General features: G+C 70.6%; 22 protein-coding genes and 1 pseudogene (1 of these 23 running past the window's edge). 5 read left to right on the forward strand and 18 right to left on the reverse strand.

Features of this window, described 5'->3' with window-relative positions:
* Positions 1-62: 62 nt before the first annotated feature.
* The gene (locus tag ACWFR3_RS27240; protein WP_453737264.1) at positions 63-986 is read right to left on the reverse strand and encodes a phytanoyl-CoA dioxygenase family protein; all 924 of its coding nucleotides are present in this window, start codon (positions 984-986) and stop codon (positions 63-65) included.
* A 537-nt stretch (positions 987-1,523) separates the two neighbouring features.
* On the opposite strand from ACWFR3_RS27240, the gene ACWFR3_RS27245 reads away from it, so the two are divergent.
* The 5 genes from ACWFR3_RS27245 (at position 1,524) to ACWFR3_RS27265 (ending at position 6,029) form a co-directional block, all read left to right on the forward strand.
* Positions 1,524-2,573, forward strand: a complete 1,050-nt coding sequence (locus ACWFR3_RS27245; RefSeq protein WP_453737265.1) for a methyltransferase — start codon at positions 1,524-1,526, stop codon at positions 2,571-2,573.
* A 172-nt stretch (positions 2,574-2,745) separates the two neighbouring features.
* Positions 2,746-3,828: a prephenate dehydrogenase gene (locus ACWFR3_RS27250; RefSeq protein WP_453737300.1), complete on the forward strand. Its 1,083-nt coding sequence runs from the start codon at positions 2,746-2,748 to the stop codon at positions 3,826-3,828.
* 205 nt (positions 3,829-4,033) lie between these two features.
* Positions 4,034-4,363 (forward strand): PadR family transcriptional regulator, encoded by a 330-nt coding sequence (locus ACWFR3_RS27255; RefSeq protein ID WP_453734179.1) that lies wholly within the window; start codon positions 4,034-4,036, stop codon positions 4,361-4,363.
* Between the two features lie 2 nt (positions 4,364-4,365).
* Positions 4,366-4,725: a DUF1048 domain-containing protein gene (locus ACWFR3_RS27260; protein ID WP_453737266.1), complete on the forward strand. Its 360-nt coding sequence runs from the start codon at positions 4,366-4,368 to the stop codon at positions 4,723-4,725.
* Positions 4,726-4,796: 71 nt separating this feature from the next.
* Positions 4,797-6,029, forward strand: coding sequence for a serine hydrolase domain-containing protein (locus ACWFR3_RS27265; RefSeq protein WP_453737267.1), 1,233 nt, complete (start codon positions 4,797-4,799; stop codon positions 6,027-6,029).
* A gap of 127 nt (positions 6,030-6,156) precedes the next feature.
* Here ACWFR3_RS27265 and ACWFR3_RS27270 read toward each other — a convergent pair whose 3' ends face one another.
* From ACWFR3_RS27270 to ACWFR3_RS27350, 17 genes and pseudogenes are all read right to left on the reverse strand, one after another.
* Positions 6,157-7,257: an alpha-hydroxy acid oxidase gene (locus ACWFR3_RS27270; RefSeq protein WP_453737268.1), complete on the reverse strand. Its 1,101-nt coding sequence runs from the start codon at positions 7,255-7,257 to the stop codon at positions 6,157-6,159.
* A 46-nt stretch (positions 7,258-7,303) separates the two neighbouring features.
* A complete protein-coding gene (locus ACWFR3_RS27275) occupies positions 7,304-12,286 on the reverse strand; it encodes an amino acid adenylation domain-containing protein (protein WP_453737269.1) in 4,983 nt (1,660 codons plus the stop codon).
* Positions 12,287-12,366: 80 nt separating this feature from the next.
* Positions 12,367-13,440, reverse strand: a complete 1,074-nt coding sequence (gene hppD, locus ACWFR3_RS27280) for a 4-hydroxyphenylpyruvate dioxygenase (protein WP_453737270.1) — start codon at positions 13,438-13,440, stop codon at positions 12,367-12,369.
* A gap of 33 nt (positions 13,441-13,473) precedes the next feature.
* Complete coding sequence (locus ACWFR3_RS27285) at positions 13,474-14,856, reverse strand: aminotransferase-like domain-containing protein (protein WP_453737271.1); 1,383 nt, start codon at positions 14,854-14,856, stop codon at positions 13,474-13,476.
* Positions 14,857-14,890: 34 nt separating this feature from the next.
* Positions 14,891-16,129 (reverse strand): cytochrome P450, encoded by a 1,239-nt coding sequence (locus ACWFR3_RS27290; protein WP_453737272.1) that lies wholly within the window; start codon positions 16,127-16,129, stop codon positions 14,891-14,893.
* Between the two features lie 77 nt (positions 16,130-16,206).
* Positions 16,207-16,956, reverse strand: coding sequence for a thioesterase II family protein (locus tag ACWFR3_RS27295; RefSeq protein ID WP_453737273.1), 750 nt, complete (start codon positions 16,954-16,956; stop codon positions 16,207-16,209).
* Between the two features lie 28 nt (positions 16,957-16,984).
* A complete protein-coding gene (locus tag ACWFR3_RS27300) occupies positions 16,985-21,958 on the reverse strand; it encodes an amino acid adenylation domain-containing protein (protein WP_453737274.1) in 4,974 nt (1,657 codons plus the stop codon).
* The gene (locus ACWFR3_RS27305) at positions 21,955-29,742 is read right to left on the reverse strand and encodes an amino acid adenylation domain-containing protein (RefSeq protein ID WP_453737275.1); all 7,788 of its coding nucleotides are present in this window, start codon (positions 29,740-29,742) and stop codon (positions 21,955-21,957) included. Before ACWFR3_RS27305 ends, ACWFR3_RS27300 begins: the two co-directional genes overlap by 4 nt.
* An 11-nt stretch (positions 29,743-29,753) precedes the next feature.
* On the reverse strand, positions 29,754-37,523 hold the full coding sequence (locus ACWFR3_RS27310; RefSeq protein ID WP_453737276.1) for an amino acid adenylation domain-containing protein: 7,770 nt from the start codon (positions 37,521-37,523) through the stop codon (positions 29,754-29,756).
* A gap of 44 nt (positions 37,524-37,567) precedes the next feature.
* Positions 37,568-38,758: an NAD(P)/FAD-dependent oxidoreductase gene (locus ACWFR3_RS27315; RefSeq protein ID WP_453737277.1), complete on the reverse strand. Its 1,191-nt coding sequence runs from the start codon at positions 38,756-38,758 to the stop codon at positions 37,568-37,570.
* Positions 38,759-38,905: 147 nt separating this feature from the next.
* Complete coding sequence (locus ACWFR3_RS27320) at positions 38,906-39,136, reverse strand: phosphopantetheine-binding protein (RefSeq protein WP_453737278.1); 231 nt, start codon at positions 39,134-39,136, stop codon at positions 38,906-38,908.
* A gap of 33 nt (positions 39,137-39,169) precedes the next feature.
* Positions 39,170-40,756: an amino acid adenylation domain-containing protein gene (locus ACWFR3_RS27325; RefSeq protein WP_453737279.1), complete on the reverse strand. Its 1,587-nt coding sequence runs from the start codon at positions 40,754-40,756 to the stop codon at positions 39,170-39,172.
* A 344-nt stretch (positions 40,757-41,100) separates the two neighbouring features.
* Positions 41,101-41,316, reverse strand: coding sequence for an MbtH family protein (locus ACWFR3_RS27330; RefSeq protein ID WP_453737280.1), 216 nt, complete (start codon positions 41,314-41,316; stop codon positions 41,101-41,103).
* Between the two features lie 660 nt (positions 41,317-41,976).
* Positions 41,977-45,249: a non-ribosomal peptide synthetase gene (locus tag ACWFR3_RS27335; protein WP_453737281.1), complete on the reverse strand. Its 3,273-nt coding sequence runs from the start codon at positions 45,247-45,249 to the stop codon at positions 41,977-41,979.
* Between the two features lie 65 nt (positions 45,250-45,314).
* The gene (locus tag ACWFR3_RS27340; protein WP_453737282.1) at positions 45,315-48,479 is read right to left on the reverse strand and encodes a type I polyketide synthase; all 3,165 of its coding nucleotides are present in this window, start codon (positions 48,477-48,479) and stop codon (positions 45,315-45,317) included.
* Positions 48,480-48,484: 5 nt separating this feature from the next.
* Positions 48,485-54,952 (reverse strand): annotated as a pseudogene (locus tag ACWFR3_RS27345) (SDR family NAD(P)-dependent oxidoreductase); the annotation flags it as partial.
* Between the two features lie 58 nt (positions 54,953-55,010).
* On the reverse strand, positions 55,011-57,671 hold the 3' portion of the coding sequence (locus tag ACWFR3_RS27350) for a type I polyketide synthase (protein ID WP_453737283.1). 456 nt of this gene lie beyond the right edge of the window; only the last 2,661 of its 3,117 coding nucleotides appear in the window; the start codon falls outside the window, past its right edge; its stop codon occupies positions 55,011-55,013.

A 57,671-nucleotide genomic window follows, 5' to 3' on the forward strand; every position in this document is an offset into this window, starting at 1 on the left:
GCGGGTATCCGCGGTGGGCCATCGGCCTATGCTGCTGTGCTCCTGCCGTGCCCCTGCCGTGCTCAGAGGGACGTGGTGCCCTCGCGCAGGCGGTCGATCATGTGCCGGGTCGTCTCGATCGGGCTCTCGGAGAGGTCCTGGGAACGCACCGGCAGTGCCGCGTTGAGCTTGGCCGCCTTCTCGTCCCACTCGTCCTGGCCGGCGAACGGAATCGTCTCGCCCTCCTGGTAAGTGGGGAAGGGGCGATAGCTGTTGAGGCCCTTGGTGTCGCCGCCGCGTACCAGCAGCGGGTCGATGTAGACCCCGTTGCCGTGGGTCTGCGTGCTCGTCGAGATGTAGCCCATGTCGAGACCGCACCGCCGCTTGGCGGAGGTGTTCGGGTCCGAGCAGTGCAGCAGGTTGGGGTGGTGGATCGAGACATCGCCCGGCTGGAGCTCGATGTGCACGATGCCGCGCTCCTCGACCCACTCCCGCACCAGGTTCTCGTCCGAGGAGGAGAACAGCATGTTGTCCGTGTCCGTGCGGGACGACGGCTGGTGCAGCGGCAGCGCGTGGCTGCCGGGGATCATCTGCAGGCAGCCGTTCTCCGTGGTGGACTCGTCGACGGCCAGCCACACCGTGAGCGCCTCCATCGGGCTCAGCGGCCAGTACGCCCCGTCCTGGTGCCACAGGACGGGCTGTCCGTCGTACGGAGGCTTGCAGATGTAGTGGGCGGTGAAGGACGCCAGATCCGGGCCGAGGAAGAACTCCGCAATGTCCACCAGACGGGAGTCCGAAACCAGGCGCGCCCAGAAAGCGTCGTTGCGTATCAGCGGGTGGTGGAAGTGCTCGGGACGAAGGTCCGGGTACTTGCGGGTGAGCCAGTCGACATGGGCGTTCACCTCTTCCAGGAGTTCCTTCGAAACGACGTTGCGGATGATGGAGAAGCCCTGCTCGGCGTACTCCGCCGCAGCCTTCTCCAGAACACCATCGCCGAGTGGGTTCATGCGTCAGCTCCTTTTCAGGTGTTTCGGGTACTGCATGCCTTGCGGAACGGGTTATATGCCCGGCGCGGTCATGACGGCGAAGCCGCCGACCAGCGCTAGAGCGAGCATTAGGCGTTCGGCAACCTCGATGATTTTGATTGGCAGTCACTCCGGCGCGCACCAAGGCGCGACCTGCCCTGCCGGGGCCTCTCCGCTGTCCCGTCGACAGGACAGCGGTGCGGACGGCCATGTCCGCCGGTATTCAGCGGATACCTCGTCGCGGCCGACCATAGAACGTGTCTTGGCCGTACGTCCATTACTTCACGGAAGGACGCACGGCGTACGCGACCACCCCGGCGGTTGAACGGGCGGGCGGGGTCCCAAATCTGGATGTGAATCTGTGATTTTCAGCCGCCGTCTGGAATCCTCGTATGCGTGGCACATGAGGACGGAAATGACTCCGTGAACCCGCATTGCACATCTCTGCCGGCGGACGGCGAATTTACTTTCGCAACCCGACAGGCATCGACTAAGAGTGGGGCGAGTACGCTGACTGAATTGGAAAAGCTGGTGCGCGGCGTACCCGATCCGGTCGTACGCGAATTCCTGCTGATGGCGGACGATAGCATCGTCACGGTGCTTCCCTATGCGCTGGCCATAGCCGCGCGACTTGGCGTGGCCGACGCTTGTGCGCCGGACGGGTCGACGTCCGAGGAACTCGCGGACACCGTCGGCTTCGCGGCGGAGCCGCTCATGAGCCTGTTGAACGCCCTCACCGGTGCGGGCTTCTTCGCCCGGGATCATCGTGGGCGTTTTACCCCCACGGAGTTGGGCGCGGTGCTCAAGGCCGACTCATCCGTGTCGATGCGGGCCACGCTGTCCAACCTGGATTCGTACCGTGCCTGGCTGCGGGCGGCCGACGCCGCGGCGGACAGGCAGCCGCTCCCTGCGGCCCACGGCGAGACCTTCTTCGTGGACCAGGACACCAAGCCCACGTCCGAGGCCGCCTTCAACACCCGGATGAAGGAGCGGGCCAAGCGCCTGTACGGCGGCCTGGCCGAACTGCCGGTGTGGGACGAGGCGCGCACGGTCATGGACATCGGCGGCGGCACGGGCACGGTCATCTCCACGATCCTGCAGGGCCAACCGCACTTGAGCGGCGTGCTGTTCGATCGCCCCTCAGTGATCGATCTGGCGGCGCGCGATACCCCGCTCGCCCCGGTCCGTGACCGGTGCACGCTGGTGACCGGCAGCTTCTTCGACGAGCTCCCCAAGGGCGCGGACGTCCATGTCCTCGGCAGCGTGCTGCACGACTGGGACGACGAGAAGGCTGCCGACATTCTGCGCTCCAGCCTCAGGGCGCTGTCCCCCGGCGGCCGGATACTGGTGTGCGAACTCGTCGTTCCCGAGGCCGCCGAACCCCATCCGGCGCGCTGGAGCGACCTCGGCATGCTGGTGCTTCTCGGCGGCCGGGAGCGCACGCTGTCGGAGTTCGACAAGCTGTTCGCCGCTGCGGGGCTCGTGCGGACCAGGGTGCTGCCCGTCGGGGAGTCGAGCTTCAGCCTCATCGAGGCGACTGCACCCCAGCAGGTTCCGCAGAGCGCCTGACGGCCGGTCCGGACGACCCCGGACAGCGCTCGCCCAGGAAGCGGGCTCCACCAGTAAGCACCATCCGTTGTCAGGCACCATCCGTTGTCAGGCACCATCGGAACGTTGAGCAACGCCCGGGTGCGTCCACAGCATCCGCTCCGTTGCCGGCCCGGGAGTGGAAATGGTCTCGATGAAAGATGTCCTGGTGGTCGGCACCGGTTTGATAGGAACCTCGGTCGCGCTGGCCCTCAAGGCCCACGGGGTCGGCGTGTACCTGAGGGACTTGGATCCCGTCTCGGCCAAGATCGCGTCCTCGCTCGGCGCCGGCTCCGTGGAAGAACCGCCGAAGACGGTGGACCTGGCCGTCGTGGCCGTCCCGCCGGCGCTGGTGGCCGACGTCCTCGGACGCCTGCAGGCCCAAGGCGTGGCGCGGCACTACACCGACGTCGCCAGCGTCAAGGCCAGACCGCAGCAGGACGCCATCGCTCTCGCCTGCGACAACGCACGCTACGTCGGCGGCCACCCGATGGCGGGCAGCGAGCGCAGCGGGCCGCTCGCCGCCCGGGCGGACCTCTTCGACGGGTGCAACTGGGTCCTCACGCCCACGAGCGAGACCGATACCGACACCCTGAACGCCGCACTCCAACTCGTCGCGGTGTGCGGGGCCGTGCCCGTGCTGATGGAGGCGGCGGCCCACGACCGCGCGGTCGGCCTCGTCTCGCACGCCCCGCACCTGGTGGCGAGCCTGGTCGCCGCCCTCCTGGAACCGGCCGATGAGCGCATGGTGAGCCTCGCGGGCTCGGGCGTGCGCGACCTCACCCGTATCGCGGCCGCGGACCCGGGCCTGTGGGTGGACATCCTCGATGCCAACGCCCTGGTGGTGGCCGACCTGCTCGAAGAGCTGGCGGAGGGCCTGGACGACGCCGTCATGGGCCTGCGGGCCATGGGGGCGACGGACGACGACAAGCGCAGCAACGGCGCGCGCATCGTCGAGGACCTGCTGCGCCGCGGACAGGCAGGACGGGCCCGGATCCCCGCCAAGCACGGCACCGTTCCGGAGCAGTACGAGACGGTGACGGTCATGATCGGCGACCAGCCGGGCGAACTGGCCCGGCTCTTCACCGACGCCTCCAGCGCCGGCGTCAACGTCGAAGACGTACACCTGGAGCACTCGGCGGGCCGGCCGACCGGCCGTGCCCAGCTCAGCGTCACCCGGGAGCTGCGCGAGGTGCTGGTGACGACCCTGCACAACCGCGGGTGGCGCCACCACTAGCAGCGCCGAGCTCTCCATCGTCGACGTACGGCCCTCAACTCACCTTGCAACAAGGCGAGTTGAGGGCCGTACGCGTTTCCCGCAGATCTCCACGAGCGGCGCCGATCCACGCCTTTTCTAGTCTGTCTTGCTAAGTACCGGTAGTCAGCGTTACGGTGTACCGGTACTCAACGGCGCTTACTAGCGCAGGGAGGGAGGTGCTGTCATGGCCAAGCTGCTGACGGAGATGCTCAAGGGCACCCTGGAGGGCATCATTCTCGCGTCCTTGTCGGACCGGCCGGCCTACGGCTACGAGATCACCGCGCGGCTGCGGGAACAGGGCTTCTCCGACATCGCCGAGGGCACCATCTACGCGCTGCTCGTCCGGCTGGAGAAGCAGGGCCTGGTCGACGTGGAGAAGGTTCCCTCCGAGAAGGGCCCGCCGCGCAAGGTGCACTCCCTCAACGCCCGGGGACGGGACTACCTCGACGAGTTCTGGAAGACCTGGAACTTCCTCGCCGAACGACTGCAACAGCTCAACGAAGGGAGCAAGTAACCATGTCCGAGGACGAGAAGAGCGGCTTCATCGCCAAGATGATCGGGCCCAAGAAGAACTGGCGGGCCTACAAGGCCCGCGTGAAGGACCTGCCCGACAACTACCGCACCGCGGCCGAGGCCATCGAGCACTACTTGATGCACTTCGTGCCGGTCGATGCCGACTCCGTCACGTCGATGTTCGACGACCTGGCCAACCTCTTCGAGCAGGCCGTGGCGGACGGCACGCCGATCCGCGAGATCACCGGCGATGACCCGGCGGAGTTCGCCGACGCGTTCGCCCGGAACTACACGGTGGGCGGCTACGTCCCCGACCGCGCTCGCAAGCGACTCACCGACGCCCTCACCCGCGCCGGGAACTAGGACGACGGAGAAGACGAGACGGGCCGGTAACGCCGCAGCACCAACGCTCGCCGCACGCAAGGAGATTCGCGATGGGAAAAGGCAGCAACGGATTATCCGCGTCAGGACTGCGTCGACTGCGCGAGGTGCTGATACGGCATGTGGAGTCCACGAGAATTCCCGGGCTCGTCGCGCTGGTCGGCCGGGGCGAGGAGACCCACGTCGAGACCATCGGGACGATGCGCCCCGACGGCGACTCCCCGATGCGCCGGGACACCATCTGCCGGATGGCCTCAACGACCAAACCGGTCGCGGTGGCGGCGACGATGGTCCTGCTGGACGAGTGCCTGCTGCGTCTTGACGACCCGGTGGACCGTTGGCTGCCCGAGCTGGCGGACCGGCGAGTCCTCCGCCAGCCCGACGGCCCGCTGGAGGACACCGTGCCGGCCCGGCGTCCGATCACCGTGCGGGACCTGCTCACCTCCACGTTCGGACTCGGCCTCGACATGACGGCGACGCACGCTCCGATGATGGGCGCGTTTTTCGAGCAGGGGGTCTACGGGCAGGAATGGCTGTTGCCCGCGGTGGAGCCGGATGAGTGGATGCGTCGTCTGGGCACCCTGCCGCTGATGTACCAGCCCGGAGAGCGGTGGCTGTACAACGTCAGCGATGACGTGCTGGGCGTGCTCGTCGCCAGGGTCACCGGCCGACCGTTCGAGACGTTCCTGCGGGAACGTGTTCTCGATCCCCTGGGCATGAAGGACACCGGTTTCCACGTGTCCGCCGACAAGATCGACCGGCTCCCTCCGCTGTACGCCCCCGACCCGCGGACCGGAGAGTTCACGGTGGCGGACGAGGTCGAGGGCGGACACCACAGCCGGCCCCCGGCATTCCCGTCGGGCGGCGGCGGCCTCGACTCGACCGTCGACGACTATCACGCCTACTTCCGGATGCTCCTGAACCACGGGATGCACGGCAACCGACGCGTCCTGTCCCGGCAGTCCGTCGAGCTGATGACCACCAACCGCCTCACCCCCGGGCAACTGACCGCCCGGGAAGCCTGGGCCCGCGACATCGTCCATCTGTCGCACGGCCAGGGGCAGCACGGCGGGTGGGGCTTCGGGATGGCGGTGCGCACCTACCGCGGTGACTTCGCGCCCGTCGGCCAGTTCGGCTGGGACGGCGGGGCAGGCACCTCGACGTACGCCGACCCGGACAACCAGCTCGTCGGCATCCTGCTCACGCAGACCGGGATGTCCACCCCGGATTCGGCGCGGGCCATCCACGACTTCTGGACCACCCTCTATCAGGCAATCGACGATTGACCTGCCACCGGACCGGGACGGTCCGGCGCGCGTCACGTCTCCCCCGGCCGTGACCGGCGCATCTGACCGTCCTTCGGCGCGGAGTGGGCCCCGGGATCACCCCGGAGCCCACTCCGCGCAATCCTGTCTAGCGCCGCAGCACCTCGCGAGCCTGGTGGTGCCGGACCCACTCATCGGCGCCGACGGCGGGCCGGACGACTTCGGGGCCGATGTCGGCGAGCTCGCGCAGGCCCGCGAGCCCCATGGCGTCGGTCAGTTCACCGAGCAGGATGTTCAGCACATCCGTCACCCCCTGGTCTCCGTCGACGGCGAGGCCGTGCAGGATCGGGCGGCCGACGAGCACCGCGTCGGCGCCGAGCGCGAGCGCGGCCAGCACGTCCCGGCCGCGGCGCACTCCCCCGTCGAGCAGCACGGGCACCCGCCCGTCCACCGCCGTCACGATCTCCGGCAGGGCGTCGAGAGTCGCGGGAACACCGTCGAGCTGCCTCCCGCCGTGGTTGGACACGATGATGCCGTCCGCCCCGGCCTCGACGGCGCGCGCCGCATCGGCGTCGGTGAGGATCCCCTTGAGCAGGACCGGCAGCGGGCTGATCGAGCGCAGCCACTCCACCACCGACCAGTCGAGAGGAGCGAACTCGGCTCTGGCGTGCGCGGCGGGCACCGTGAAGTCGTGCCCCTCCAGGTTGGCAGGGACGATTCCCGCCGGAAGCCGGAAGCCGTTGCGCAGGTCCCTCAGCCTGCGGCCCATGTGGGGCGTGTCGACGGTGAGGACGAGCGCCTCGAAACCCGCGCCCTGCGCACGCTCGATGAGGCGCCGCGTCATCTCCCGGTCACGCAGGCAGTAGACCTGGAGCCAGAGCGGGCCGCCGCCGGCGGCGGCGAGTTCCTCGATGCCGCGCCCGGCGAAGGTGCTGATCACGACCGGCACCCGGGCGGCCGCCGCCGTCCCGCGCACGGTGGCGACCTCGCCCAGCGGGTGGGCCAGCGTGTGGTACCCCAGCGGTGCGACCGCCACCGGCGCGTCCCAGGAGCGGCCGAGGATGGTGGTCGCCGTCCGGGGCGTGGCGGCGCCGCGCAGGACCTGCGGGCGCAGCCACAGCCGGTCGAACGCCCCCGCATTGGCCGCGAGCGTCCGTTCCTCGCCCGCGCCGCCCTCGAAGAAGTCCCAGACGGCGGGGGCGAGTCGGGACCTGGCCGAACTCTCGAAATCGGCGAGCGTGAGTCTCATCGCCCGTCCTGCGTTCCGGCGCGGTTCATTCGATGCCCTTCCCTCGTCAGTCGGCCAGCTTGGTGGCGATGACCTTCATGATGTGTTCCGCGGATTTCGGCATGTGCAGGTCGTGGTGTGTGGCGTCCACGTCGTGCTCCTCGATGGTGCCGAGGATGAACGGCCGCCAGTCGGGCCCGTACGACTTCTCCTTGTCCTGCGTCGCGTGGAAGAACAGCAGATCGCCGCGGTAGACCGGCGTCTGGAACAGGGCCATCTTCTGCAGGTTGTTGGAGCCCACCCTCGCCATGCTCTTGAGGAAGGAGTTCATGCTGTTGGTGTTCATGAACTGGCCGAAGACTTCCTCGACGTCCTGCCGGTACCCCTCCTCCGACCTGCTTGCCACCTCCGGCAGCCTGAACCCGCTTCCTTCGCACGCCGGTTGGGAGTCCAGGACGGCCACCAGAGCGATCTCCTGTCCGCGCCGGTCGAGCACATCAGCGATGGCCTGGGCCAACGGGCCGCCGAAGGACCAGCCGACCAGGTTGTAGGGGCCTTCCGGCTGGATCTTGAGTATCTGGGCGAGATAGTCGTCGATCATCTCCTCCACCGATTCCGCCACCGGCTCCGTGCCGTTGGAGCCGCGGGCCTGCAGGCAGTAGGCCGGCCGGTCCAGGTAGGGGGCGAAGCTGAAGTGTGCCCAGCCGAGGCCGCCGCCTCCGTGGAAGAACCACAGCGGCGCCTTGCCCGTTCCGGGGTCCCTGTTCAGCGGCAGTACGACCTCGAACGAGTCGGCGTGGTCGCCGGGCGAGACGCCGGTGACCACCAGCGCGGCCAGCTCGGCCACGGTGGGGAACTGGACGATCGTTCGCAGGGGCATGTCAAGGTCGAACTGCTTGCGGATCTTGGCGCTGAGCCGGGTGGCCAGGAGCGAGTGCCCGCCGAGCGCGAAGAAGTCGTCCTCGACACCGACCCGCTCCAGGCCGAGCAGCTCGCAGAAGAAGGAGCAGAGCTTCTCCTCATGGGAGTTGCGGGGCCCGCCGCCTCGCGCGGTGGTCGCACGGTCCGACGGCAGCGCCCGCCGGTCGAGCTTGCCTGCCGTGTTCAGCGGGAGTTCCGAGAGCGGTACGACCACGGCCGGGACCATGTAGTCCGGCAGCCGCCCGCGCAGGTACTCGGGCAGCTCGGCCAGGAGCGGACCGATCGCCGTGGCCAGCGCGGGGGCGTTCACCAGGGCCCGCCCCGTCTCCTCGCCGGGAACGAACCCTCCGGAGACGGTCCGCTGCCCCTTCTCACGCTCGGGCAGGACGATCGCGTCGAAGGCGTGGCCGGCCTGGCCCGACCAGGTGAGGATCGCGCCGCGGCCCTGCCGCCGTGCCCACGCGGTGAGGTCGTGTGGGTCAAGTGGCCTGCCGGGGAGGGCGGCCGAGGTCAGGACACCGGTGGAGGTCGCCGTGGCCGCCTCGTCCGTCAGGCGTGCGTTGGGTATTCCGGTCACGCGGACCGCGCCGCCCGCCCGGTTGACGCGGTCTTCGAGACCGGCCAGGTCGGAGACCTCACGGCCCCACTGCACCGCGGGCACGCCGGAGAGTTCGAGGGCGTCGGCCGGGTCGTTGTGCAGGATGACCTCGTAGCGGTGCCGGGTCAGTTCGTTGTGCGCCTGTCCCGGCTTCAGCCGGATGTCGACCGTGAGGGATCGCTCCGCCGCCCACTTGGTGAACCACTCAGGGGCGACCACCAGCTCCCGCTCGGCGAGCAGCGCCTGCTCGACCAGCGCGCGCAGTTCGTCACGCGAGGCGTGCGGGTGTGCCGCACGCTGCACGGCGGTCGTCATCAGCCGGAGGGTGGTGGCGTTGCGGACGTCACCGACGATGACGCGGCCGCCCGGCGCGAGGAGCTCCACGGCCTGGCGCAGCACCTGGTCCAGGTACTCGGCGTCGGGGAAGTACTGCACCACCGAGTTGAGCAGGACGGTGTCGAAGGCGCCCTTGGGCAGCCCGGATATGTCCTCGGCCCCCTGGGCGCTGAGCCGGACCCGGTCGCCGTGGCCCGCCTGCTCGGCCTGGGCCCGGAGCCGGTCCACGACGGTGGCGGAGATGTCGGTGCCCCAGTACTCGTCGACCGCGTCGACGATCTTCGCGAGCAGCAGACCGGAACCCACACCGATTTCGAGGACACGCCGGGGCGCGAAGCGCAGCACCTGGGCCACCGCCTCGTCCCGCCACTCGTCCATCTGCTCACGCGGGAGCGGCTCGCCGTCGTACACCGACCTCCACAGCTCGAAGTCCTCGCCCAGTTCGGTGTCGTTGGATTCGGCGTACGTCTCGTCGTAGACCTGGCGCCACTCGTCCAGCTGGTCGCCGGTGTCGGCCACCGCGGCTTCGGGATCGGGCACCACGTAGCCCACCAGGCGCTTGTCGCCCTGCTGGTTCTCACGCACCAGGACCGCCGCCTGTGCCACTCCGGGGTGCCCGGCCAGCGCGCTCTCGATCTCGCCCAGCTCGATGCGGAAGCCCCGGACCTTCACCTGGAAGTCCGCCCGTCCGATGTACTCGACCTGGCTGTCCTTGTTCCACCGCACGACATCCCCGGTGCGGTACATGCGGGTGCCGGGCGCGCCGAAGGGGCAGGCGACGAACCGGTGCGCGGTCAGAGCGCTCTGCCCCAGATAGCCTCGCGCGAGCCCGGCACCGGCCAGGTACAGCTCGCCCGCGACCCCGGGCGCGACCGGGCGCAGCGCCGCGTCAAGGACGTACACCTGGGTGTTCCACACCGGTGCGCCGATCGGGACCCGGGCCGCACCCGGCACGTACTGCCACGCCGTGACCTCCACCGACGCCTCGGTGGGTCCGTAGAGGTTGTGCACACCGCAGCCGGGCAGCACGTCGGCGACCTTCTTGGCGAGCGCCGGCGGGAACGCCTCGCCCGCGACCTCGATCCAGCGCAGGCTGGTGCACTCCTTCGCCGCAGGATCGGCGACGAACACCTCCAGGAGGGAGGGTACGAAGTCGGCGCCGGTCACCTGCTCCCGCCGGATCAGCTCGGCCAGATAGGCGGGGTCCTTGCGGGCGTCCGGCCGCGAGATCACCACGGCCGCACCCGCCTGCAAGGGCCCGAACAGCTCCGGCACCGACACGTCGAAACTCGCCGATGTGCTCAGCAGCACCCGGTCTTCGGGGCCCACCTCGAAGTGTCCGAGCCCCCATGCGAGGCGGTTCATGATCGACCGGTGCGAGACCTGCACGCCCTTGGGGCCGCCGGTGGATCCGGAGGTGAAGATGACGTAGGCGGCGTTGTCCGGCGACAGTTCACGCCGCGGGTTGTCCTGCGGGTACCCGGACACGTCCGGCAGCGTCTCGTCGAGCACCAGCAGCGGACGCGCGCTGCGCACCACCTGCTGTACCCGGTCCCCGGGCAGGTCGGTGTCGATCGGCAGATAGGCGGCGCCCGCCTTGACCACGGCGTACAGAGCCACCATCAGGTCCACCGAACGCGGTATGCGCACCGCCACCAGCTGCTCGGCGCCGGCGCCCTGTTCCACCAGCCAATGTGCCAGCTGGTTGGCACGCCGGTTGAACTCGCCGTAGCTCAGCCTCTCCTGCTCGCCGATCAGCGCGACGCGGTCGGGGTCACGCTCCACCCGGGCCTCGAACGCGTCCGGCAGGGTGCCGGGGTCCACCGGCCGTCCGGTGTCGTTGACTCCTCGGACCAGCCAGTCGCGCTCTGCCGGCGACAGCACCTCGACGGCGCTGATCGGGGCCGTCGGGTCGGTGGCCACCTGCTCGAGGACCCGCACGAACCGGGCGGCTACGGCCTCGACCGTGTCGCGGTCGAACAGCTGGGTCGCGTACTGGAGGTCGCAGCGCAGGCCGCCCGACTCTTCCACGGCCATGTTGAAGAACAGGTCGAACATGGCCGTCGATGTGACGTGCTGCTCGAACTCCACGTCGAGACCGGAGAGTTCGAACTCACCCCGTTCCCAGTTGTGCCAGGCGAGCATCACCTGGAACAGCGGCTGGTACGCCGTGGAGCGGTCCGGGTTGATCAACTCGACCAGCGTCTCGAACGGCACGTCCTGGCGCTCGTAGGCCGCCAGCGTCTTTTCCCGCACCTGCGTCAGGAGGTCGTCGAACGTCGGGTCACCGGAGAGGTCCACCCGCAGCACCCGGGTGTTGACGAAGAATCCGACCAGATCGGCCAGTGCTTCGTCGGTGCGCCCGGCGATCGGGCTTCCGATGGTCACGTCGTCCCCGCCGCCCAGCTTGCCGAGCAGCACGCCGAGCGCGGCTTCCATGACCATCGACACGGTCATCCCGCGCTCGTCGGCCAGCTTCTGCAGCCCGGTCCCCACCTCCGGTTCCGCGACGAAGGTGACCTTGTCTCCCTGCGAACTGCGCTGCGCGGACCGCGGGCGGTCGAGCGGCAGGTTCAGCGGCTGCGGAACTCCCGCCAGCTCCTCGCGCCAGTACTCGGCCTGCGCCGCGGCCAGGCTGCCCGGGTCCGACACATCACCGAGCAACTCGCGCTGCCACAGCGCGTAGTCCTTGTACTGCACGGGCAGCGGCTCGAACTCCGGCGCCCTGCCCTCCAGGCGCGCGGCGTACCCCGCGGACATGTCCCGTACCAGCGGCGCCACCGAGGCGCCGTCCGATGCGATGTGGTGGATGACCAGGACCAGGACGTGGTCCTCGGGGCCGCGGCGCAAGAGGGTCGCCTTGAAGGGGATCTCGGCCGCCAGGTCGAACCGGTGGGTGATGAACTCCTCGACCACGCCGGGCAGTTCGCCGTCGGACACCTCGACCACCGGCACCTGCACCGAGGCCTGTGCCGACGACAGGATCCGCTGGAAGGGTTCGCCCTGGTCGTCCGTGACGTACAGGGTGCGCAGCGGCTCGTGCCGCTCGACCAGGTCACGGATGGCGGCGATGAGGGCAGCCTGGTCCAGTGCACCGGTCAGCCGGAACGCCGGGGAGATGTTGTACGTCTCGGCCCCGCCCTCCATTTGGTGCGTCAGCCACATGCGGCGCTGTGCGAAAGAAAGCGGAATCACTGGGTCTGCTCCTCTATGGTCATCCTGCGGTGGTGGGAGGGCGACGCGGGACCGTCACCGGTGCGGGCAGGTCTCAGGTGTCAGGCCTGGCCGGTCGGGTTGCTCGTCTGCTGGCGGTCCACGGCTTCGTAGAGGGCCTTGATGTTGTTGCTGCCGAACGTGCTGGCACCACGGCGGTCGATCAGTTCGTAGAAGAGCGTGCCCCTGGTGTGCCGCGACTCGGTGAAGATCTGCAGCATGATCCCTGCCGGGTCGCGGTCGGCGAGGACGTTGACCTCGCGCAGCGCCTCCACGGGGACGCCGATCGGGCCGAGCCGTGAGTCCAGCGCCTCGTAGTAGTTCTGCGGTGTGGTCAGGAAACGCACGCCCCGCTCGGCGCTCTTGGGCACGGCGGTCAGGATGTCGTCGGTGAGGAAGGCGATGTGCTGGACGCCCGCGCCGTCGTGGGCCTCGATGAACCGGTCGATCTGGCCCGGGGCCCGGGTGATGTCCGGCTCGATGATGGTCAGGGTCAGCCGTCCGGATCCGTTCTGGACGACCTTCGAGTCCATGGCCTGGGACCCGACGATGATCTGCTCCTCGAAGGTCTGGCGGAGGCCGAATATCTCCTCGTAGGCGTGCACCGTCTCCTTGAGCGTGCCTGCGGGCACGCACACCGCGAGGTGGTCGATCTCCGTGAACAGTCCCTCGCCGGAACGGGCCGACGCGGTCTCCTCGATCAGCGGGGCGAACGGGCCGTCGGGCCGGCCGCGGGAGACGAAGCGGTGCTCCACGTCGCCGAACCCGCTCACCGAGGCGAAGACGACCTCGGCTCCTTCGGGGCCGACTCTCTCGGGCGGGGCGACGGGCAGGGCCCCCCGCTCGACCGCTTCGGCGAACGCGGCCTGGGCGTCGTCGACACGCAGGCCGATCACACCGACGCCCTGGCCGTGCCGCTCGACGTATTCGGCCGCACGGTGCTGCGGGCTGGTGGCCGAGGTCACCAGCAGGGTGATGTTGTGCTGGCGCAACAGCACCGACTCGCATCCGCGCAGACCCGTACGGGCACCGCCGCGACCGGCGACGGCGAAGCCGAACTGGTCGCTCAGCCCGAGGGCCGCCTCCTCGGCGTCATCAACGAAAAGCTCTATGTGATCAATCGACTGGATATCCACACGCCACCTCCAGGGGTGCACACTTGACCGGACTCAGCAGGCACGGCGCTGTGCCGCGGCAACCTCGGACTCGATGAAATCGGCCAGCCGCCGGAGCCCCTCCTCCACGTCCGCGTGGGTCAGATAGCTGGTCGACAGCCGGATGGTGTGATCACCCCCGCCGTCCGGATGGAAGTAGGACATCGGCGTCCAGATGACCCCGAAGTCCTGCGCGGACCGGCCCAGCGCGGCGTCGTCGGCGCGGAAGGCGACCTGCAGTGTCAGGAAGAAGCCCCCGCTGGGCGCGTTCCAGCTCACGCCGAGCCGGGACCGGCGCTCGGCGGGGAACTCGCGTTCCAGGCCGCGCAGGGCGACTTGCATGGTGTCCCCGTAGTGGGCGGCCGCCTCCTCGTTCAGCTCGGAGACACGGCCGCCGGAGGCCAGCAGGGCACCCGCCACGGCCGCCTGGCTCAGCGGCGAGGTGTTCACGGTGATCATGCTCTTGATCTTGGCGAGCTCGTCGGCGAGCAGCCCCGTGGTCCCGTCCGCCCGCAGCACCGTCTGGTCGGCGACGGCATAACCCACGCGCGCACCGGGGAAGAGCGACTTCGCGTACGAGCCCAGGTGGATCACTCGCCGGCTCTGGTCGAGCGATTTCAGCGTGGGCACCTGTGCGCCGGGGCTGACAAGGCGGTACGGGCTGTCCTCAAGGATGTAGAAGTCGAACCGGTCGGCCAGTGCGAGCAGTTCGTGCCTGGTCTCCAGCGGCATCGTGACGCCGGACGGATTGGAATGGTCGGGGATCACGTAAAGCGCGCGAGGCCTGCGCCCTCGCAGGCGCTCGGCCAGGACCGCGGCCTCCACGTCGGCGCACGACAGGCCGCCCGCCCGCTCCTCCACGGCGACCACGTCGGCGTCGAGGAGCCGCGCCGCACCGGTGATCCCCACATAGCAGGGGCTGGAGACGAGCAGCACGTCCTCGGGACCGGACATCAGCGCGCGCAGCGCCAGGAACATCGCCTCCTGGCAGCCCACCGTGACCACGATCGACTCCGCCGGTACGTCGATGCCCTCGTCCGCGCGGAGCGAATCGGCGACGAGTTCGCGGATCAGCCCGGCGGACGGCCCGTACTGGAACATGGCGCTGCGCACCTCGGCCGGTGTGCGCCCCTCCGAGGCCAAGTGGTCGAGGAAGCGGCGCAGATGGGCGAAGATCTGCTCGGTGTCGAAGAAGTCCTCGTGCGGCCTGCCCGGACCGAAGGAGACGGCCTCGGGGTAATTCAGGGTGACTTCGTTGAGGAAGTTCATCGTGTCCATCACGGGATCCGCGACGCCGGGATGCAGATCCTCCATGCGCAGCACCGCTGCGCCGCCCGCCGGGAGCGCCCCGGCGAGATCACCGGCGATGTCTTTGGTCGCGCGGTACGTCTCGCTCATCACGATCGCCTTCCGAAGTGTCCGGCCCTGGCTCTCACAAGCGCACGGGGAATGTGGAGAGCGCCTGGGCGCCGGCGCCGGGGAAGGGCTCGTGGTACGTCAGGCGGCCGGCGATTTCCAGGGTGTCGCGCTGGATCATCAGGTGGTCGAGGGCTATCTCGCCTTCGAGGTGGGCGAGTGCGGCACCGAGGCAGTAGTGCGGGCCCGCGCCGAAAGCGGTGTGGCTCTGCCCGCGCTCCAGCACGCGTTCCACGTCGCATCCTTCGGGCTCGGAGAAAACGCGCGGGTCGTAATTGGCGGACTGCAGGGAGCCCGTCAGGGCATCTCCCTTGCAGATCGAGACCCCGGCGAACTCCATGTCCTCGGTCGCGTACCGCGGTCCGGCGGTCGGGACGGGATTCGCGACCCGCATCAACTCGTGCATGGCGTGCGGCAGGGCGTCCGGCCTGGCGCGCAGCAGGGCCAGCTGATCCGGGTTCTCCAGGAGTTTGAGGATCGCGTTCGGAATGAAGTGGGCCGTGGAATGGTGTCCGTTGTTCACGACGACGAGCACGACCGAGACGATCTCGGCTTCGGTGAGCCGGTCACCGTCCTCGTCGCCCTTCTGCACCAGGACGGAAATCATGTCGTCCGCGGGCTCGGCCCGGCGCCGGTCGATGAGCCCCTTGATGTACTCGGCCAGGTTCCGAAGGCCCCCCAGGGTGTCGGCCTCGGGGTCGGTGTAGTCGTTCATCCACTTGCGTACCTGCGGCTGATCGGCCTCGTCGATTCCGATGAGTTCGCAGATGACGGTGCCGGTCAGCGGTGAGGAGTACTCCTCTATGAGGTCGCCCGATCCCTTGCGGGCCAGGGTGTCGAGGAGCCGGGCGGAAATCTCCTCGATACGCGGCCGCAGCGCCTTCATCCGCCGGACGCTGAAAGCGGGAGTCACGAGGCGGCGCAGCCGAGCGTGATACTTGCCGTCCACGAGTCCCATGTTGGCCGCCATGTAGTCCCGGAGGTCGTTCTGGAACTTCTCCGGCACATCAAGAACCGCGATGGTCTGGTCCACCAGGCTGGGCCCGTGGTGGCCCGGCACGTTTCTGTTGTCCACCACGAGCCGCGGGTCGCTCAGAGCCGTCTTGAGGTCTTCGTTCCGCGTGATCAGCCAGACCGGCGGCCCTCCGGGAAACCCGATGGGAACAAGCGGGGCCATCTCCCGCAGGCGGGCATAGGCGCCGACGGGGTCGTCATGGAATTCGGGGTCCAGCAGGCTAACGATCGGCTGAGCCATGATCGTCGTCTCCTTAACGTCTTCGTCCAACAGTGGTGCCGTGGGGGGCCCGCGCCGGGAGACTCCGGCGCGGGACGTCAGCGAATGCCGGCGGATTCCGCCTCGATGAGATCCAGCACCTCCCTGCCGCTGTCGACCAGGTACATGTGATCGCCCGGGAACTCCACATAGCTGAATTCACTCGTGGTCGCGTCCCGCCACTGCTGCGCCTCTTCGGCGGTGACCAGTCCGTCGGAACGGCCCCGGAGCGAGCAGATCGGCACCGACACCAGTTCGTCGGTGCTCGGAACGTAGTTCTCGTGCATTTCGCAGTCGGCCTGCAGCACGGGCAGAATCAGTTCACGCATTTCCGGGTGGTCCAGAGCCTCGTGCCGGAATCCCGCGAACTCCTCCACCCGGGCGAGGAATTCCTCGTCGGGAAGCCCGGTGGCCCGCCTCTCCCGCTGTGTCCACGGTCCCGGCGAACCACTGACGACAAGCCGCTCGACACGCACACCGCGCGCGCCGAGCAGATGCACCAGTTCGTACGCGAGCACGGCGCCCAGGCTGTGCCCGAACACCACCGCCGGCGCCCCTTCGCCGATTTCCGCGACAATGCCGTCGACCGAGTCCTTGGCCGCTTCGACGACATTCCGGTACGGCGTCTCCATGATCCGCCGCTCCCTGCCGGGAAGTTCGACGGAAAGCACTCGCCAACGGTCGGCGGACAGCGCCCGCCACGGGTGGAAGAACGAAGGCCCTGCTCCCGCGAACGGCACGCACAGCAGCGCGCTGCGGTCCCGGTCTTCCACGGACACGCCGGGTTCTGTCACCCCGACCAACCCCAATCATCATTACGTCGGATTGTTTTCCCGGTCAGTCGTCCGCCAGCTTGGCGGCGATGATCCTCATGATTTGCCCTGCGGATTTCGGCATGTGCAGGTCGTTGTGCGTGGCGTCCACGTCGTACGACTCGACCGAACCGAGGACGAAAGGCTCCCAGTCGGGCGCATACGACGTGTCCTTGTCCCCCGTCGCGTTGAAGAACAGCAGATTTCCGCGGAATACCGGGGATACGAAGGTGGACATGATGCGGATGTTGTTGGCGCCCATCCGCGACATGCCGTCCAGGAAGCCGTCCATGTTCTTGGTGTTCATGAACTTGCCGAAGACCTCCTCGAGATCCCCGCGGTAAAGCTGCTGGGTGCGGCCGGCGATCTGCCGGAATCCGTTGCCCGGGGCGTCGCTGCCCGGCTGGGAGTCCAGGACGGCAAGCAGCGCGACCTCGTGGCCGAGCCGGTCGAGCGCGTCCGCGACGGCGTGCACGATCGGACCGCCGAAGGACCAGCCGATCAGGTAGTAGGGGCCCTCGGCCTGCGTCTTGAGTATCTGGCTGACGTAGTCGCGGACCATTTCGTCCACCGACTCCGCCAGCGGTTCCCTGCCGTCGGCGCCGCGGGCCTGCAGGGCGTAGCACTGGCGGTCCAGGTACGGCGCGAAGGTGAAGTAGGCCCAGCCGATGCCGCCCGCTCCGTGGAAGAACCACACCGGTTCCTTCCCCGTCCCCGGGTCCCTGTTCAGGGGCAGCACCGGCGCGAACGCTTCGGCGTGGTCACCGGGGATGCGGCCGGTGAGCGCCACCGCGGCCAGCTCGGCCACCGTGGGGAACTGGATGATCGTCCGCAGCGGCATGTCGAGGCCGAATTCCTTGCGGATGCTGGCGCTGAGCCGGGTGGCCAGGAACGAGTGCCCGCCGAGCGCGAAGAAGTCGTCGTCGATGCCGACCCGCTCCAGCTCCAGCAACTCGCAGAAGAAGGCGCACAGCTTCTCCTCGTGGGAGTTGCGCGGTCCTCCGCCGCGCACGGTGGTCGTGTGCTCCAGCGGCAGCGCTCGCCGGTCGAGCTTGCCGGCCGGATTCAGCGGAAGCTCCGCGAGCGGCACCACCACGGCCGGGACCATGTACTCGGGAAGGCGGCCCCGCAGATAGCCGGGCAGCTCCTCCAGGAGGGGACCGATCGACTTGGCAAGGGCGGGGGTGTTCGTCCGGGCCCGCCCGGACGCGGCGTTGGGGACGAAGCCTCCGCAGACGGTCCGCTGTTCGGTCAGGAAGACCGCGTCGAAGGCGTGGTCGCTCCGGCCCGACCAGGTGAGGACCGCGTGCAGGCCCTTCTGCTGCGCCCATGTCGCCAGGTCCTGCGGGTCGATCGAGGGGCCGGAGGGGACGTCCGCGTTCACCACGCCCGCGGTGGTCGCCGCGGCGGCCTCCGCGACGAGGCGTGCGTTCGGTATCCCGGTCACCCGCACCGGACCGCCCGCCCGCTCCACGAGGACGCCCAGGGCGCCCTGGTCGGACACCTCCCGGCCCCACGGCACCGCGGGCACACCGGACAGGTCAAACACGTCGGCCGGCTGCTTGTGCAGGACGACCTCGTAGCGGTGCCGGGTCAGCGCGTTGTGCGCCTTCCCCGCCTTCAGCCGGATGTCGGCCACGACGGAACGGTCGGCCGCCCACTCGGCGAACCACTCCGGGGCGATCACCAGCTCCCGCTCGGCGAGCAGCGCCTGCTCGACCATCGCCCGCACGTCCTCATGAGAGGCGTAGGGCTGCGCCGCGCTCTTCTCCGCGGTCAGCAGAAGCCGGAGCGTCGCGGCGTTGCGCACGTCGCCGACGACCAGGCGGCCGCCCGGCGCGAGGAGGTCAAGGGCCTGGCGCAGCACCTGGTCCAGGTACTCGACGCCCGGGAAGTACTGCACCACCGAGTTGAGCACCACGGTGTCGAACCCGCCCAGGGGCAGCCCGGAGATGTCGTCGGCGGCCTGGACGCTCAGCCGGACCCGGTCGCCGTGGCCGGCCTGCCCGGCCCGGGCCCGGACCCGGTCCACCACGGTGGCCGAGATGTCGGTGCCCCAGTACTCCTCTACCTCACCGACGATCTTCGACATGAGCAGACCGGAACCCACGCCGATCTCGAGGACACGCCGCGGCGCGAACCGCAGCACCTGCTCCACCGCAGCGTCCCGCCACTGTGCCAGCTGCTCGGGCACGATCGGCTGTCCGTCGTACACCGACTGCCACAGCTGGAAGTCCTCACCCCACTCCTCGTCGGCGGAGTCGGCATAACTCGCGTCGCAGAGCAGGCGCCACTCGTCCACCCGGGCGCCCGCGTCGACCACTACGGCGGCCGGATCAGGCACCACGAAACCCACGAGGCGCTTGTCGCCCTGCTGGGCCTCGCGCACCACGACCGCCGCCTGCGCGACCGCGGGGTGGCCGGCGAGCGCGTGCTCGATGTCACCCAGTTCGATCCGGTGGCCCCGGACCTTCACCTGGAAGTCGCTCCGGCCGATGTACTCGAGCCGGCCCTCCTTGTCCCACCGCACCAGGTCTCCCGAGCGGTACATCCGCGCGCCGGGTTCGCCGAAGGGGCACGCCACGAACCGCTCCGCGGTCAGCGCGCTCTGCCCCAAATAGCCTCGCGCGAGCCCGACACCGGCGATGTACAGCTCGCCGGCGACTCCCGGCGCGACCGGGCGCAGCGCGGTGTCCAGTACGTACACCTGGACGTTCCACAGCGGCACGCCGATCGGCAGGCGGTCCGCGCCCGGCTCGTGCTGCCAGGTCGTGGCCTCCACCGCCGCCTCGGTGGGGCCGTAGAGGTTGTGCGCGACGCAGCCGGGCAGCAGCTCGACGAGCCGGTTGGCCAGCTCGGCCGGGAACGTCTCGCCGCCGGCCTCGACCCAGCGCAGCGTGTCGCACTGCTTGGTCAGGGGTTCGGCGACGAGCGCCGCGAGCAGGGAAGGCACGAAGAACGCGCTGGTCACGCGCTCGCGCTGGATCAGCTCTGCCAGGTAGGCCGGGTCACGGCGCCCGTCCGGGCGTGTGACGACCACGGCGCCGCCCGACTGCAGGTTGGCGAACATCTCCGGCACCGACGCGTCGAAGCTCGCCAGCGTGCTGAACAGCATCCGGTCCTCGGCACCGACGCCGAAGTACTCACGGCCCCAGCGCATCCGGTTCATGATCGACCGGTGCGACACCGGCACGCCCTTGGGGCCGCCCGTGGAACCGGAGGTGAAGATGACGTACGCGATGTGGTCCGGCAGCAGCGCGCGCCGCGGGTTCGTCTCCGGGTATCCGGACACGTCCTCGATCGCTTCGTCGAGCACCAGCAGTGGCTTCGCGCTGTCGAGCATGTGCCGCACCCGGTCCTCGGGCAGCTCGGGGTCCACCGGCACATACGCCGCGCCCGACTTCACCACCGCGTAGACGGCGACCAGCAGGTCGACCGAATGAGGGATGCTCACGGCGACCAACTGGTCGGGGCCCGCGCCTTGTTCGATCAGCCAGTGGGCCAGCTGGTTGGCGCGCCGGTTGAACTCCCCGTACGTCAGCCTCTCCTGCTCGCCGATGACCGCGACACCGTCCGGGGTGCGCTCCGCCTGGGCCTCGAAGGCGTCCGGCAGGGTGCCCACGGCCACCGGCCGCGCCGTGTCGTTGACCTCCCGCAGCAGCCGCTCCCGCTCGCCCTCCAGCAGCATTTCGAGCCGGTTGACCGGTGTCCGCGGGTCGGCGACCAGCTGCTCCAGAACAAGCAGGTAGCGCGCCGCGATGGCCTCGACCGTGTCGCGGTCGAACAGTGCGGTCGCGTACTGGAGTTCGCCCCGCAGCTCCCCCGAGTCGTTCACGTCGAAGAACATGGTGAGGTCGACGAGGGAGGTCGCCGTGACGTGCTGCTCGAACTCCGCCTCGAGGCCGGGGAGTTCAAAGTCCTGCTTCTCGAAGTTCTGCCAGGCGAGCATCACCTGGAACAGCGGCTGGTACGCCGTGGTGCGGTCCGGATTGATCAACTCGACCAGTGTCTCGAACGGCACGTCCTGGCGCTCGTAGGCCGCCAGCGTCTTCTCGCGCACCTGGGTGAGGAGGTCGTCGAACGTGGGGTCACCGGAGAGATCGACCCGCAGCACCTGGGTGTTGACGAAGAACCCGACCAGATCGGCCAGTGCTTCGTCGTTCCGCCCGGCCATCGGACCGCCGATGGTCACGTCGTCCCCGCCGCCCAGCTTGCCGAGCAGCACGCCGAGCGCGGCCTGCATGACCATCGACATGGTCATCCCGCGCTCGTCGGCCAGCTTCCGCAGCCCCAGGCCCACCGCCTGGTCCCCCACGAAGGAGACCTTGTCGCCCTGCGGGTTCCTGTCCGTGGTCCGCGGGCGGTCGAGCGGCAGGTTGATCGGCTGCGGGACTCCCGACAGTTCCTCGCGCCAGTACTCGGCCTGCGCCGCGGCCAGGCTGTCCGGGTCCGACACGTCACCGAGCAGCTCGCGCTGCCACAGCGCGTAGTCCTTGTACTGCACGGGCAGCGGCTCGTACTCCGGCGCCCTGCCCTCCAGGCGGGCGGCGTAGGCGATGCCCATGTCCCGTGCCATCAGACCGCCGGAGACGCCGTCCGACGCGATGTGGTGGACGAGCAGGACCAGCAGGTGGTCCTCGGGGCCGCAGCGGAAGAGGGTCGCCTTGAAGGGGATCTCGGCCGCCAGGTCGAACCGGTAGGTGATGAACTTCGCGACGGTGCCGCGCAGTTCGTCGGCGGACACGTCGACCACCGGCACCTGCACCGACGCCTGTGCCGGCGACAGGATCCGCTGGTAGGGCTCGTCCTGGTCGTCCGTCACGTACGTGGTGCGCAGCGGCTCGTGCCGCTCGACCAGGTCACGGATCGCGGCGGTGAGGGCGTCCTGGTCCAGTGGTCCGGTCAGCCGGTACGCCGGTGAGATGTTGTAGGTTTCCGCCCCGCCCTCGAGCTGGTGCGTCAACCACATGCGGCGCTGTGCGAACGAAAGCGGAATCACTGCTCTTGCTCCTCTGTGATCATCCTGCGAAGAGTGGGGCGAACGGGAACAGCCGATGCCTCCGTCCACGCGGCGAGCGCGGACACCGTCGGCAGGTCGAAGATCTTGCGGATCGGTATCTCGATCCCAAGATCGACACGGACTCGGTTGATCAGCCTGGTGGCGAGCAGGGAGTGCCCGCCGAGCTCGAAGAAGCCGTCGTCGATGCCGACCTTCTCCAGGTCGAGCACCTCGCCGAAGAGCTTGGCGAGCACCTCCTCGCGGGCGGTGCGCGGCGCCCGGAAGGTCGTGGTGGGCGTGACTTCGGCGGCAGGCAGCGCCTTGAGGTCGAGCTTGCCGTTGGGTGACAGGGGCAGCCGGTCGAGCGTGACGTAGGCGGCGGGGACCATGTACTCGGGCAGCCGCTGCGCCAAGTGGTCGCGCAGTTCCTCCAGGGACGGAGTGGCCGCGCCGGGATCGGGAACGAGGTAGGCGACCAGGTCGGGCGTGCGGTCGCCGTTGTGCTGGACCACGACGGCGGCCTGGGCGATGCCGGCGTGGGTCGTCAGGGCGGCCTCGATCTCGCCGGGTTCGACGCGGTAGCCGCGGATCTTGACCTGTGTGTCGACGCGGCCCAGGTGTTGCAGCTCTCCGTCCGGGGTGAGGCGGGCGATGTCACCGGTGCGGTACATCCGGGCGCCGGCAGGACCGTAGGGGTCGGGCACGAAGCGGTCGGCGGTCATGGCGGGCTGGCGGTGGTAGCCGCGGCCCGCGCCCGCCAGATAGAGCTCGCCCGGTGCGCCCGGCGGCAGCAGCTTCAGGCCCGGGCCGAGGATGTAGGCGCGTACTCCGGGGAAGGGCCGGCCGATGGGCACTCCGTCGGCGTAGGGCTGCCCGGAGTCCAGGAGGTGCGCGGTGGCGTAGAAGGTCTCGCTGGGTCCGTAGCTGTTGATGACCCGTGCCTGCGGCCAGAGTCCGCGCACCCGCGCCGCCAGGGCCGGGGTCAGCACCTCCCCGGAGATGTTCAGCGCCATGGGCTCGATGCGGTCGCCGAGTTGGTCGACGAGTTCCGCGAAGGCGGACGGCACCGAGCAGATGACGTCGACGTCCCAGGTGCCGCGGTCGGTCAGCGCGAGGACGTCACGGACGATCTCGACGCTGCCGCCCCTGGTGAGCGCGGCGAACAGCTCGAAGGTGGCGACGTCGAAGCCGAACGAGGCGGCGAGCAGCACCCGTCGGCCGGCCTCCATCCCGGCCTGCGTGGCCATGGTGTCCACGGCGTTGACGATGGTGGTGTGGGTGACGCTGACGCCCTTGGGCACGCCGGTGGACCCGGAGGTGTAGACGACGTAGACGAGGTTGTCCGGCCGGGCCTTGCGCCGTGCCCCCGCCTTCCCGGCGTCCGCGGTGGCCGCCAGGTCGATGTCGTCGATGAGGACGACGGGAACGTCCGTGGCCGGGATGACCGCCCTGGTCCCGGTGTCGGTCAGCAGCAGGTGCGGCCGGGCGCCGGGGAGGATGTGCGGGAGCCGGGCCGCGGCGTAGGCGGGATCGACGGGCAGATAGGCTCCGCCCGCCTTGAGCACGCCAAGGAGAGCCACCGCCATGGTGGCCGTGCGCGGCAGGACGATGCTCACCACGCTCTCCGGGCCCACCCCGCGCTCCACCAGCGCGAGCGCCAACTGCTCGGCGCGGGCGTCCAGTTCGGCGTACGTGAGCGACTCGCCATCGGCGACCACGGCCACCGCGTCCGGGGTCCGGGCCACCTGCGCCTCGAACAGCTCGGTGAGCGTGACCTCGCGGGCCGGGCCCGTCGTGTCGTTCAGGACGGCGAGGACCCGGTCGCGCTCGGCCGGCTCCAGGGCGTCGACCTGCGCGATCCTGCGCCCGGGGTCGGCGGCCAGCTGCCGCAGGACGAGGACGAGCCGGGCCGCGTACGTCTCGACCGTGTCCTGGTCGAAGATGCCGAGGGCGTACTGGATGATGCAGTCGAGATGCGGGGCGGCCGCCGCCATCAGGCACAGCGGGTAGTGGTTGCCCGCGGACGGGGTGAAGCCGTCGTAGGCGATGCCGCCCTCGGCGTCGGAGGCGGCGCTGAGGCCGTCCTCGTCGACGGGGAACGACTCGAAGACGAACAGCGAGTCGAAGAGCGACTTCAGGCCGGTGGCCCGCTGGATCTCCGCGAGCCCGTAGTAGTGGTGGTCCGCCAGGCCGCTCTGCCGCTTCTGCAGCCGGGTGAGGAACTCGGCGAAGGTGTCGCCGGGCGCGTAGGTGACGCGCACGGGAACGGTGTTGATGAGCATCCCGACGATCGACTCGACGCCGTTCACCGCGGGCGGGCGCCCGGACACGGTGGTGCCGAACACCACGTCCTGGCGGCCGGTGAGGTCGCCGAGAACCAGTGCCCAGGCCCCCTGGACCAGGGTGTTCATGGTGATGCCCAGATCGGCGGCGACCCGGTCGAGGTCCAGCGCCACGTCGCGCGGCACGGTGATGTCGACCTGGCCGCGGCCCTTGTCGTCCGCGGCCTCGAAGCCCGGGGCGAGCAGGGTCGGCTCCTCGAACCCTTCGAGTTCCGCCGCCCACACCCGTGCGGACTCCTCCCGGTCCTGCCGGGTCATCCACGCGAGGAAGTCGCCGTAGTCGCGGGGTGCGGGCAGGCCGGACGGGTCGCCGTCGGCCGCGTAGAGCAGCAGGAGGTCCTGCAGGAGCAGTGGTGTGGACCAGCCGTCGTAGAGCACGTGGTGGGCGGTGAGGACCAGTTCGGGGCGCCCCGGTTCGAGGACGGCGAGTGCGAGCCGGATCAGCGGGGTGCCGTCCGTGTCGAAGTACGTGGTGCGGTCCTGCTCCAGGAACCGCTCGAACGCCTCGGCCCGTTCGGCTCCGGCGGCCGCCGTGAGGTCGATGTGCTGCCACGGCAGGGTCACCGCCTCGGGCACCACCTGCACCACGTCGCCGTCCTCCCGGTCGACGAACGCCGCGCGGAGGACGGGGTAGCGGTCGAGGAGCGCCTGGCCGGCCCGGCGCATCCGCTCCGGGTCGACCTCGTCGGTCAGGTGGAAGACGAGCTGGATGTGGTACGGGTCGAACGACCCGCCGGCCAGCTTCGCCTGGAAGAGGATCCCGGACTGGGCCGCTGTCGCCGGCCACACCTTGGCCAGCTTGCCGAAGCGGTCCTCCCAGGCGTCGATCTCCCCCTGGCTCACCTCGACCAGCGGGGCGTCGCTCGGGGTGAGACCACCGGCTTCGGGAGTGGTGGCGTGCCGGGCGAGGGCGGTCAGTGCCTGGACCCAGAGACCGGCCAGTTCACTGACCTCCTCACGGGAGAGCACCCCGGTGGGGAAGCCGAAGTAGGCGGTCAGCTCGTGGCCGTCCTCCGTGTCGGCGGCCACCGCGCTGATCTCCAGGGCCGAGAGGGCCGGCATGTCCGCGTCCGGTGCGGCGATCAGGTCCTGGTGCGTGGTGTCCAGGCCCCAGCCCAGGCCCCGCAGTTCCGCGGGGATGTCCGCGCCGGAGGACTTGCCGAGGTAGTTGAACCCGATCCGCGGCTCCCGCGCCTTGGCCAGCGCGCTGCCGGTCTTGGTGTTGAGGTGGCGCAGCAGGCCGTAGCCCATGCCGTTGTCCGGCACCGCCCGCAGCTGCTCCTTGACGGCCTTGACCGCCTTCCCGGCGGCCCGGCCGCCGGCGAACGCGTCCGCCACGTCGACGCCGCTCACGTCCAGGCGTACGGGGTACATCGCGGTGAACCAGCCGACCGTGCCGGACAGGTCGGCGCCGGGCACGAGGTGCTCTTCGCGGCCGTGTCCTTCGAGCCGGACGAGTGCCGAGTTCCCCAAGACGCCCCTCGTCTCGCGCCAGCGGGCGAGGGCCAGCGCGAGGCCGGCAAGCAGACCGTCGTCGACGCCGCCGTTGAACACGGCGGGCAGCGTGTCCAGCAGGGTCTCGGTGACCTCGGCGGGCACCTGGACGCGGACGGTGTCCACGGTGGCCGCGACGTCACGGGCCGGGTCGAGCTCCCGCCGGCCGAGCAACGGGTCGTCCCCCGCGAGGAGTTCCTGCCACAGGGGCAGTTCGGCCTCCCGCTCCGGGGTGGCCGCCTCGTCGGCCAGGGCGTGCATCCACCGCCGCAACGAGGTACCGGTCTCCGCGGGCTGTGCGGTGTGGCCGTCGCGCACCCGCTGCCAGGCCGAGGCCAGCTCCGGGAGCAGGACGCGCCACGACACCCCGTCGACGACCAGGTGGTGCAGCACGATGAGCAGCCGGCCCGCTTCCGCGGGCGTGTCGGAGGTGAACCACACGAACTGCGCCATCACGCCCGTGGCCGGGTCGAGGCGGTCGGCGGCCGCGTCGAGCTCAGCCTGCACGTCGGCGTCGCCGTAGGGGACCTCCCGCACCAGCGCACCGGCGTTGACGCTGCCGGCCGGTCCCATCCGCAGTCCCGGGTTGGTCCGCACGAGGTGGGAGCGCAGCACGTCGTGCCGGTCGAGGACCGCCTGTAACGTGGCGACGAGGCCCGCACGGTCGATGTCCCCGGGCAGCGTCAGCATGGCCGACATGCACATCCGGTCGATGCCGCCGCCGAGGCCGAGCATGTGCGCGGCCGTCGGCGGCAGCGGCGCCCAGCCGACACCGCCGCCGGGCAGCTCGGGCAGTGTCACCCGCTCCTCTTCGGCCCGCCCCTCGACCAGCTCCGCGAGCCGGACGACCGTACGGTGCTCGAAGATCTCCCGGGTGCTGACCACGACGCCGCGCGTCTTGGCGCGCGCGACCACCTGGATGGAACGGATGCTGTCTCCGCCGCTGGCGAAGAAGTCGTCGTCGATACTCACGTGTTCGGTGCTGAGGACATCGGCGAACACCTCGGCGAGCACTCGCTCCGCCGTGTTGCGCGGCGCCCGGTAGACGGCCCCCGCGAACTCAGGCTCGGGCAGCGCGGCCCGGTCCAGCTTTCCGCTCGGGGTGAGCGGCAGCCGGTCGAGCACCACCAGCTGGGCGGGCACCATGTAGTCCGGCAGCCGCTTGGCGACGAACCGCCGCAGCTCCGCCACCGAGATGTCGGTGTCCGGTGCGCCGTCGCCTTCCGCGGCGCCCACCGGCGCCACGTAGCCGACAAGACGCAGCTTGCCGACGCGGTCCTCGCACACCGTCACCGCTGCCCGGCTGACCGCGGGATGCTGGGCCAGGGCCGTCTCGATCTCGGTCGGCTCGACCCGGATGCCGTTCACCTTGACCTGGGCGTCAGCTCGTCCGGCGTACCTGAGCCGGCCGTTCTCGTCCCACTGGGCCAGGTCACCGGTGCGGTACATGCGGGTGCCCGCGGGACCGAAGGGGCTGGCCACGAAGCGCTCCGCGGTCGCTGCGCCGCTCTGGTGGTAGCCGCGGGCGAGCAGGCCCGCGACGTAGAGTTCGCCGGTCACACCGGGCGGAACGGGAGCCAGTTCCGGCCCCAGGACGTAGGCGCGCATGTTGGCGAGCGGCTGCCCGACCGGTATCGCGCCGGTTTCCGTCCACTGCTGCGGCAGCGTGAACGTGGAGGCGTAGAAGCTCTCGGTCTGTCCGTAGGCGTTGACGACCCGGACTCCGGGCAGGGCGTCGTGCACCTTGCCGACCAGGTCGGGTGAGAGCGCCTCACCGGCGAAGACGACGGTTTCCACGTCGAGTTCGAGGCCGTCGGAGCCTTCGTCGCCGATCTGGTCGAGCAGGGTGGCGAACACCGCGGGCACGGCGCTGATGGTGGTGCCCGACCAGCTCGCGCGTTCGCCGAGTTCGAGTACGTCACGGACGATCTCGACGCTCGCTCCGGTGGTCAGCGCGGTGAATATCTCGAACACCGAGACGTCGAAGTTCACGGAGGTGGCGGCCAGCATCCGGGACCCGGCCTCGACGTGCGCCACCTGACGCAGGTCGCGTACGCCGTTGACCACGCTGGCGTGGGTGATGCCGACGCCCTTGGGGGTCCCGGTCGAGCCGGACGTGAACATCACATAGGCGAGGTTGTCCGGGGCTGCCGACGCCTCCGGGGCTTCGCGGCCGGGCGCGCCCAGGTCGTCGAGGTGCAGGTCGTCGAGGTGCAGGACCGGCGTCCGGCTCGTGGCCACCGTCTTCGCCGTCTCCTGGTCGGTCAGGACAAGCAGCGGCTCGGCCGTGTCGAGCAGGAGGTCGACGCGCGCGGCCGGGAAGTTGGGGTCGATCGGCAGGTAGGCGCCGCCGGCCTTGAGGACGCCGAGGAGTGCGACCGCAAGCTCCGCCGACCGCGGCAGTGCCACGGCCACCAGGGACTCCGGCCCGACCCCGTGCTCGCGCAGAACGGCGGCAAGGCGGCCCGCCCTGCCGTCGAGGTCCGCGTACGACAGGGAGGTGTCCCCTGACACCACCGCTGTCGCGTCCGGTGTCCGTGCCGCCTGAGCGGCGACCAGCTCCGGTACGGTCGCCTCCGGTGCCGGTGCGGTCGTGTCGTTCAGCCGCGTCAGTTGGTCCCGTTCGGCGTCGGAGAGCACGTCCAGCGCGCCGAGCCGCGTCCCCGGATCGGCGACGACCTGCCGCAGCACGCGGATGTAGCGGTCGATGAGGCGTTCGGCCGTGGCGTGGTCGAACAGTTCCGTCGCGTACTCGACCCGTCCGTGAGCGCCGCCGGAGGAGCCCGGGACGAAGTTGAAGAACAGGTCGAACTTCGCGGTGCCGGTGCCCACCGGCAGGGGAGTCACCCGCAGATCCGGGATCTCGATCTCCGACCACGGGAACTGCCAGGCCAGCATGACCTGGAACAGCGGCTGGTAGGAGGTGACGCGCTCCGGTGCGAGGAGCTCCACCAGGCGCTCGAACGGAAGGTCCTGGTTGTCGTACGCGGCCAGGGCCCGGGTCCGCACCTGCTCCACCAGATCGCCGAACGACGGGTTGCCCGACAGGTCGACGCGCAGCACCCAGGTGTTGACGAAGAACCCGACCAGGTCGTCGAGTTGCTCGTCGGCGCGCCCCTCGATCGGGCTGCCCATCGTCAGGTCGTTGCCGGCGCCGAAGTGGTGCAGGAGCACCGCGAGCACGGCCTGGGCGACCATCGGAGCCGTGGCGCCGCGGTTCGCGGCGAGCTTCCCGATTCCGGCGAACAGTTCCGGGTCGAGCTCGAAGTCGACGTATCCGCCGCGGTGTTCGTTCACCGTGGGCCGCGGCCGGTCGAGCGGCAGCTGCACCGGCTGCGGCGCTCCGGCCAGTTCCTTGCGCCAGTACTCCAGTTGTTGCGAGGTGACGCTGCCCGGGTCCGTCTCGTCGCCCAGGAGCTGCCGCTGCCAGAGCGTGTAGTCCTTGTACTGCACCGCGAGCGGCGTCCACTGGGGCGCGCTCCCCTGGCGGCGGGCCGTGTACGCCGTCACCAGGTCACGGAGGAACGGCGCCATCGACGCGCCGTCGGCGGCGATGTGATGGAACACGAACACCAGCACGTGCTCCAGGGGGGCGACCCGCAGGAGGGTCGCCCGCAGCGGAAGCTCCGTGCCGAGGTCGAAGGTCTCGCACGCGACCTCGTGCAGCACGGCGTCCACCGCGTCGGCGGCCACGTCGACCACACGGACCGGGACGGCGGCCTCCTCCGGCGGCAGCACCCGCTGCTCCGGCGTGCCGTCCTCGTTCTCCGCGACCAGCGTGCGCAGACTCTCGTGCCGGGTGACGACATCCCGTACCGCCGCGGTCAGGGCCGCGGTGTCCAGGGTGCCCTCGAGGCGCAGCACGAACGGGCCGTTGTAGGTGGCGGAGGGACCTTCCAGGTGGTTGAGGAACCACATGCGACTCTGGGCAAAGGACAACGGGATCATCGACGCTTCTCCTAAACGGTCATCTGACGCAGCTGGGGCCGGTTCGACGTGGCCAGTTCATCGAGCCGATCTGCCAGCTGGGCGACAGTCGGATTGGCGAAGACCATCGTGACCTTCACGTCGATGTTGAGTTCGTTGCGTATGCGGCCGATCAGCCGCGTGGCAAGGAGGGAGTGTCCGCCGAGGTCGAAGAAGCCGGCGTCGATGCCGATCTCCTCCACACCGAGCAGTTCGGCGAACAGCCGGCAGAGGACTTCCTCTTTGTGGTTGCGCGGTCCACGTCCTGCCGCGGCTTCGGCGTAGTCGGGTGCGGGGAGCGCCGCCCGGTCGAGCTTCCCGCTCAGTGTCTTGGGGAGCTCGGCCAGCGGCACGATCGCCGAGGGGACCATGTACTCCGGCAGTTGCTCCTGGAGCAGGGCCGTCAGGGCCTCGATGTCCAGTGCGGCCGGGTCCGCCTTGCCGCCCGGCACCGCGTACGCGAGCAGTCGCTGGTCGCCGGCGCTTTCCTCGCGCACGACGGCCACCGCCTTGCTGACGTCCGGGTGCGCGGTCAGCACCGACTCGATCTCGCCCAGCTCGATGCGACGGCCGCGGATCTTGACCTGGAAGTCGCTCCGGTCGACGTATTCGAGTCCGCCGGCCTTGGTCCAGCGCACCACGTCGCCGGTGCGGTACATCCGCGCGCCGGGTTCGCCGTAGGGGCTGGCCACGAACCGGGCGGCGGTCAGCACGGGCTGCCCGAGGTAGCCCCTCGCAAGGGCGGTGCCTTCGATGTACAGCTCTCCGGCGACTCCCGGCGAGACCGGGCGCAGGGCCGTGTCGAGGACGTAGACCCGGGTGTTCCAGACCGGCGTGCCGATCGGCAGGCGGTCCGCGCCGGGCTCGTGCTGCCATGTCGTCACCTCCACCGATGCCTCGGTGGGGCCGTAGAGGTTGTGCGCGACGCAGCCGGGCAGCAGCTCGACGAACCGGTTGGCCAGCTCGGCGGGGAACGGCTCGGCCCCGACCTCGACCCAGCGCAGGCTGGTGCAGGCGCCCGCGGTGGGTTCGTCCACGAACGCCGCGAGGAGGGAGGAGACGAAGACCGCGCCGGTCACCCGCTCGCGCTGGATCAGCTCGGCCAGGTAGGCCGGGTCACGGCGCCCGTCCGGGCGTGCGATCACCACGGCGGCCCCCGCCTGAAGGGGTGCGAACATCTCCGGCATCGACGCGTCGAAGCTCGGAGCCGTGCTGAACAGCACCCGGTCCTCGGCCGTGACGGCGAAGTGCTCCAGGCCCCACTCGATCCGGTTCATGATCGACCGGTGTGACACCTGTACGCCCTTGGGGCCGCCGGTGGAACCGGAGGTGAAGATGACGTACGCGACGTGGTCCGGCAGCAGCGCACGCTCCGGGTTCGTCTCCGGGTGTCCGGACACGTCCGGCAGGTCTTCTTCCAGGACCAGCAGCGGCTTGGCACTGTCGAGCATGTGCCGCACCCGGTCCTCGGGCAGCTCGGGGTCCACCGGCACATACGCCGCGCCCGACTTGACCACCGCGCAGGCCGCCACCATCAGGTCGACGGATCGCGGGATGCGCACGGCGACGGGCTTGTCGGGGCCCGCGCCCTGTCCGACCAGCCAGTGGGCCAGCTGATTGGCGCGCCGGTTGAACTCCCCGTACGTGAGGGTCTCCTGCTCGCCGACCACGGCGACCCGGTCCGGGGTGCGCTCCGCCTGCGCCTCGAAGGCGCCCGGCAGGGTGTCCCCGGACACCGGATGTGCCGTGTCGTTGACCTCCCGCAGCAGCTGCTCCCGCTCCTCCTGCGAAAGCACCTCGATCGCCCTGACCGGGGTGTGCGGGTCGGCGAGCACCTGCTCCAGGACCCGGACCAGGCGGGCGCCGACGGCCTCGGCCTCGTCGAGGGTGTAGAGGTCCTTCTGGTAGTCGAGGGAGAGCCGCAGATAGGGGTCGGCGGCGGCGAGGGCGAGCGCGTAGTGGGCGCCCGCGATCGGCCGGATGGCGTCGATGGTGAGTCCCGCCGAGGTGTTCGCCTCGACCATGCCCTCGCGGTCCATCGGGTAGTTCTCGAACCCGATGAACGTGTCGAACAGGGCGGGAAGACCGCTCTCGCGCTGGATGTCGGCGAGGCCGTAGTAGTGGTGGTCGAGCAGTGCCATCTGCCGGTTCTGCAGCTGGGTGACGACGTCGGCGACGCTGTCGTCCCGCTGCCAGAACACCCTGATCGGGAGGGTGTTGATGAACAGGCCGACCATTTCGTCGGAACCGATCAGGTCCGCCGGGCGGCCGTTGACGGCGGCGCCGAACACCACGTCCTGCCGTCCGGTCAGTTTCGAAAGGAGGATCGCCCACGCGCCCTGCACGAGCGTGTTGAGCGTGACGCCGAGTTCCGCGGCACGCCCGGCGAGTTCGCGTCCCTTGTCGATCGACAGCGGTACCTCGACCTTGCCGATGGCGGAAGCGCCGTCCTGGACGGATGCGTCCGGAGCCACGAGGGTCGGCTGCTCGAATCCGTCCAGCTCGGCCTTCCACCCTGCGGCCGACGCCTCGCGGTCGTGCGTGGACAGCCAGGTGAGGTAGTCGCCGTAGCTGCGGACCGGGGGAAGGTCGCCGGTGCCGGCGTACAGCCGGATGACGTCCTTGATCACCAGCGGCGACGACCAGCCGTCGAAGACGGTGTGGTGTGCCGTGATGACCAGCTTGGCCTGCTGCGGTCCATACGTGATGAGCCCCAGGCGGAAGAGCGGCGGCCGGGCGGGGTCGAGCCGGTCGGCCCGGTCCTCGGCGAGGAAGGCGTCGAGCGCCGCGTCCTGCTCGGCCCCGCTCTGTCCGGTCACGTCGATGTGCCGCCACGGCAGGGCCACGTGTTCCGGCAGGACCTGCACCGGGTCGCCCTCGACCGTGCTGCCGAACGCGGCGCGCAGGTTGGGGTACCGCTCCAGCATCGCCTGTCCGGCGGCCCGCATGCGGGCCGGGTCCACGTGTCCTGACAGGTGCAGCACCAGCTGCATGTGGTAGACGTCGTAGGAGTCCTCGGCCATCGCCGCCTGGAACTGGATGCCGGACTGTCCGGGGGACTGCGGCCATATCTCGGTCAGCCGGCCGTAGCGCGTCTCCCATGCCTCGATCTCGTCCTGCTTCACCACCACCAGCGGGGCGTCGGAGGGCGTGAGCCCGCCGGCCTGCGGATGGGCGGCGTGCGCGGCCAGGCCGTGCAGCGCTTCGACCCACAGCTCCGCCAGCTCCTGGACCTGCTCGCGGGCGAGCAGGCCGGTGGGGAACATGAAGGCGGTCTGCAGCCGGGGTCCTTCGGCGCTGTCCGTGGCCAGCGAGTTGACCTCGAGGGCGGACAGCGCGGGCTGGTCCTCGTCGAGTGCCGGGATCAGGTCGGCGGACCAGGACGCGGGGCCCCAGCCCTGTGTGCGCAGGTGCTCGGGCACGTCCGTGCCGGAGATCCGGCCCAGGTAGTTGAACCCGATCTGCGGCGCCCGGTACTCGGCGAGCTGCTCGGCGGTGTCCGGGTTGAGGTGACGCAGCAGTGCGTAGCCCACGCCCTTGTCCGGGACCTGGCGCAGCTGCTCCTTGACCTGCTTGATGGCCGTTCCGGCCGCCGGTCCGCCCGCCAGCGCGTCGACCAGGTCCGCACCCCGCACGTCGATGCGGGCCGGGTACATGCTGGTGAACCATCCGATGGTCCGGGAGAGGTCGGCGCCGGGGACGATGTCCTCCTCGCGGCCGTGGCCTTCCATGCGGACCTGGATCGAGCTCTCCGCGCCGCGCCAGCGGTTCACCGCCAGGGCGAGGGCGGCGAGCAGCACGTCGGTCCCCGTGCTCTTGAACGCCGCGGGCAGCTTGGTCAGGACCGCCTCGGTGATCTCGGCGGGCAGCTGCACCCGCACGGTGTCGACCGTGGACATCACGTCGACCGCCGGGTCGAACGCCCGGGAGCCCAGCGGGGGGTTGGGAGACTCCAGCAGGTCCTGCCAGTACGCCAGTTCCGCTTCCCGCTCGGGGGTGAGTGCCTCGTCCTGGAGCGCGAGTGCCCAGCGGCGGGCGGAGGTGCCGACCGAGGGCAGCTCGGGCGTCTTTCCGGCGTGGACCTGCTGCCATGCCTCGGCGAGGTCCGACATGAGGATCCGCCAGGAGACGCCGTCCACCACCAGGTGGTGCAGCACCACGAGCAGTCGGCCCGCACCCGTCCCGGCGGCGAACCAGACGAACTGGGCCATCGTCCCGGCCTCCGGGTCGAGCCGCCCGGCCGCCTCGTCGAGCTCCGTCTTCGCCGTCCGCAGCGAGGACGGCTCCTCCCAACGGCCGTCGCAGGGGACCCGGCGGATCAGGTCCGCCGCCCGCACGGCGCCCGACGCACGGACGTCCAGGCCGGGGTCGTCGCCGCGCACCAGCCGGGCGCGCAGCAGATCGTGCCGGTCGAGCACGGCGTCCAGCGTCGCGGCGAGGCCGTGCTCGTCGATGTCCGCGGGAAGTTCGAGCGCCATCGCCATGGCGAACCGGTTCATGCCGCCGCCGTGCTCGAACACCTGCCGCGCCACCGGCTGCAACGGCATCGTGCCGACGCCGCCGCCCGCGTCCTCGGCGAGCGCGGGCACCTGGTCCTGACGGGCGGACGCCACCTCGGCGAGCCGGGCCGCCGTGCGGCACTCGAAGATCTCCCGTGTGGTCAGCTTCAGGCCGCGGGCCCGGGCCCGGGCCACCACCTGGATCGACCGCAGGCTGTCGCCGCCCGCCGCGAAGAAGTCGTCGTCGATGCCGACGCGCTCCACACCGAGCACGTCCACGTACACCGCGACGATGGCCGCCTCGGTCTCCGTGCGGGGCTTGCGGTAGACCTCGCCCACGTACTCCGGCTCCGGCAGCGCCGAACGGTCCAGCTTGCCGGTGGGTCCGAGCGGCATCCGGGCGATGGTCACGAAGGCCGAAGGCACCATGTAGTCGGGCAGCCGCGCCGCCACGAACCTGCGCAGGTCGGCTGCCGACGCACCGGCCAGCACATCCGCGTCGCCGACGCCGCCGGCTCCGTCGTCGGGGACGGCGCCGTCGCCTTCGTGCACTACGTACGCGACGAGCTGACGCCCCCCGGACGGCATCTCACGGCTGATCACCACTGACTCGCGGATGCCGGGGTAGAGCTCGCACACCGCTTCGATCTCGGACGGCTCGATGCGGAAGCCGCGCACCTTCACCTGGCCGTCGCTCCTGCCGAGGCACTCCAACTGGCCGTGCGCGTTCCAGCGGGCCAGGTCGCCGGTGCGGTACATCCGTTCGCCCGCGGGGTCGAACGGGTTCGCGACGAAGCGCTCGGCGGTCATGCCCGGGCGGCCGTAGTAGCCGCGGCCCAGGCAGGTCCCGACCACATACAGCTCACCGATCACGCCCTGCGGCACGGGGGCGAGGCCCGGGCCGAGCACGTAGGCGCGCATGTTGCCCAGTGGGGTGCCGATGGGCGCGACCTCGCCCTGCGTCCACTCCTCGGACGCGGGGAGGGAGAAGGTGGTGGCGTAGAAGCTCTCGCTCTGTCCGTAGGAGTTGACGATCCGCACGTCGGGCAGGGCCTCGCGCACCTGCCGCACGAGGCGGGCCGGGAGCACGTCGCCCGCGAAGACGACCGTGCGCACGTCGGTGGTCTTGTCCAGGTGCTCCACCAGTTCCCCGAGCACCGAGGGGACCGCGCTGATCACCTGGCCGTCCCAGCCGTCCCGCTCGCCGAGCACCAGCGCGGAGGACACCAGCTCGGCCGTGCCGCCGGTGGACAGGGTGGTCAGGAGCTCGAAGACCGAGACGTCGAAGTTCACCGAGGTGCCCGCGAGGATCCGCGCGCCGGGCGGCGCGTCCAGGACGCGCACCAGTTCCCGCACGCCGTTGACGACACTGCGATGGGTGATCGCGGCGCCCTTCGGCTTGCCCGTGGAGCCGGAGGTGTACATGACGTAGGCCAGGTTGTCCGGAGCCAGGGGCGAGACCCGGCCGGTGTTGTCCAGCACCCCGCCGGGTGCCTCCCACTGCGCGCGCAGGTCGATGTTGACGCACGACATGTCGTTGTCCGGCAGGTCCTGCCACGTCGCGGTGTCGGTGACCACGAACCGCGGAGCCGCCTCGGACAGCACGCTCTGTGCCCGCCCGCTGAGGTACTGCGGGTCCATCGGCACATACCCGGCACCGGACTTGAGGATCCCGAGCAGGCCGACCGCCAGGTCCTCCGTGCGCGGCAGCGCGAGCACCACCAGGTCTTCCGGTCCGGCACCGCGCCTGACCAGCTCCCACGCGACGGCGTTCGCCCGGTCGTCGAGCTCCCGGTAGGTCAGCGTGCGGTCGTCGCGCACGATCGCCGGGGCGTCCGGCGTCTTCGCCACCTGCTGTTCGAGCAGCTCCGGGACCGTCAGCTCCGACGCCGCCGTGGTGGTGTCGTTGAACTCGGTGAGCAGCCGCTCCCGCTCGGCCGCGTCGAGCACGTCGACGCCGCCGATCGGGCGCTCCGCGTCGGCCACGAGCCGGCCGAGGACGCGGACGAACCGGTCCGCGAGGTCTTCGACCGTGCTCCGGTCGAAGAGGTCGGTGCGGTACTCCAGGCGGCAGCCCGCCCCGCCCGTGTCGTTCGGGACCAGGTCGAAGAACAGGTCGAACTTGGCCGTGTTGGTCTCCAGCTTGCTGACCCGGAGGTCGTCGAGGCCGGGGAACTGCATCGCCGGCACCTGCGGCTGCCAGGCGAGCATCACCTGGAAGAGCGGGTTGTAGGCGGTGGACCGGTCCGGGTTGAGCAGCTCGACCAACCGCTCGAAGGGCAGGTCCTGGTTGTCGTACGCGGCCAGCGCCCGCTCGCGCACCCGCTGGAGCAGCTGCGCGAAGGTCGGGTTTCCGGACAGTTCGACGCGCAGCACCCACGTGTTGACGAAGAACCCGACGAGGTCCCGCAGTTCCTCGTCGACCCGGCCCGCGATCGGTGCCCCGATGGGCACGTCGTCCCCGCAGCCGATGTGGTGCAGGACGACCCCCAGCGCGGAGTGCATGACCATCGACACCGTGGTGTCCGCCTCGGCGGCCAGCTTCTCGACCGACCGCAGCAGGTCGGGATCGATCGAGAACGGGACCATGTCGCCGCGAGAGCCCATCGCCCTCGGACGCGGGCGGTCCGTGGGCATCGCCAGCGGCTGCGACAGGCCGGCCAGCGTCTGCCGCCAGTACTCCAGCTGCCTGGCCGCCAGGCTGTCCGGGTCGGACTCGTCACCGAGCACGTCCCGTTGCCACAGCGTGTAGTCCGCGTACTGCACCGGCAGCGGCTCCCACGCCGGGGCGCCTGCCTCCGTGCGGGCCGCGTAGGCCGTGTTGAGGTCACGGAACAGCGGGCCGAACGACTCCCCGTCCACGGCGATGTGGTGCATCACCATCACCAGGGTGTGCTCGCGCGGTCCGCGCCGCACCAGACGGGCGCGGATCGGTATGTCGGCGGCCAGGTCGAAGGTCTCGGTGGCGAACTCCTCGACCGCGGCCGCCCGCTCCGCCTCCCCGGCGACCTCGACCACCGGCAGACCGAACGGCTCCCGCCCCGATGGCAGCACCTGCTGGTGCGGGACTCCGTCACCGTCCTCAACGATGACCGTACGGAGGATCTCGTGCCTCTCGATGACGTCGCGCAGCGCCGACTCCAGGGCACTGACGCTCAGTTCACCGGTGAGCTGCAGGGCGAAGGCCCCGTTGTAGGTCGCCGACGGGCCTTCGAACCTGTCCACGAACCACAGCCGGCGCTGCGCGAACGACAACGGAATCATTGAGTCTCCAAGTGGGCGGGGTCTGTCGGGGAAAAAGCCGCCGGTCAGCCCTGATCGAGTACGGTCAAGAGTTCGTTGCTGTAGAAGTCGTCGAAGGAGTACGCACCCGACACCGTCGAGAAGTAGCGGTCGATCAGTTCCTGGTGGCCGACCAGCTTCTGGAGCATCTCCGTGTGCCTCTCGGGCTTGAGCTCGGCAACGTTGAGCGCGCCCTGGTAGAAGCTGTAGAACTTGTCGTCCAGGTCGCGCTCGTAGTGCTTCAGCGCCGTCTCGAGTGCCTCGTCGTCGTGCAGCTGATCCCCGATGTGGCCGGTCAGCGACTGGACCTGGAGGAAGGCGTCGGTGATACCGCGAGCGGTGATGGAGTCCTTGTGGTGCACGGCGTCGCCGAGCAGTGCCCACCCGGGCCCGTAGGCCTTGCGGAAGTAGTTCTCCTGGGCGCCCGTGCCGTACATCTGCTCCACGCGCTTGCCCGCGGACATCCGCTCGTACAGCTCGGGAGCCGTCGTACGGACGGCTTCGAGGTAGGAGGCTTCCACTCCCGCGGCGCGGACCTGCGAGAACTCGCTCTGCGGGAAGTACGTCATGATCAGCGTGAGGCCGTCGTTGGTGGGGGCGAGGGCGATCCAGCGCCCCGGCCGCTCGTACAGCTCGAAGTTCGACTTGATCCCCTCCCAGTAGCTGTAGTAGGTGCAGGTCATCCGCGGGCGCTCGACGACCTTCGGCGCACCGACCTTGCGGGCCACCAGCGAGCGCATGCCGTCCGCACCGATGACAAGGCGCGCACGCTCCGTCGCCTCGGCGCCGCCGGGCGTCGTGTACCGCACGCCCACGACCCGGTCACCGTCGTAGAGCAGGTCGTTGACGGCGCAGGACTCGCGGAACTCCACACCGGCGGCCACGGCCCCGCGCGCGAGGATCGGGTCGAGCACGAACCGCCGCGGCGCGTACGTGGTCCGATGGCCGTCGACCGGCAGGGAGAAACCCTCGATGCGGACACCGAGCGCCTCGTAGCTCTGGTGGTTGATCGGCCGGCAACCCGCGTCGCGCAGGTCGTCGAGCAGTCCCCACTGGTCGAGCAGAGCGACGCCCGGCTGGTGGATGTAGTGCGAGGACAGCGTGTCCTGCGGGAACTTCGCTTTCTCGAGCAGCAAGACGCGATATCCCTGCCGGGCGAGCAACATGGCCGCCGGCGAGCCCGCGCAGCGGGCACCGATGACAATTACGTCGTACATGGCGGCACCTCTCGTACCAGAGTGGATTCAACGATCCCAACGGCCGGAGCCGGGAGAGTAATTGCGGTGGAGCACTGTCGGCACGGCGGGCAAAATCACCGGTGCCGCGGACCGAATTCACATCAGCGCGCCTGATTCCGGGCTGCGCTAGGACGTCACCGAATCGATGGACTCGATGTGCTCGGAGATCGAGGCCACCGTCGGGTTCAGGTACATGCGGTCCATCGCGACCTCGACTCCGAGCTCGTCGATGTAGGCGATCTGAATCTTCGTCATGATCACGGACTGGCCCCCGACGGCGAAGAAATCGTCGTCCAGGGAAATGTCATCGCGCTGGAGTTCCCGGCACCATATGGCACGCACCTTTTCGGCAATCATCACAGTCCTCTCGGTTGTCATCAAGGCCGTCGGCTATGCCGCCGTGCCGCTGCCGGCATAAAGATTCCGGCATGCTTCGACCAGTGCCGCGCGGTCGACTTTTCCGTGCGGGCTGAGTGGAATTCGCAGGACATTGATGAACCGGGCAGGAACCATGTTCCGCGGCAGTGTCCGCAGGAGGCGGGTGCGCAGGTCGTCCTCGGTGAGCTCGCCCGCCGACGGGACGACGAACGCGACCAGCTCGGACTCGCCGGAGTCGTTGTGGGCGACGACCACGGCGGCTTCGCGGACCCCGGCCAGCCTGCCGAGCGCGCGCTCGATGTCGGCGGGGTCGATGCGCATGCCCCGCACCTTCACCTGCGCGTCCATCCGGCCGGCGACGATCAGTTCACCGGCCTCGGTCACGTGCCCGCGATCACCGGTCCGGTACAGCCTGCGCGGTGCGCCGTCGACGTCGATCGTCGTGAACTTCGCGTTCTCGGGACCCGTGCCGTTGAGGTAGCCCGCTCCGACGCCGGCCCCGGAGATGCAGATCTCGCCGTGCTCCCCCGGCCCGACCGGGCGCAGCTGCTCGTCCAGGAGGTGGATATCGGTGTTGTAGGCCGGCCTTCCGACCGGCGGGATGTCCTGTTCGCCGGTGCGGTACGCGGCGAGGTCGTACGACGTCGCGACATCCGTGCACTCGGCGACGCCGTACTGGTGCAGAAGGGTGCACGTATTGCCCTCGCGGCGCGCCCAGTTGATGATCCGTTCGACCTTCAGCGGCTCCCCGCCGAACAGCATGTAGTCGAGCCCGGAGAGCGCGTCACCACCGCGTGCGATCTCCCAGTCCACCAGCAGGTACAGCGTGCTGGAGGCGCAGTGCACCGTGCGGATGTCGTGCTCGGTCAGCATGCGGTAGGCCATCAGGGCGTCGAAGTTCCGGCTCGCCATGAGGTATTGGGTGGCGCCGCAGAACAGCGGCGTCATCAGACTGCGCTGGGAGAGGTCGAACCCGAACGCGCTGACGACCAGGTTGTTGGACCCGCTGTGCAGGCCGTACTCGAGCTTCAGCCAGTTCATCAGGTTGAACCAGCCCTCGTGCCGCACCGCGGTCAGTTTCGGTGTGCCGGTCGATCCGGACGTGAAGACCGCGTAGCACACGTCGTCGCCGGTGACCAAGACGCCGGGATCGGTCGGCGGGAGACCCTCCAGCAGATCGGAGAGCTCCTCCGGGGCCACGACCTCGGCGTCCGTGGACTCGACGAGGCCGGCCGTCCCCGGAGAGGCCACGATCAGGGCGAGATCGGGCACCTGGCCGAGCAGCAGCTGGAGTCTGGCCGCGGGGTAGGCCGGGTCGAACGGCACGTAGGCCGCGCCTGCCTTCAGCGTGCCGAGGATGGCGACGAGCAGGTCGATCGAATAGTCGAGACAGACACCGACCTTCGCCCCCCGGCCGTGTCCGCGCGCCATCAGGAAGTGCGCGAACCGGTTCGCCTTCGCGTCCAGCTCCGCGTACGTCACCTGCCGACCGGCGCAGAAGACGGCCACGGCGTCCGGGGCAGCCGCTGCGTGCGCCTCGAACTGCTTGTGGACGACGGGCTCCGGGGGCAGGGCAACCCGCCTTCCCTGAAGGTTCATTGACTGACTCCAAACGTGAGAGGTGTCCGGTCCGGAGCGGGCCGGTCGGCGTGTCGAGCACCCGGGCCGCCCGCTTGTCGACGAACAGACCGTGCGGGGCAGCCGATGTGCGGGTAGCGCTCCAGTTGGCGGACGGACAGCTCGATGGCCGACGTGGGTGACCTTGCCGGGCGCGTTTTCAGTGGCTGCGGACGTGGCCGGCCGGGGGTTCAGCCGCGGCAGGCGGGACGGACCGCATCGCCCGCCCCGCCTCACCGCGGTGTGGCCCTGTCGCGTCAGCATCGTCGGTGACGCACAGGCCCGACCGCTCCTGCCGCAGCAACTCGGCAGAGGCCGTGCGGTGTTCAGCCCGCGGCCATGGCCTCGCGCAGGCTCTTGGGACGCAGGTCGGTCCAGTGCTGCTCGACGTACTCCAGGCACTCGGACCTGGCCGCCTCGCCGAAGACCACACGCCAGCCGGCGGGCACCTCGGAGAACACCGGCCACAGGGAGTGCTGCTCCTCGCCGTTGACCACGACGTAGAAGCGGCCGTCCTCGTCATCAAAGGGGTTCGTGCTCAACAGGCACCGTCCTTAACCGTCATCGGGCTACTGGGGATGGGGCACCACCGGACCGGGCGCGCGAACGCACCGGGCACGGTCCGCCCCTCGGTGTTGTCCGGTCGACGGGACATCCGGCATGCGGGGCGGCCCCGGCACTGCGACGTCACCGTATGGACGCGGCCAGCGGCGCTACAAGGGCAGCAAGCTCCCCGGCCGAACAGTCATCCGCATCAAGCCGCACCCGCCGCGACCACCTGTACCCCGCCGCGTTCATGTGCCACGATGCCCGGCCGTATCCGACGCATGGACCCGCCGGTCAACGCACGATCCGGGCCCGCGCCGGTATCCGTCGGAGGAACGCTCAAGAGCCGCTGCAACAGCGGCGGAACTCCCCTCGCGCCCGCGCTCCGTACCGCCGATACCGCTCTATGGTCGAACAGGCGTGGCCCGATCCGAGGGGGAACGGCCATGCGCACCGCACGACGGAGCTCAAGCACGACGGAGCTCAAGCGGGCAACAGGAGGGTCGTGCGAGGACACCGGCGTACCGCGCGGGCGCGGGCAGGAGGCGGGCGCCGCCGCTGCCCGACCGGCACCAAGACAACGACGACAGGACCTCCCGGTGGTGTTCGGCCGACTCATGTCGGCCCGTCACCGGGAGGTCCTGTCGTCAGCCCGCTCAGACGACCGCGCCCTCCTTCGTCCTCCTGCGCAGGGTCGGCCTGCTGGACCGTGCGAGGTCCTTCCACATGTCCGAGAGACCGATGACGGTGCGCGCCGCGAACAACCGGCGGATCGACACCTCTTGGTTCAGCTCCGACCGGATCAGGCCGACCAGCCTGATCGCCCGCAGCGAGTTGCCGCCGAGGTCGAAGAAGTCCTCGTCGATGCCCACCCGGTCCAGTTCGAGCACCTCGGCGAAGGCCGCGGCCAGAATGCGCTCGGTGTCGTTGCGCGGTGCGCGGTACTTCCCGTCGTCGAACGCGGGCTTCGGCAGCGCCGCCCGGTCCACCCTCCCGTCGGCGGTCACCGGCAGGCTTTCGACGACCGTGAACACCGACGGGACCATCGTCTCCGGCAGCCGGCCCGCGGCGAACCGGCGCAGCTCCTCGGCCGCGACGGTACGCCCGCCCGCCGGGACCACGTAGGCCACGAGCCGCTGCTGCCCGGCGTCGTCCTGCCGGACGACCACCACCGCACGGGCGAGGCCGGTGTGCTCGGACAGGGCTTCCTCGACCTCGGTCAGCTCCACCCGGACACCGCGTACATCTGTCCGCGTACCGGCACCGCCCACATATTCGAGCCGTCCGTCGGCGGCCCACCGCACCCGGTCACCGGTGCGGTGCATCAGCCCGCCCGCCGGTCCGAACGGGCAGGGCACGAAGCTCCGCGCGGTCCGACCGGGGTGCCCGGGATATCCGCGCGCCACGCCGGGTCCGGCCACGTACAGCTCTCCGGTCACGCCGACGGGCACGGCCGCGAGTCCCGGGCCCAGGACGTAGCGGGCGGACGCGGCGAACCCGGCCGTTCCCGTCGAGCCGTGGGCGTCGACGACCGTCAGCTCGGGGCAGGCCTCCCGCACCCGTCGCAGCGCGGCGGCGGACACGCGGTCACCGCCGGTCCACACCTCGCGCAAGCCGACGAGGAGTTCGGGGCGCTGTGCCGCGATCGCCGAGAAGAGGCCCGCGGGCAACCACACCGAGGAGATTCCGTGCGCCGCCCGCGCCTCGGTCAGCGCGTCGGTGTCCAGTTCCCCGGCAGGAGCCACCGCCACCCGGCCGCCGTTCAGCAGAGGCGCCCACACTTCGACGGCGAGCACGTCGGCGGTGTGCGGCGCGTGCCACAGCACCGTGCCGCCGCCGACCTCCTGGCGGCGGCGGTCCAGGACGAACCGCCGCATGTTGCCGTGCGTCACGGCGACCGCGGTGGTCCCGCCGGTGGGGGCGTATCCGTACGACACGGCCAACAGGCTGTCCTGATGCGACGGGACAGGTGCCTCCCCCGCGCCGCCGCTGTCGTCAACGGACGTGTCCGCAGCGATGTCCTGGAACGTGATCGCCGGAATACCCGGGTCGGAGGGGAGCTGTCCGGCCGTCTCCGCGTCGGTGAGCAGCACGCTCGCCGAAGCGTCCTGGACCGCCGACCTGATCCTCTCGGCCGGGAGCGCCGGATCGACCGGCAGGTAGGCCCCGCCCGCCTTCACCACGCCAAGGAGGGCGGCGACCAGGTCCGCCGAGCGGGGCATGGCCACCGCCACGACCGTCTCGGGCCCGACGTTCCGGCGGCGCAGCGACCGGGCCAGGCGGCCGGAGCGCTCGTCCAGCTCGCGGTACGAGAGCGCCGAGTCCCCGGACACCACCGCGACGGCATCGGGGTCCCGCTCCACCTGACGGGCGAACAGCTCCGCGACGGTCGCATCCGGCAGCCGCGCGTCCGTGTGGTCCGGCGCCGTCAGGAGCCGGTCGCGCTCGGCGCCGCTCACCACGTCGAGCGCGCCGACCGGCCGCTCGCCGGCGGCCACCGCGGCACGGACATACGAGATGAGGTCCTCGCCGATGAAGCGCAGCTCCGCGCGGGAGTACAGGCTCGCGGGGGCGTCGAGCCGGATGAACAGGTCACTGTCGGCGGTCCCGTCGTTGTAGACGGCGATCGAGAGTTCGTCGAAGACACCGGTCGTCCCGCCGAGGTAGCGCGCCGGGCTGTCCGCGAAGTGGAGCCGCTCCACGAAGTCGACGACGTTCACGACGGCACCGAAGCTGCCGCGAGCGTCCAGGACGGTGCCGCTCGCGCGCTGGATCTCCGAGTAGTGGCAGGCGGTGTGATCGAAGATGTCGTACGTCTCGTCGCCGATCGCGTCGGCGATGTCGGTGAAGGTCGCGCCGAGCGGAACCCTCACCCGCACCGGCACCACGTTCACCGCGAGGCCCGGCGTCCTGCTCGCCGCTCCGACCCGGTTGCCCACGGCCAGCGAGAGGAGGAACTCCGGACGGTCGCAGCGGTGCCGGAAGAAGACCGCGGCGGCCGCGGTCAGCATCGACGACGTCCATACGCCCATGGACGTCGCGGTCTCGGCCCACGCGTCCGCCTCGGCACGCCCGACGCTCAGGGTGCGGCTCACCATGCCGAGGGGTTCGGTCAGCTCGCCCCAGCGGTCGGCGCTGCCCGTCGGTTCGTCGAGCGCGGACCGCTGCGCCTCGGACAGGGCGACGCGCGGGACCTGGGCGGGCGCGGGCGCGTCCGTCAGGTAGTCGCGCCAGAACTCCGTGTCCTCGGTGGCCTGCGGGGAGGCCGCGTACTCCGTCGCCTGGGTCGCGAACGACTCGGCGTCCCACGGGTGGGCCGGCTCCGGTGCGCTCTCGCCCCGGGCAAGGGCCGTGTACACCTCGGCCAGGCGCCGCGAAAGCAGGCCACCCGAGCCGAACCCGTCCGATATGAGGTGGTGGTAGGCGATGACCAGGAGGGAGCGGCTCGCCCCGAGCTTGACCGCGCCAAGGCGGAACAGCAGGTCCCGCGCCAGGTCGAACGGCTGGCGCAGCAGGTCGGCCAGCGCATCGCGCGCCGCCTGCTCCGGGTCGGCCTCGGCGCTCAGGTCCAGGAAGAACGGCCGCCAGTCCCCCAATTCCCGGGGCACGAGGCGCAGTCCGCTCTCGCCGTCGACGAAATTGACGCGCAGCACCTCCGCCTCGTTCATCACGTGCAGGAAGGTGGATTCCATGACCGCCGTGTCCAGTTCACCGTCCACGTCCCACATGGTCAGCGCATGGTTCAGCGTCTCGGGAAACATTTCCTGTGCCCGCCACAATCCTTTATGCGCAGACGACGCACCGAACGAACGCACAGAAATCAACCCCTCAAGGCATACAGGTCCGGGAATCGGAGAAATACACGGATCACCCCCACCTTCCGGGAAGTGATCCGGCCGTTCAAGACAAGTCGGTGCCCGGCGGGACACCGCGCTCCCGGCCTTGCGGTGTCCCGCCGGCGGGACAGACCCGCGGGGCCGGCGGGACAGTCGGTTCAGCGCGGTCCGCGCTTGGCCAGCGAGGTCGTGACGTGCTCGGCGACCAGTCGCGGTGACGGGTGGCGCAGCACCGTGTTCGCGCGCAGCTTGAGCCCGGTCGACGCGGTCAGGCGCTTGCTCAGCTCCACCGACAGGAGTGAGTCGAATCCGAGCTCCTTGAAATCCTGGTCGGGATCGACGGAGTCACCGGAGGAGTGTCCGAGCACGACGGCGACCTTCTCCAGGACGTGGTCCAGGACGAGCGCCCTCGCCTCGTCGTCGGCGAGGTCGGCGATCCGGTCCGCCAGGGAGACGAGGTGGTCGTCGGCCGCGGGCGGCAGCTCCGTCGAGGACGCCTCCACCGCCGTGTGCGACGAGCTCAGCCAGTACCGCTGCCGCTGGAACGCGTACGTCGGCAGATCGACCCGCCTGCGCGTCCCGAACAGGGCGTCCCAGTCCACGGACCCGCCCCGCACGTGCAGTTGGGCCAGCGAGCCGAGCACGGACTCCACCTCGTCCCGCTCCCGCCGCGACGACGAGAGGACCAGCGCGTCGTCCACGTCCTCGACGATCTCCTGCACCGGGACGGTCAGGACGGGGTGCGGGCTCATCTCGACGAACACCCGGAAGCCGTCGTCGGCCAGCCGCCGGACGGCGGGCTCGAAGAGGACCTGCTCGCGCAGGTTGTTGTACCAGTAGTCGGCGGTCAGCTCCGCGGTGTCGATGGTCTTGCCGTACAAGGTCGAGCAGAAGGGGAGCGTCGACGTCTGGGGGCTCACGTCGGACAGCGCGTCGATCACCTGGTCCCGGACCCGGGCCACATGGTGGGAGTGGGATGCGTAGTCGACCGATATCCGCCGGGCCTGGACGCCGTCGGCCTTCATCTTCTCGACGAACTCGTCAAGCGCGTCCGGCTCTCCGGACACCACCACCGAGCGGGGTCCGTTGACCACGGCGACGCTCACCTGGTCGCTCCACGGAGCGAGCCGCTGCGCCACGACGTCCGCTGACTCCGCGACCGATGCCATGCCGCCGTGCCCGATCACGTCCACCAGGGCCTTGCTGCGCAGCGCCACGACCTTGGTGGCATCCCGCAAGGACAGCGCGCCGCACACGTGGGCGGCGGCGATCTCGCCCTGGCTGTGCCCCACCACGGCGGCCGGTTCCACACCCCAGGACCGCCACAGGGCGGCCATGGACACCATCACGGAGAACAGCGCCGGCTGGACGACGTCCACCCGCTTCAAGGTCGGCGCCCCCTCCACACCGCGCACCACGTCGAGCAGCGACCAGTCGACCCACTCGGACAGCGCTGCCGCGCACGCGTCGAGCGACTGCGCGAAGACCGGGAAGCTGTCGTACAGCTGGCGGCCCATGCCGACCCACTGCGAGCCCTGGCCGGGGAACATGAAGGCGACGCCGCCGAGTTTCCCGGCGACACCCCGCACCACCCCCGCGGACTCGGCGCCCTCGCTCAGCGCCGACGAGCCGCGCAGCAGCTCGTCGCGACTGCGGCCCAGGACCACCGCGCGGTGCTCGAAGCGCGACCGGCTCGACACCAACGACGCGCCGACGTCGGCGATATGGGCGTCCGGAGCGGCGGCGAAGAAGTCGCGCAGCTTGCCCGCCTGCTGTTCCAGGGCTGCCGCGCTCTTGCCCGACACCACCCACGGCACGAGGCCGCCGACGACGCCCGGGGCCGCCGCGCGCTCCTGCGCGAGATCCGGTGCGGGATCCTGCGGCGAGTCCTGCAGCGCGTCCTGTGACGGGTCCTGTGGCGGCTCCTCCTCCAGGATCACGTGCGCGTTGGTGCCGCTGACTCCGAACGAGGACACACCGGCCCGCCGCGGACCGTCCGTCCTGGGCCACTCACGCCCCTCCGCCAGGAGTTCGACGTCGCCGGACGACCAGTCCACGTGCTGTGAGGGCGCGTCCACGTGCAAGGTCTTGGGCAGGTACCCGTGGCGCAGGGCCAGCACGGACTTGATGACCCCGCCGACGCCCGCGGCGGCGATGGAATGACCGATGTTCGACTTCAGGGACCCCAGCCAGAGCGGCCTGCCCGCCGACCGGCCCTGCCCGTAGGTCGCAAGGACCGCACCCGCCTCGATGGGGTCGCCCAGCTTGGTCCCGGTGCCGTGGGCCTCGACCAGATCCACTTCGGATGCCGATACGCCCGCGTTCGCCAGTGCCTTGCGGATCACCTTCTCCTGGGCGCGGCCGTTGGGCGCGGTCAGACCGTTGCTCGCGCCGTCCTGGTTCACCGCGGAACCGCGCAGGACGGCGAGCACCGGGTGGCCGTTGCGGCGGGCGTCGGACAGCCGCTCCAGGAGCAGTACGCCCACACCCTCGGCCCAGCCGGTTCCGTCGGCCGCGTCCGCGAAGGCCTTGCACCGGCCGTCGGCCGACAGGGCGCGCTGCCGGGCGAACTCCACGAAGAACGAGGGCGTCGCCATCACCGTCGCCCCGCCCGCGAGCGCGAGCGAGCACTCCCCCGAACGCAGTGACTGCGCCGCCATGTGCAGGGCCACGAGCGACGACGAACACGCCGTGTCCACCGACACCGCCGGTCCGGTCAGGCCCAGTTCGTACGCCACCCGGCCGGAGGCGACGCTCAGCGCGCTGCCGTACAGCAGATAGCCCTCCAGGTCCTTCTGGCCGCCCTCCAGGAAGCGCCACCCGTACTCGGACGAACTCACCCCGGAGAAGACACCGACCTCGGACCCGCGCACGTCGGCGGGGACGATCCCGGCCCGTTCGAGCACCTCCCAGGACGTCTCCAGGAGCAGGCGGTGGTGCGGGTCGATCGCCAGCGCCTCACGCGGACTGATGCCGAAGAAGCCCGCGTCGAAGCCGGCTGCGTCGCTCAGGAAGCCTCCCCGCCGGGCGTACGTGCTGCCGACGGCGTCGGGGTCCGCGTCGTACACGTCCCGCCACCCGCGGTCCTTCGGGAACTCCTCCACGACGTCACGTCCGTCGCGGAGCAGATCCCACAGTTCCTCGGGCGTCGACACGCCACCCGGGTAGCGGCACGCCATGGACACCACGGCGATGGGCTCGCCGCGCCCTGCGCGCAGGGCGTCGTTCTCCTGCCGGAGGCGATCGCGCTCCTCGAGCAGCGTGCGGAGCGCACGCTGGACCCGGTCCGCGCCGTCCGCTGTGCGATCCGCGGAGTTGGTCATGTCACTTACCTCTTCTCGTCAAGAGCCAGGCCGACCAGTGCTTCCAGGTCCAGGTCCGACAGTTCGTCCGCGCCCAGTGCTTCCCGGACCGCCGCGTCATCGGCGGCAGCGGTGTCGCTCGTGTCCGGTGCCGGACGCAGCAGGCCTGCCAGGTGCTCGGCGAGCTCGCGTGGCGTCGGGTAGCTGAAGACGAGGGTGGAGGGCAGGCGCAGTCCGGTCGCGGAGGCCAGGCGGTTGCAGAGTTCGACGGATGTCAGTGAGTCGAATCCGAGCTGGGTGAACGCCTGGTCGACGTCGACGACCGCGCCGGACGGGTGCCCGAGCACGACGGCGACCTGGTCGCGGACCCAGTCCAGTACGGCTGCCGCCGCCTCCTCCGCCGGCAGGGCGGCCAGCCTGGCGGCCAGGCCGGGAGCGCCGCCGTCCTTGGCGGCGCCCGCCCTGTTGCGGCGCGGCCGTCCGCCGTCGACGAGGTCGCGCAGGAGGAGTGGCAGCTCCGCACCCGTCTTGTTCCGCAGCGCTGCGACGTCCACCCGGGCCGGGATCAGGACCGGCTTGTCGAGCGCGCAGGCCGCGTCGAACAGGGCCAGCGCCTCGTCGGTCGGCATCGGGGCGATGCCCATCCGCCGGAGCCGGGACAGGTCTGCCTGGTCGAGGCCGCCGGTCATGCCGCTGCTCTGCTCCCACCAGCCCCAGCACAGCGAGGTGCCGACCAGGCCTGATGCCCTGCGCCGCGCCGCGAGGCCGTCCAGGAAGACGTTCGCCGCGGCGTAGTTCGCCTGCCCGCCGGTGCCGAGCGTGCCGGCGACGGTGGAGAACTGGACGAACGCCGACAGGGGCCGGTGCTCGGTCAGTTCGTGCAGGTTGACCGCGCCGCCGACCTTGGCGCGCAGCACGTGGTCGAAGTCCTCGGCGGTCATCGACTCGACCGTGCCGTCCGCCAGTGCGCCCGCCGCGTGCACGACCGCCGTCAGCGGGTACGTCCGTGGCATGTCGGCGAGGAGGTCCGCCACGGCGGCCCGGTCCGCGACATCGCATGCCACGACCCTGACCGCGGCGCCCGCGCCCTCCAGGTCCGCGACGAGCTCGGCCACCCCGTCGGCCGCGGGGCCACGACGGCTCGCGAGCACCAGGCTGCGTACGCCGCGTTCGGCGACGAGGTGCCGCGCCACCAGTGAGCCCACGCCTCCGGTGCCGCCGGTGACAAGGACGGTGCCGCCTCCGAAGTCGTCGGCGACCTCGAAGACGAGCTTGCCGATGTGGCGGCCCTGGCTCATCTCGCGGAATGTCCTGCGCGCGTCGCGCATGTTCCGTACGGAGATCGGGTTGAGCTGGATGCGCTCGTCGGCGAAGAGTTCCATGAGGGCCCGGAACATCTCGTGGATGGTGTCGGGGCCCGCGTCGTAGAGCTCGAAGGCCTCGTAGTCGACTCCGGGGTGATCGGCCGCCACCTGGCGGGGATCGCGGATGTCCGTCTTGCCCATCTCGACGAAGTCGCCGCCTCCGGGGAGCAGCGTCAGCGAGGCGTCGACGAAGCTGTGCGCGAGGGAGTTCAGTACGAAGTCCACTCCCCGGCCGCCCGTGGAGTGCAGGAATTTCTCCGCGAACTCCAGGTCGCGCGACGACGCCAGGTGCTCGTCGTCAAGGCCGAGGGCGCGCAGCGCGGGCCACTTGGCCGGGCTCGCGGTCGCGTAGATCTCGGCGCCGACGTGCTTGGCCAGTTGGACGGCGGCCATCCCGACGCCGCCGGCCGCGGCGTGGACGAGGATGCGCTGGCCCTTCTTGAGGTTCCGCAGGCGGAAGAGCGCGTAGTAGGCGGTGAGGAAGGTGGTCGGTATGGACGCCGCCTCGGCGTAGCTCCACCCGTCGGGGACGTGCGTGAGCATCCGGTTGTCCGCCACGGCGACGCGGCCGAAGGCCCCGTTGAAGACGCCGGTCACCCGGTCGCCCGGCGAAAGACGTGTCACGTCGTCCGCCACCTCGGTGACCACTCCGGCGCCTTCGAGGCCGATGGGGGCATCGGCGACCGTGCTGTTCACCAGACCCAGGGCGATCGTGACGTCCTTGAAGTTGAGCCCCGCGGCCTGGACGGCGATGCGTACCTGCCCGCTCGTCAGGGGTGCCTCCGCCTCGGGGGCGGGAACCCATGTCAGGTTCTCCAGCGTGCCCCTGTCCGGGATGCCGAGGCGGTGGGCGCCGTCGGCCGGCGGCTCGATCCGGTGGTCGGCGGGGGCGGCCTGCGCCATGCGGGGAACGAGGTACGTGCCCTCGCGCAGCGCCAGTTGGTCCTCACCGATGGCCGGCGCGTCCAGGACGCGCACCCAGGAGGTCTCCTGGTCGTCGATGTCCACCAGACGGAACCTGCCGGGGTGTTCCGTCTGCGCGGACCGGATCAGGCCCCACACGGAGGCGCCGGGGAGGCTTTCGACGCGCTCCCCCGCACCGGTGTCGAGGGCGAGGCGGGTGAGGACCACCAGCGTGGTTCCGGCGTGGGTCGGAGCGGCGAGGAACCGCTGGATCAAGTCCAGGACGTGCTTGCCCGTGCCGCCGACCTCGGCGAGCAGATCGGGGTCGTCGGCCACGAAGTCGTCCAGGCACAGGACGATGTGCTCGGGTGCCTGTGCCGCGAGGACGTCGTCCATGGACGCGTGGAACGCGACGCTCTCGTCTCCCGCTGCCAAGAGCCGGGAGGCCAGACCGTCCCTCGCGCCGAGAACGCCGTACTTTCCGCGGCGGGTCTCCTGCTTGTCCTGCGTGACCGGCCGCCACCGCAGTTCGTAGAGCGACTGCTCCTGCCCGCCGCGTGCCGCACGCATCTGCTCGGCACTCGCCGGGCGGAACGTCAGCGCGTCGACGTGAGCGATCGGGTTCGCGTGCTCGTCGGCGACCGCGAGGGACACGACGCCCTCGCCGGCCGGGGAGAGCCGGACCCGCACGCTCGGGCCGCACTCCCCGACCAGGTCAACGCCGGACCACGAGAAGGGCAGCCAGCCCTGATCACCCGTCACCTCGACGACACCGGCGGCGAAGACCGTGTGCAGCACGCTGTCGACCAGCGCCGGATGCAGGGCGTACCCGCCCCCGGACCGGTCGTCGGCGCTCTCCGGCAGCGTGGCGAGGGCATAGAGGTCCTCGCCCTGCTTCCAGACCTCCCGCAGTCCGCGGAACGCCGGGCCGTAGTCGAAGCCCGCGTCCGCGAGCGTGTCGTAGAGGCCGTCGATGTCGAGCTTCTGCGCCCCGGCCGGGGGCCACACGGCGAGCGGTCGCGTGTCGTCGGTCCACGCGGTCGTACGCGAGGTGTCCGGTGTCAGGTTCCCCATCGCGTGGCGGGTCCAGCCGCCCACCGTCCGGCCGTCGTCGCCGGGACGCGAGTACACGTCCAGGGAGCGGCGTCCGGCCTCGTCGGCCGCGCCGACGACGACCCGCACCTGCACGTCGCCCGAGTCGGGGATGATCAGGGGGACTTCCAGGGAGAGTTCATCGAGCGCGGCGCAGCCGACGAAGTCGCCCGCCGTCAGCGCCAGGTCCATGTAGGCCGTCGCGGGTACGACGACCGCGCCGAACACGGCGTGGTCGGCCAGCCACTCGTGGGCCGTCAGGGACCACCGGGCGGTGAACACCACCTCGTCGGTGCCGGGGTGGTCCACCACGGCACCGAGCAGCGGGTGGTCCGGCGCGAAGAGGCCGGCGGAGGCGACGTCCGCCGATCCCGTCCCGGCGGGGGCGTCCATCCAGTAGCGCTGCCGCTGGAAGGCGTACGTGGGCAGGTCCACCTGCCGACGCGTCCCGAACAGGGCGTCCCGGTGCACGGGCATGCCCCGCACGTGCAGTTGGGCCAGCGCGTCGGCCAGTGCGGCCGCTCCCGGACGGCCCCGCCGTGCCGCGGACAGGACCAGTGCGTCGTTCACGCCCTCGCCGGCGAAGGCCTCCTTGGTGATGCTCGCGAGCGTCGCTCCGGGCCCCACTTCGAGGAAGACGTCCGCGCCGTCCGCACGGGCGCACTCCACGGCGTCGTAGAAGCGCACGGGTTCGCGTACGTGGGCCACCCAGTACGCGACGGACGTCAGCTCCTGGAGCGTGGCCGCACGGCCCAGCCTGGTCGAGACGATCGGAATCGACATCTCGCCCGCGGAGAGCTCGCCGAGCGATCCCGCGAACTCCTCCAGGATCGGGTCCATGAGCGGGGAGTGGAACGCGTGGTCGACGTCGAGCAGTTTCGCGGACGTGCCGCCTTCGACCAGCCGGTCCCGCAGGGCGTGCACCTCGTCGCGAAGACCCGCCACCACCACCGACTGAGGGCCGTTGACGACGGCGATCCCGACGCGCTCGTACTGGCCGAGCTGGGCGCTCACCTCGGTTTCCGAGGCGCGTACGGCCAGCATCGCGCCGCGCTCGACGACCGTCTGCATGATCCGTCCGCGGGCGGCCACGAGCCTGGTCGCGGTGTCCAGGTCGAAGACTCCGGACACGTGGGCGGCGGCGATCTCACCGACGGAATGGCCGATCAGGCGGTCCGGCCGCGGGCAGTACCGCTCCAGGAGCCGGTAGAGGCTGACCTGGAGGGCGAACAGCGCGGCCTGTGTGATGTCGGTGCGCTCACGGCCCGCGGGCTCGTCCGCCAGGAGCAGGGGCTTCAGGGCGAAGGGCAGATGGGCGTCGAAGCGTGCGCAGACCTCGTCGAGACTCCGCGCGAAGACGGGGAAGGTGTCGTACAACTGGCCCGCCGCACCCGCCCACTGTGTGCCCTGTCCCGGGAACATGAAGACGCGCTCACCGGGTTCCGCGGCGACACCGCGCACCACCCCGGCGGACTCCGTGCCCTCGCTCAGCGCCACGAGGCCGCTCAGCAGTTCGTCGCGACCGCGCCCCAGCACCACCGCGCGGTGTTCGAGGCCCGCCCGGCTCGACATCAGCGACCAGCCCACATCGGCGATGTCGGCGTCCGGATCGGCGGCGGCGAACGCGTGCAGCTTCTGTGCCTGGGCCCGCAGCGCCTGCTCCGAGCGGGCCGACAGGGCCCATGGCACGAGGCCGCCCACGGAACCCTGCTCCCGCTCGGCGGTGTCCGGCTCCTGCTCCTTGGCCGGTGCCTGCTCCTGCGTCGGTGCCTGTTCCAGGATCACGTGCGCGTTCGTGCCGCTGATGCCGAAGGACGACACCCCCGCACGCCGGGGCCGGCCCGGCGCGCTGGTCCACTCCCTGGCCTCGGTCAGCAGCTCCACCGTGCCTGCCGACCAGTCCACGTGCGTCGAGGGGCGGTCCACGTGCAGCGTCCGGGGCATCACCCCGTGCCGCATTGCCATGACCATCTTGATGATTCCGCCGACGCCCGCGGCCGCCTGGGTGTGGCCGATGTTCGACTTCAGCGACCCCAGCCACAGCGGGCTTCCGGGGTCGCGGCCCTGCCCGTAGGAGGCCAGCAGCGCCTCCACCTCGATGGGGTCGCCCAGGGACGTGCCGGTCCCGTGGGCCTCCACCACGTCCACGTCGTCCGCCTGCATCCGGGCGTCCGCCAACGCCGCCCGGATCACCCGCTGCTGTGCCAGTTCGTTCGGCGCGGTCAGTCCGTTGGACGCCCCGTCCTGGTTGACGGCCGCTCCCCGGATCACCGCCCAGATGCGGCGCCCGTTGCGCCGCGCGTCCGACAGACGTTCCAGGACCAGTACGCCCGCGCCCTCGGAGAAGCCGGTGCCGTCCGCCGCGTCCGCGAACGCCTTGCACCGTCCGTCAAGGGCCAGACCCCGCTGTCGTGCGAACTCCACGAGCAGCCCCGGGGTCGAAAGGGTCGACACCCCGCCGGCCAGCGCCAGCGTGGACTCCCCGGAGCGCAGCGAGCGCATGGCCTGGTGGACGGCGACGAGCGACGACGAGCACGCGGTGTCGGTCGACACCGCCGGGCCCTCCAGGCCCAGGGCGTACGCCACCCGGCCCGATGCCACGCTGGTGTAGGTCCCCGCGAGCGCGTAGCCCTCCACTTCGCCGGCCGCCGCGTCGCCCATCCGCGGGCCGTAGTCGACGCCGTAGAGCCCGGTGAACACCCCGGTCGCGGAACCCCGTATCCCGGCCGGGTCGATGCCCGCCCGCTCCAGCGCCTCCCACGACGTCTCCAGCATCAACCGCTGCTGCGGGTCCATCGCAAGGGCCTCGCGCGGGCTGATCCCGAAGAACTCCGCGTCGAAGTCGGCGAGGTCGGTCAGGAATCCGCCCGTGCGCGCGTACGTCTTCCCGCGTGCCTCGGGATCCGGGTCGTACAGCGCGTCCGTGTCCCACCCGCGGTCCTGCGGGAAGTCACTGATCGCGTCCACGCCGTCGGACACGACCTCCCACAGCCCTTCGGGGGAGGTCACCCCGCCGGGGAAGCGACACCCCACGCCCACGACCGCGATGGGCTCGTGTGCGGACTCCTCCAGCTCCCGCACGCGCTCGCGCAGCTCCTGCGCGTCGCCGACGGCACGCCGCAAGTAGGACCGGAGCTTGTCGACATCCTCCACCAGGGACTCCCTTAACGGTTGCTCGGACGAACGGGTGTGGCTACGCGTATCCGCGCTCGATCAGTGCGTACAGATCGTCGTCACTGCGGCTTTCCGGGCTCGTCTCCGCCACCGTTTCCGGGACTTGGGGGGCCCGGGGCTCAGGGGCTTCGGGCGCCCGGGGCTCCAGGAGGGAGAAGATGTGGAGAGCGAGCCCCCGCACCGTGGGGTAGGTGAACGCGACCGTGGCCGGGAGCCGTACACCGGCCGCCGCGGTGAGCCGGTTGCGCAGCCGCACGGCCATCGAGGAGTCGAATCCCAACGCCTTGAAGGTCTCGGTCGACCGCGCCGTGAGGTCGGCCTCCGTCAGAGCGACTCCGTTCGCGGACAGGAGCGCCGCCGTTTCGGCGCGCACCAGCGCGAGGACCGCCGACTGCGAGCCCAGGTCCGCCGGCCCGGCGTCCGCTCGCGCGGAGGGGCTGTTCGCGGTGCCGGTGCCGGTGTCGTCGGACGCCGAAAGCCAGTACCGCTGCCGCTGGAACGCGTACGTCGGCAGGGCGACCCGGCGCGGCCGGTCCGCGGCGAAGACCGCCTTCCAGTTCACCGGCAGACCGCGCACGTGCAGCCCGGCCAGCGACTCCAGGACCTTGCCCGCGCTCCCGTCCTGCTTGTGCAGGGTGCTCACCACGGTCGGCGGGGACGCAAGGGCGTCGGCCGCCTCCTCCATCGCGACCTGGAGCACGGGATGCGGACTGACTTCCACGAACACGCCGCCGTGCTCACGCATCAAACCTTCGACGACCTCGCCGAAGCGCACCATCGAGCGCAGGTTGTCGTACCAGTACGAGCCGTCGAGCACGCGGGTGTCGAGGAGGCCGCCGGTGACCGTGGAGTAGAACTTCACCGCCGATTCCCTCGGCGCGATACCCGCGGTGTCCGCGAGCAGACGCTCACGGATGCGTTCGACATGGTGGGAGTGGGACGCGTAGTCCACCTTGACCCGTCGCACCCGGACGTCGTCAGCGGCCGCCATCTCGGCGAACTGGTCGAGCGCTTCGTTGTCCCCGGAGATCACCACCGACGCGGGTCCGTTGACCGCGGCGGCGGAGAGCCGTCCCGGCCACCGCTCCAGGCGGTCCCTGACCCATTCGACGGGCGCGGCCACCGCGCTCATCCCGCCCGGTCCCGCCAGATCGGTCAGGGCCCGGCTGCGCAGGGCGACGATCCGTGCCGCGTCCTCGAGCGAGAGTGCTCCCGACACGCACGCCGCGGCGATCTCGCCCTGCGAGTGCCCCACCACTGCCTCGGGGACCACTCCAAGGGACCGCCATACCTGCGCCAGCGACACCATCATCGCGAAGAGCGTCGGCTGGACCACGTCCACCCGGTCGAGGGACGCGGCCGACTCCTCGCCGCGCACCACGTCCGCGAGGGACCAGTCCACATGGGGTGCCAGCGCCCGCTCGCACGCGTCGATGGCCCGCGCGAAGACGTCCGACTCCGCGTAGAGCTTTTGCCCCATGCCCAGCCACTGCGAGCCCTGGCCGGGGAACACGAAGACGACCGGACCCGCCGGGTCCGTGGCCGTGCCGCGCACCGCCCGCTCCGAGCCGCCGCCCGCCGCCACCAGGTCGAGGCCCGCGAGCGCCTCCTCACGGCCGCCGCTCAGGACCACAGCCCGGTGCTCGAACGACGACCGCTGCGCCACCAGGGCATGTCCCACGTCCACGGCTGAGAGCGACGCGTCCGCGGCCACGAGCTCCCGCAGCCGGGCCGCCTGCTCCCGCAGCGCCGGTTCCGACCGCGCCGAAAGGACCCAGGGCACCGCCGCGGAAGACTCCGCAGAGTTCAAGTCCCCACCTGTGGAGGGTAGTTGCTCATGCTCGCCGGGTGCTTGTTCGAGGATCACGTGCGCGTTGGTGCCGCCGAGGCCGAACGCCGACACTCCGGCCCGACGCGGCCGGCCGGGCTCACCGGGCCAGGGCCGCGCGGCCCGCAGCACCTCGAAGTTTTCGTGGAAGTCGGCGATGGCGGGGTTCGGGGAGCGGAAGTTGAGACTCGGGACCAGGTGTCCGCGGTCCACGCAGAGCGCCGCCTTCACGAAGCCGACGATTCCCGCGGCCGGCTCCAGGTGCCCGACGTTCGTCTTCACCGAGCCGATGGCCAGCGGGCGGCTGCGGCCCGTTTCCCTGAAGACCTCGCGCAGACCGGCTATCTCGGCCGGGTCACCGACGCGGGTGCCGGTGCCGTGGGCCTCGACGTAGTCGACACCGTCGAACGGAACAGCCGCGCGTTCCAGGGCCGCGAGGACGGCCGCCGCCTGCCCGTCGGGGCTTGGATCGGGCATCCGGCTCGACGCTCCGCCGCTGCCGACGCCCCAGCCGCGTACCACCGCGTAGATGTGATCGCCGTCGGCGACGGCGAGGTCGAGCCGCTTCAGGAGGACGAAGGCGCCGCCCTCGCCCCGGGCGAAACCGCTGGCCCGCTCGTCGAAGGTGAAGCAGCGGCCGTCGGGCGACAGAGCGCCCAGATTCGCCAGGCCCGCTCCCGCCTCCGGGTCGGCGATCAGGTGCACGCCGCCCGCGATGGCCATGTCGACCGCGCCGCCCCGTATGCGGTCGCACGCCAGGGACAGCGACACGAGCGAGGACGACTGGCCCGAGTCCGCGCAGTAGCTCATGCCGCGGACGTCGAAGAGGCCCGAGATGCGGTTCGCGATCAG

It is taken from the genome of Streptomyces sp. NPDC055189 (assembly GCF_053606765.1).

Excerpts from the sequence above, each read along its gene's own strand:
- ACWFR3_RS27240 (WP_453737264.1), bottom strand. The coding sequence starts at position 986 with ATGAACCCACTCGGCGATGGTGTTCTGGAGAAGGCTGCGGCGGAGTAC.
- ACWFR3_RS27250 (WP_453737300.1), top strand. The coding sequence starts at position 2,746 with ATGAAAGATGTCCTGGTGGTCGGCACCGGTTTGATAGGAACCTCGGTC.
- ACWFR3_RS27255 (WP_453734179.1), top strand. The coding sequence starts at position 4,034 with ATGGCCAAGCTGCTGACGGAGATGCTCAAGGGCACCCTGGAGGGCATC.
- ACWFR3_RS27260 (WP_453737266.1), top strand. The coding sequence starts at position 4,366 with ATGTCCGAGGACGAGAAGAGCGGCTTCATCGCCAAGATGATCGGGCCC.
- ACWFR3_RS27265 (WP_453737267.1), top strand. The coding sequence starts at position 4,797 with ATGGGAAAAGGCAGCAACGGATTATCCGCGTCAGGACTGCGTCGACTG.
- ACWFR3_RS27270 (WP_453737268.1), bottom strand. The coding sequence starts at position 7,257 with ATGAGACTCACGCTCGCCGATTTCGAGAGTTCGGCCAGGTCCCGACTC.
- ACWFR3_RS27285 (WP_453737271.1), bottom strand. The coding sequence starts at position 14,856 with ATGAGCGAGACGTACCGCGCGACCAAAGACATCGCCGGTGATCTCGCC.
- ACWFR3_RS27290 (WP_453737272.1), bottom strand. The coding sequence starts at position 16,129 with ATGGCTCAGCCGATCGTTAGCCTGCTGGACCCCGAATTCCATGACGAC.
- ACWFR3_RS27305 (WP_453737275.1), bottom strand. The coding sequence starts at position 29,742 with ATGATCCCGTTGTCCTTTGCCCAGAGTCGCATGTGGTTCCTCAACCAC.
- ACWFR3_RS27310 (WP_453737276.1), bottom strand. The coding sequence starts at position 37,523 with ATGATTCCGTTGTCGTTCGCGCAGCGCCGGCTGTGGTTCGTGGACAGG.
- ACWFR3_RS27315 (WP_453737277.1), bottom strand. The coding sequence starts at position 38,758 with ATGTACGACGTAATTGTCATCGGTGCCCGCTGCGCGGGCTCGCCGGCG.
- ACWFR3_RS27320 (WP_453737278.1), bottom strand. The coding sequence starts at position 39,136 with ATGATTGCCGAAAAGGTGCGTGCCATATGGTGCCGGGAACTCCAGCGC.
- ACWFR3_RS27325 (WP_453737279.1), bottom strand. The coding sequence starts at position 40,756 with ATGAACCTTCAGGGAAGGCGGGTTGCCCTGCCCCCGGAGCCCGTCGTC.
- ACWFR3_RS27340 (WP_453737282.1), bottom strand. The coding sequence starts at position 48,479 with ATGACCAACTCCGCGGATCGCACAGCGGACGGCGCGGACCGGGTCCAG.